Genomic DNA, 49360 nt, shown 5'->3' with positions numbered 1-49360 from the left:
CCCCGGTGGGGTGGGCGCGGCGATCACCACATGTAGGGCATGAGGCGGTACCGCGCCTTCTGCGCGTATTCGCGGTATCCGTCCAGTTGCTCGACCAGCAGCTTCTCTTCATCGCGGATACGGATGACGAGCATCATGAGTCCGGGGACGACGGGCAGGAGCCCCCAGTAGGACCCGAGCGCGAGCGGGAAGCCGACGATGGTCAGCACGTTGCCGGTGTACATGGGGTGGCGTACGAGCCCGTACAGGCCGGTGGAGACGAGCTGCTGGCCTGTCTCCACCTGAACGGTGGAGGCCGCGAAGCTGTTCTGGATGACCACCAGGCTCGTGACGCCCAGTCCGACGGCCACCAGAACGTCGCCGAGGACGCAGATGGCCGCGGGCACCGAGGACCAACTGAAGCGATGGTCGAGCGCGCTGACCACCACCATGGCTGCCAACGAGGCGTACCACCCGGCGATGAGGACCTTTTGCAGCGTGCGGCTTTCGGCGGCAGGCCCGGCGCGTTTGCGGCGTTGATGCGCGGCGGGGTCCGCGCGTTGCAGGAAGATGCTCGGGATCCACGTCGAGAGGGCGAACACCACCAGAAAAGCCCAGGCTTGCCAGTAGTCGAAAGTCCCCGCGAGCAAGAACAGCACCAGGCCGAACACGGTGAGCTCAACAAGCCCGAATCCGACTACTCTCGCAACGGCTTTCACGATCCTCCTGTCGTCCGCCGCGGCATCGACCGCCGGCGGGCGCAACGCAGCGCACGGCTCAACCTACCGTCGGGCACCCACCAGGCGGGTGCGTTTGGTCCCAAGCTATGACCCAGCGGTGCAACCGCTTTCCGCAGGCCTCGTGCCGTAGCGTCCGTGCCTGTGGTGGAACTTCCCGACAGCAGGCAGAAGATTTCCACGATGGTCGCCATGGCCGCGTCTGTGATCCTGCTGGCTTCCTTCGCGGTGATCTACGTCGTGTTGAGCAGCGATGCCCTGACGTCGAACCTGATGGACGGCCGCTACCCGTCGACCGCGGAGGCGATGCGGGCACGAGGGGGAGCGGTGCTCAGTGGGGTGCTGGCGGTACTCGGCTACGGCGGGTTGATCTGGGCCGCAGTGATCAGAAAGACCAGGTTGGTGAAAGTCCTGAGCACTCTGTTCGGCGCTGCGCTGGTCGGATATGTCCCCGCCGCGCTCTTCGCCTGCTTCGCTGCCCTCCAGTGACTCACTTGGTGCCCTCGGTGAGATTCGAACTCACACTGTACGGGTTTTGAATCCGTTTCCTCTGCCAGTTGGGATACGAGGGCGTCCCGATCGGTACTGCGGCTTTACACCATAGAGGATGGCCCCGCGCTCGCCGAACGGCGGCCTCCACGACACAATGTTCTCCATGACCGGGTCACCGAAAGACGCTGACAGCCCCCGCCGTGTGCTCATCGCCGAGGACGAGGCGCTCATCCGCCTCGATCTCGCCGAGATGCTCCGTGAAGAGGGCTACGAGGTCGTCGGTGAGGCCGGCGACGGCCAGGAGGCCGTCGAGCTCGCCGAGGCCCTGCACCCGGACCTGGTGATCATGGACGTCAAGATGCCCAGGCGCGACGGGATCGACGCGGCCTCGGAGATCGCCAGCAAGCGCATCGCCCCGATCGTCATCCTGACCGCGTTCAGCCAGCGTGAACTGGTCGAACGTGCCCGCGACGCCGGGGCCATGGCGTATCTGGTCAAGCCGTTCAGCATCACCGACCTGGTCCCTGCCATCGAGGTGGCGGTCAGCCGGTTCAGCGAGATCGCCGCGCTGGAGAACGAGGTTGCGACGTTGGGCGACCGGCTGGAGACCCGCAAGCTGGTCGAGCGGGCAAAGGGTTTGCTGCAGAGCAAACACCAGATGACCGAGCCCGAGGCCTTCAAGTGGATTCAGCGGGCCGCGATGGACCGCCGTACCACTATGCGGCGGGTGGCCGAGGTGGTGCTGGAAACGTTGGAAGAATCCGAGGAAGCGCCGGCTCCGGAGAACTGACCGACCGGCCCGGTTGTTAATTGTGGGTTTCTGCCGGGCCGAAATTCCGCGTTCAGGCAGCACACGCGCAAGAAGCCTCACTCAACATCCCGCGCTCGGGCCGGTGGTTGGCTATGTTCTACCCGAAGCTCCGGCGCCCCGGCCTGGCAAGGTCAGGGCGTCGGTACCGCTGACAACTCTGACCCGGAGGTGAAGCGTGCGCGGTCGCGTGGCACGGAAAGCATTTGCTCTCGGAAGTGCGGGTGTGGTTGCCCTGGCGATTGCCGGCTGTAACCAGTCCGCACCGGAAGGCGGGGCATCGCAGACCAATCTGAAGATCGTCGAGAAGGTCCAGATCGACGAAAACGGTGCCGAGGTCAAGGCCGCCCAGGACGTCGCGCCCGCCGAGCCCGCCGGTGACGGCAAGGCCGTCTGCCCGCCCGTGATGCTCGGCATGATGGGCGCGCTCAACGGTCCGGACGCCGCGCTGGGTATCAACATCAAGAACGGCGTGCAGCTGGCTGTCGACAAGCACAACGCCGCGAACGCCGGCTGCCAGGTGCAGCTCAAGAGCTTTGACACTGAAGGTGATCCGCAGAAGGCGACCGGCGTGGCGCCGCAGATCGTCGACGACGCGATGATCATCGGCTTGGTAGGGCCGGCGTTCTCCGGGGAGACCAAGGCCACCGGCGATGTGTTCAACCAGGCCGGCCTGGTGGCCGCCACCGCTTCGGCGACCAACGTCACGTTGAGCGAGAACGGGTGGCGGACATTCTTCCGAGGCCTGGCCAATGACGGGGTGCAGGGTCCCTCGGTGGCCAACTATCTCAAGAACACGCTGGGCCACAAGAAAGTGTGCGTGGTCGACGACAGCACCGATTACGGGCTGGGGTTGGCCGAGGCCGTGCGTGAAACCCTTGGCCCGGTTGCTGATTCGTCGTGCAACATCTCGGTGAAGAAGGGGGACAAGGAGTTCTCGGCCGCGGTCACCCAGATCAAGAGCGCGGCCCCGGATTCGGTCTTCTACAGTGGCTACTACTCCGAGGCCGCACCGTTCGTGCAGCAGCTCAAGGACGGCGGGGTGACGGCGACGTTCGTCAGCGCCGACGGCACCAAGGATCAGCAGTTCGTCAACCAGGCGGGCGAAGCGTCGAAGGGCGCGTTGCTGTCCTGCCCGTGTGGCCCGGCGACCGGGGCGTTCGCCGACGAGTACACCAAGAAGTTCGGCCAGGCGCCCGGCACCTACAGCACCGAGGGCTATGACCTGGGCACCATCCTGCTCAAGGGCATCGACTCGGGTGCCATCACGCGGCCGGCGATGCTGGATTACGTCCGCAAGTACGAGGGCCAAGGTGTGGCGCGCAAGTACCAGTGGACCGACAAGGGCGAGCTGACCACGAACTTGATCTGGATGTACGAAGTCAAGTAGCCCTTTGAGCGAAACGCGTCCGAGACCGTCCCCAGGACTCGGACGCGTTTCGCTTCACACCCCTTGAGTCAGGAGCCGCCGCCGGATGATCCACCAGTGCGTCGAGCAGTCCGCCTGTCTGGCAGCCAACATCAGTTTCAACCTGGACGGATTGCAGGACCGATTTCTCCAACTGACGGTCGACGGGCTGTCGTGGGGTGCGATCTACGCTCTGGTGGCAGTCGGTTACACGCTGGTCTTCGGCGTCCTGCGGCTGATCAACTTTGCCCACTCCGAGATCTTCATGCTGGGCATGTTCGGGACGTACTTCTGCCTCGACGTCATCTTGGGGTTCACTCCCGGCACGCCGTACGACAAGGGCGTGATGCTGACGGTGTTCTACCTCGGTGTTGCCATGGTCTTCGCGATGCTGGTGTCCGGAACGGCGGCCGCGGGTCTCGAATTCATCGCCTACCGGCCGCTGCGAAAACGCAACGCCCGCGCATTGACGTTTCTCATCACCGCGATCGGAATGTCGTTCGTTCTGCAGGAATTCGTGCATTTCGTGTTGCCGAAAATCTTGAAAGGCTACGGCGGCAGCAACGCGCAGCAGCCCATCAAGCTGGTCCGGCCGACGATTCAGTTCACGTTGTTCGAAGGCACGAAGTTCGAGGCCGTGATCACCAACGTCACGCTGGTCATCATCGGTGCCGCCCTGGTCGTCGCGCTCCTGACCGACATCGCCATCAACCGCACCAAATTCGGACGCGGAATCCGTGCGGTCGCACAGGATCCGACCACAGCGACGCTGATGGGGGTTTCCCGGGAACGGATCATCATGTCCACGTTCCTGCTCGGTGGTCTGCTGGCCGGGGTCGCCGCGCTGCTGTTCACACTGAAGGTGCCGCAGGGCATCATCTACTCGGGCGGATTCCTGCTCGGCATCAAGGCGTTCTCAGCGGCGGTGCTGGGCGGCATCGGGAATCTCCGCGGCGCACTGCTGGGCGGTCTGCTGTTGGGCATCATGGAGAACTACGGGCAGGTGGTGTTCGGAACGCAGTGGCGTGACGTCGTGGCGTTCGTGCTGCTGGTGCTGGTGCTGTTGTTCCGGCCGACCGGGATACTCGGTGAGAGCCTCGGGAAGGCACGGGTATGAGCGAGCCTCACGGTTCAGAATCGGCCGGTTCGGTGACCAGGACGCTACTGGCCCCCGGCGACGCCATCCGCGAATACTGGTCCACCGTTCCGCGGATGGCCAAATGGGTTGTCGGCGTCGTGGGTTTCGGGCTATTGGCGCTGCTGCCGTTGTTCACCCCGAGTTTCCTCAATACCCCTGGCATCAGTTTCGGCGGCACCATGGCGCAGTTCGCGATGATCGCCGTCATCGCGATCGGCCTCAATGTCGTCGTCGGTCAGGCCGGCCTCCTCGATCTGGGTTATGTGGGCTTCTATGCCGTCGGCGCGTACACCGTCGCCTTGTTGACCAGCCCCGACAGCCCCTGGAACAAGGTGGGCCCCGACGGCTTCTTCAGCAAGGACTGGGCGTGGCTGTCCTGTGTGCCGTTGGCCATGGCCGTCACCGCGCTGGCCGGGTTGATCCTGGGAACGCCGACACTTCGGTTGCGCGGCGACTACCTGGCCATCGTCACCCTCGGCTTCGGTGAGATCATCCGGCTGCTCGCCGACAACCTGTCCGACATCACCAACGGTTCACGTGGGCTCAATCAGGTCGCCTACCCGCGGGTGGGGGAGAGCGAGAAGCTGCCCAACGGTGTGTTCTCCAGCGGCAATTCGGTCGGTGAGGCCAACTACGGCACGTGGTGGTTCTGGCTGGGCCTGATCCTGATGATCGGGATCCTGCTGTTGGTCGGCAACCTGGAACGCAGCCGGGTCGGGCGCGCCTGGGTGGCCATCCGTGAGGACGAGGACGCCGCAGAAGTGATGGGCGTCAACACCTTCCGGTTCAAGCTGTGGGCCTTCGTGATCGGCGCCGCGATCGGTGGGCTCGCAGGTGCGCTCTACGCCGGGCAGGTCCAGTACGTGGCACCGCCGACGTTCAACATCATCAACTCGATGTTGTTCCTGTGCGCGGTCGTGCTCGGCGGGCAGGGTAACAAGCTCGGCGTGATCTTCGGCGCCTTCATCGTGGTGTATCTGCCGAACCGCCTCCTTGGGGTCGAGTTCCTCGGGATCAACCTCGGTGATCTCAAGTACCTGTTCTTCGGTTTGGCGCTGGTGGTGCTGATGATCTTCCGGCCGCAGGGTCTGTTCCCGGTGCGCCAGCAGCTGTTGACCTATGGCAGATCGGCGCGACGGTTGTTGCGCGGTGCCGCAGACAAGGAGCCGGTGGGATGAGCGAGCCCATGCCCGGTGTGACCGAGAGTGTCGAGGAGCTGGCCGGGGTTCACCGTGACATCCAGGCCGCCGAAGGTGAGATCCTGCTCGAGACCCGGGAGCTCACCGTGAAGTTCGGTGGCCTGGTGGCCCTGGACTCGGTCAGTTTCAACATCCGCCGCGGCGAGATCCTCGGTCTGATCGGACCCAACGGTGCGGGCAAGACCACGTGCTTCAACGCGATCACCGGTGTGTACCGGCCCAGCTCGGGTTCGGTCGTGTTCGACGGCGCCCCGTTGGGCCGCATCAAACGGCACCAGATCACCCGCCGGGGTATCGCCCGCACCTTCCAGAACATCCGCCTCTTCGGCGAGATGACCGCACTGGAGAACGTGATGGTGGGAACCGACGCGCGGCACAAGACCTCGGTGCCGGGTGCCTTGGTGCGGTCCCCGCGGCACGGTCGCGAGGAGCGCTCGGCGATCGAACGTGCCGTGGCGTTGCTGCACTTTGTCGGGATCGCGCATCGTGGCGAGGAGAAGGCAAAGAACCTCCCCTACGGGGATCAGCGGCGCCTCGAGATCGCCCGCGCGCTGGCCACCGAGCCCAAGCTGCTGTGCCTGGACGAACCGGCTGCCGGGTTCAACCCGGCCGAGAAGGCCTCGCTGATCGAGTTGATCCGCAAGATCCGCGACGACGGCTACACGGTGCTGCTGATCGAGCACGACATGCGACTGGTGATGGGCGTGACCGACCGCATCGTGGTGCTGGAGTTCGGCCGCAAGATCGCCGACGGCCTACCGTCGGAGATCCGTGAAGATCCGCGAGTGATCGCCGCCTATCTGGGGGTACCCGATGACGACATCTCCTGAATTGTCACCGACGGAGACCAGCCGCTCGGTACTGCTCGAGGTGCGCGACGCGGTGGTGCACTACGGCCGCATCAAGGCATTGCACGGGGTTTCACTGGTGGTGCACGAGGGAGAGCTGGTCACGCTGCTGGGCTCCAACGGGGCCGGCAAGACCACCATGATGCGCGCGATCTCGGGCCTGCGGTCGCTGACCTCGGGCTCGGTGTGGTTCGAGGGCCGCGACATCTCGCGCGTGAAAGCCCACCAGCGCGTCATCGACGGGCTGATCCAGGCCCCGGAGGGACGCGGGGTCTTTCCCGGTATGACCGTGGTGGAAAACCTGGAGATGGGTTGCTATGGGCGCAAATTCGCGTCCCGCGGCGAGCACGACGAGCGTTTGGACTGGGTGTTCACGACGTTCCCGAGGCTGGCCGAGCGGCGTTCCCAGGTGGGCGGCACCCTCTCGGGCGGGGAGCAGCAGATGTTGGCCATCGGCCGCGCGTTGATGGCCCGGCCCAGGGTGCTGCTGCTCGACGAACCGTCGATGGGACTGGCACCGATGGTGATCTCACAGATCTTCAAGATCATCTCCGAGATCAACACCCAGGGCACCACGGTGCTGCTGGTGGAGCAGAACGCCCAACAGGCCCTGAGCCGCTCGGACCGGGCCTACATCCTCGAGACCGGCAGTGTCACCCGCACCGGTGCTGCGCGGGAATTGTTGGCGGACGACAGTATTCGCGCCGCCTATCTCGGCGTGGCCTGAACCCCCAGGCGTCGCGAGCGTGCGGGCCTGCCGGCGACACGCCGCGCAGGATTCGGCATTTGTGCACCTTCACGGCACGCTGAGGTGGTGATGGTAGGCAAATCGATCGCGCTGTTCGTGCTGGCCGCGGTGTTGGAGATCGGCGGGGCCTGGTTGGTGTGGCAGGGCATACGGGAGCACCGCGGTTGGATGTGGATGGGGGCCGGGGTGATCGCGCTCGGCGCCTACGGTTTCGTCGCAGCGTTCCAGCCCGACGCCCACTTCGGTCGGGTGCTGGCCGCCTACGGCGGGGTGTTCATCGCCGGATCGTTGTTGTGGGGCATGGCCGCCGACGGCTTCCGGCCCGACCGCTGGGATGTCACCGGCGCACTTGTGGCGCTCGTCGGGGTCGGCCTGATCATGTACGCCCCGCGTTGAGGCTGTCAGCCCAGATGGGCGCTGTCGTCGTCGAGATCGTCGCGGCGCAGGCCCATGGGCGTGGCGGCCGGCACGTCACCGGCGGCCACCACCTGGCGGGTGATCGGTGTCAGCGTCGCGAACAGGGTGGTGATCTCGTCGTCGGTCAACGCGTCCAGCGCCGCCACCGACAACTCGTCGGTACGGTCCTCGACCGCCTGCTTTACGGCGCGCCCGGCGTCGGTCAGGTCGCCCCGGCTGTCCAGCCAGCCCCGGGAGCGCAGCCGCTCGACGTAATGCTCCCACTGCTCGTCGTCGTAGTCGCGGCTGCGCATGATCATCTCGCGCGGCACCCGGCCGGCCGCGGCATGCAGTACATTGCTTTCCCGGCCGCTGATCCCCTCGGCGACCAGCACGGCGATGTGGGAGTCGCCGCGTTGCTCGCGCAGCAGGGTGACCGCGTGCCAGAGCTTCGCGATCGGTTCCTCGGGCCACGGCAAGGCCCGATTGGCGGCGTAGAGCGGCCGCCCCTCCAGCGGTGCGGTGCGAGCTGCCTTCGCGGTCAGCTCGGCGGCCAGGCGAGTGGATTCGGAGTCGGCCACCCCGGAGCGACGCAGCGCCGCGACCGCCGTGTCCGATCGCATCTGCAAATGCGTTGCCGGACTTGCTATGTCCCAGACCGCCGGCAGCGCCTTGGCAACCCGCTCGGCGGTGAAGTTGTAGAACGCGGCCGTCACGACTTCCGGCGCCACGATGCCGAGTGGAGCCGAGCGGCTGGCGAAGTACCCCATCCAGAAGCCGCGGTAGCCCGCGGCATCGAAGGCCGCCCGGGGCTCGGGGGCGAAGTAGGTGACTCCGTGTACCGGCTCCAGCCGCTCGAAGAATCGACGTGCCAACGCGGGAGTGCGAGTCATTCCGCTAGTTAAGCATCGGGGCCGACCGGATCGATCACCGCGGTGGCGGCCTCGTCGATGATGGCCCGCATCGCCCGCTCCGCGGCGTCTTCGTCGCGCAGCCGGATGGCCCGGGCGACCTCGTCGTGCAGCTCGATGGCGGCCGGATTGGGGGAGTGCGGCATCAGGCCGTGCTCGGTGCGTCCGGCCAGGACCTCGGCTACGACGTCGTTGAGCGCGCGGAACATCTCGTTGCCGCTGGCCTCGAGCAGGGTTCGATGGAATACCTTGTCCGCCAGTAGGTATGCGTCGAGGTTGCCGGACCGCCCGTGCACCACCATGTCCGACACCGCGGCGGCCAGCACCCGGCATTGGTCCGGATTCGCCCGTCGGGCGGCGAGTGCCGCGGCAGCGGGTTCGAAACCGCGCCGCAGCTCCGACAGTGATGCCAGCAGCGCTGCCCGGTCGCCGGCCTGTAGGCGCCACCGAATCAGCCTGGGGTCGAACACGTTCCACTTGCGCGCCGGCTGGACGGTGATCCCGACCCGGCGTCGAGATTCGACCATGCCCATCGACTCGAGCACCCGGATCACCTCGCGCGCGACGCTGCGGGACACCTCATGCTCGGCGCTGAGCCGGTCCAGGGTCAGCACCTGCTCGGCCGCCAGCTCGCCGGAGACGATTCCGGTGCCGAGCGAGGTCAGCAGGCTGGCATGCAGCGCGCCGACGTTTGAGGGCGAGGACACGGTTACATCCTGTCATATTGCGCGTTGAGCAGTAAAAAACAGATGTAATCGTGACCTTGTTGCAAACGTATGCTTTTTGCGTCATGCTGTGTGACGGCAGACACACATTGTGAGGGATGTATGGGTTCACCAGTCGTGGTCATGGGCGTATCGGGGTCAGGGAAATCGACAGTAGGCGCCGCGCTGGCACAGCGAATGCGCGTTCCGTTCGCCGACGGCGATGACTTTCACCCCGCCGCCAACATCGCCAAGATGTCGGCGGGCCACGCTCTCGACGACGCCGATCGCTATCCCTGGCTGGAGGCGATCGGCGACTGGCTCGCCGAGCACCACGAAGGTGGTGTGATGAGTTGCTCGGCACTCAAACACAAATACCGCGACCAATTGCGGCGGCACTGTCCCGGCGTCGTGTTTCTGTACCTGAGCGGCACACGCGAAGTGATCCGCCGACGTCAGGCCAGTCGGCCGGGACATTTCATGCCGGCCACGCTGCTGGACTCCCAATTCGCGACGCTGGAGCCGCTCGGACCGGATGAGGCCGGTGTGGCCATCGACGTAGATCAGAGCATCGATGCCATCGTCGACGAATATGTGGCCCAATGCGACGCTGCGACAACCGAACAGGAGAACCGATGACCTCGACGCTCACTCATCTCGCGGCCGGGACGGAGCTGGTTGAGCCGGTGGCGGGTGGCGCGCAGTTGGTCCTGGCCGCACTGGCCGGCATCGCGCTGATCGTCGTGCTGATCACGATCGTCAAGCTGCATCCGTTCCTGGCCCTGATCTTCGGCGCGCTGACCGTGGGCATGGCTGCGGGCGAGAACATCAGCGACGTGCTCGCCTCGTTCTCCAGCGGATTCGGGTCCACCGCCGCCAGCGTCGGGATCTTGATCGCTCTCGGCGCGATGTTCGCCAAGCTGTTGGCCGATTCCGGGGGAGCGGACGAGATCGTCGACACCATCGTCGGACACGCGTCACCGCGGATGCTGCCGTGGGCAATGGCGTTGGTGGGCGCGATCATCGGCCTGCCGATGTTCTTCGAGATCGGCCTGGTGCTGCTGATGCCGGTGATCTACCTGGTGGCCCGCCGTTCGCAACTTTCCCTGATCACGGTCGGCATTCCTGCGCTGGCGGGCCTGTCGGCCATGCACGGATTTGTTCCACCGCATCCGGGACCGGTCGCCGCGATCTCCTTGCTCAACGCCGACCTCGGGGTCACGCTGGCGCTGGGTGTGCTGGTGGCAATCCCGACGATCGTTGTGGCAGGCCCGTTGTTCGGCAAGTTGGCCGGACACTGGGTCGTTCTCGAGGTCCCGGACCGGTTCGACGCCGCGGACCCTACGGAAGGGCAATCGAACGGCGATGGCACCGCCGGCGCGGCGGGAACGGTGACCGCGACGAAGACGCGGCCGACCTTCGGCCTCACCATGTTCAGCGTGCTGTTGCCCGTCGCGCTGATGATGGGCAAGGCGCTCGTCGACATCCTGGTCGACGACAAGTCGCATCTGCTGCGTCAGACGTTCGACATCCTCGGCCAGCCCTTGATGGCGTTGCTCATCGCGGTGGTCGTCGGCATGTTCACTCTCGGTGGCGGAGCCAAGATGAGCCGAGACGAGATCGTGAAGATCATCGAGTCATCTCTGCCGCCGGTGGCAGGCATCATCCTGATCGTGGCGGCCGGCGGCGGATTCAAACAGGTTCTGGTCGACACGGGAATCGGCACCCTGCTCGCCGAATGGGCCAAGGGCGCCAATCTGTCCGTGGTGCTGCTGGCGTGGGTGCTGGCCGTACTGATCCGGTTGGCGACCGGGTCGGCCACCGTGGCCACCATCACCGCGTCGTCGCTCATGCTCGGCCTGGTAGATGGGATGAGCACCGGCCAGGTATCCCTGGTGGTGCTCGCGGTGGGTGCCGGATCGTTGTTCTTCTCGCACGTCAACGACGCCGGATTCTGGCTCGTGAAGGAATATTTCGGGATGTCCGTGGGCCAGACCATCAAGTCCTGGTCGCTGATGGAAACCGTGCTGTCGGTATCCGGTCTGGTTTTCGTCCTCTTGCTGGGGCTGGTCGTCTGAGACGGTAAGCCGAACCCCGAAACGTGAGGTGCCCGGTGAACGGGCACCTCACGCAAGGGTTCTCAGCCCCGGACCACCTGTGTTCCGCCGGCGAGTTCGTCGTGCTTGCCCTGTTTGGTGGGGCTGCCGCTGATGGTCACTGCGATGACGATCATCGCGACGACTGCCAGAAGGCCGCCCACCCACGGGATGATCGTCAGCAGGGTGAAGGCATTGCGAATCGCCGACTGCGCGGCCGTCGGCTTCGGTGTGCCGCCGGGTCCGTGTACTGCGAGCCCCAGTACCTTCTTGCCCGGTGTCGACCCCATCCCCACTTCGAACGCCACGTAATAGATGAACATGAGGAGTCCGGTGAACAGACCGGTCACCCAGTAGCTCGACAGTGAGTCGGTGACGAACGACAGGAAGAACGCGCCGATCATGACGACGATCCCGTCGATCACGCGCGCCAGCCAGCGCCGGCCCAAGCCGCCTGGGGTCTGGGTGCCATAGGGCGGGGGATACCCACCCGGTACTTGCCCGCCATAGGGCGGTGGGTAGCCGCCCGGTTGTCCGTACTGACCGAATTCCGGTGGAGAGTCGCCCGTACTCATGCCGTCAACGCTACCGACTCCGTCGCTGCTCGAGTTGGGCTCGCGCGACATCGGCCAGCGCAGCGGAGCGTTCACGCGCGGCTTCGGCGAGTTCGGGTGCCCGCTCACGGGCGATGTGGGCGAACTCGGTGGCGCGTTCGCGGGCCGCGTCGGCCACCTCGGGACCGTGTTCCCGCGCGAGTTGCGCCAATTCGGTCGCCCATTCAGTCGTCCGTTCCACTGCCGCATCGGCGAGTTCGCGGCCGCGTTCGGCACCGACGGCCAGGCCCTGACCGACCTTCTCGGCGAACGCACTGTCGGTGAGGGCGTCACTGCTTGCGGATACACCGGGAACGACGGCGGCGACGCTGGCCGAGACGTTCCGTGCCGCACGGCGTCCGCGCCAGGCCAACGACGGCTTGCCGGCCGTGTCGGCTGCGGCGATGATCAGCCCGCCCAACAGACTCACGTCGGTGAGAAACTCACGACGCTGAGCCGCGGCGTGTTGCGGGTCGGTGTCTTTCAGGAATGCCTGTGAACCAATGCTTCTCGGAATCATCGTGATGGCCAGCGCCGCTGCGGTGAGGCGAGGGGCCCGGCCGAGCGCCAGGAGTAGCCCACCGCCCACCTGAACCGCCGCGTTGACCCGTGCGACCGTGTCGGCGTTGTTCGGAACCCCGGCACCCACGGGGCCGGGCAGTGCACTCAGCGCACCCAGGGTTCTGCGTGTCGCTTCGGTGGAGGTGCTCGGGTCGCGCAGGGTCTCGACGCCTCGGGCGATGAAGGTCGCAGACAGCATGGGGCGGGCGATTCGTCTGATCAACATGAGCTAGGAGTTCCCAGAGCCCGCCAGGGCAAACCTGTCCGGTCAGGTCAGCGTCGCCCGGCCAGCAATACCTCGCTGAGATGGGTGGTGGTCTGGACGCCGTCGTCGTAGCCGCCCTGGTCGCCGAGCGCGTTCATGATCGCCAGCGTGTAGCGCTGCTGTGGTCCGGCGAAGCCGACGCTGTTGACCACCCAGCCGCCTTGTTCGAGTGACCAGCCGTCCTTGTTACCGGGATTCATCGCCGGTCCGGCACCCCACACGCCCCACTGTTGATTCGCGTCCACGTGCTGCAGCGCATCCACGATGCCGGCTGTCTCGGCCGGGGTCAGGCTGGTCAGCGTGTAGGTCATCAACCGATCCAGATCCTCGGGTGTGGCCTTCTGGAAGCCCCAGTACGGGAACGTCCTGCTGAACCCGCGCTGCGGTTGCAGCCCGGTCAGCCCGTACGCGGGGAAGTCGGCGTTGAACGCCTGGTGATCGGCGCCGCTGTACCGCGACCACAGGGTGTCGGCTGCATCGTCGTCAGAGGAGTGCAGCATGGCCGCCATCAGGGCCCGGTCCCAATCGGTCAGCGTGACGGTGCCGGCCCGTTGCCTGGTCAGCAGGTCGACCACCATGGCCAGCTTGATCGTGGACGCCGTCCACACCTGTTCGCCGGCGTGTGCATTTCGGTAGACCGCGCCGGTGGTGCGGTCACGCAGGACGTACCCGACCGTGCCCGGGCGGGTCGCCAAGTAGGCGTCGGCAGCGGCCAGGCGCTCCGAAAAGTCGCAGTCCGATCCGGTCGGACAGGCGGCACTCGCCGACGGGACAGTGGTGCCGGCGCCCAACGCGGCCAATACGCAGGCAAAGGACAGGAGGCGGCGCATAGGAGTAGCTTCGCAGGGTGGATCCGCTGGCCGGCACGGGGCTGTGAACTACGAGTGGGAACAGTTGGGGGCGGGTGTGTGGCGCACGCGCCTGCCCTTCCTGGACGTGACCGTCGGTCTGGTCAGTGGCAGCACCGATGCTTTGTTGGTCGATGCCGGTACGACTTTGGCCGAGGCACGCGGCATCGAGGCCGATGTCGCGGTGCTCACAGGTCATCGGGTCGGGCATATCGTCCTGACGCACAACCATTTTGACCACGTCCTCGGTTGCTCCTGGTTCAAGGATGCCGAAATCTGTGGTGCACCAGAAGTTGCCGCTGCCATGACAAGCGGCCGGCCGCTTTTGCGCGAGGACGCGGTCCGCTACGGCGCCGACCCCGACGACGTCGACCGGGCCATCGCGGCAATGCCGGAGTCCGTGCATGAGGTGTCCGGTGGAGAGATCGATCTCGGTGGCCGGACCGTGAGCATCTGCCGCCCCGGCGCCGGCCACACCAACCACGATCTGATCGTCACGGTGCCGGACAGGCATACGGTCGTGTTCTGTGGTGACCTCGTCGAGCAGTCCGGCGACCCGGTCATCGACGCCGACTCCGACCTCGAATCCTGGCCGGTCACCCTGGAGGCGGTGCTGGCCGCGGGCGGGGAGGACGGGATTTACGTTCCCGGCCACGGCGCCGTCGTCGACGCGCATTTCATCCGGCTTCAGCAGCGTTGGCTGGGTGCCCGGCGGCCTTCGTGATCCCCGCCGTCCAAATTAGTTAGCCCATATGCGACGATTCGCCGATGACCGAGGTTGACGCCCATTTCGTGCAGTCCGAGCAGGACCGGTTCCAGCCGACCCGCTTTGCCCAGAGCCACTGGGGTCAGGATCATCTCAATGGCCCAGCGCTCGTCGGCCTGGCCGCCCGGGCATTGGAGTCAGCCTTCGGCCTGCCCGAATTTCTGCCGGCTCGGTTGACGGTCGACCTGTTCAAGGCCGCCCGTGGGCTGCCGACGACGACGAAGGTGGCGCTGATCCGCGACGGCAGGCGTGTCCGCAACTCCGAGTGCGAACTGGTCCAGGACGGCGTCACCGTCGCGCGGGCGACGTTGGTTCAATACCGGTTGAGTGAACCGCCGCGTGGTGAGGAATGGATCTCGACGGCCGGCTTCGAACCGCCCGCCGTGCTCGACGGAGATCGGACGACATACATGGGCAGCGATGCCGGCGGTTGGAGTCGCGCCATCGCCGATCATCAGAACGCGTCGCGTAAGCGATTCATGAACCGCACCATCACCGTGGTGCAGGGCCACCCGAATTCGCCCTTTGTGCGGGCGGCGATGGCGGCCGAGGGCACCAGCCTGGTCACCAACCTGGGAACCGCCGGCGTCGGCTACATCAACGGTGACCTCACGGTCGCGCTGTCGCGGCTCCCGCGAGACGAGTGGATCGGCGTGGAGGCGGACTCGCATCGGGCCGCCGACGGCATCGCGGTCGGCGCCTCGACGTTGTACGACAGTGCCGGGTCGTTCGGCACCGGCCTCGTCACCGCGATCAGCAACCCGGCGGCTCAGATCGATTTCAACAACGACCCGTTCCCGGATCGCACCGCACCGAGGTGACCGCCTGACCGGCACTGAGGTTTCCAGCCCGGCCGCAGCGGCAATAGAGCAGACATGGCCGGGCTGGATGACGGGTTCGAACGTGCGCTGTTGCAGGAGCTCTTGCTGGCCTATGGCCCGTGCGGTCAGGAGGACCAGGTGCGCGAGGTCTGCCGCCGGGAGCTGGAACACCTCGTCGACGAACTTTCGACCGATGCCGCAGGCAACCTCGTCGCCTTGATCAAGGGGGCGAAGCCGGGCGCCGCAACCACCCGGATACTGGCCCATCTCGATGAACTGTCCATGCTCGTCAAGCGGATCGAGCCGGACGGCACACTGCGGCTGACCCCGCTGGGCACGATGTACCCGGCCAATTTCGGTCTGGGCCCCGTCGCGATTCTGGGCGACGACGAAACCCTGTGCGGGGTCCTCGCATTGGGCTCGGAGCACACGACACAGGAAACCCAGCACGTCTGGCAGACCAAGCCCGACCAGGGCGACAAGGCACTGGATTGGCCGGATGTCTACGTATTCACCGGCATGGAGTCCGACCAGCTGGCCAAGACGGGTATCGGACCGGGCACCCGGGTGTGTATCGACCGCAGCAAGCGTGAGCTCATCGAGGTGGGTGACTACTTCGGCTGCTATTTCATGGACGACCGTGCCGCGGTACTCGCCCTGATCCTGCTGGCCCGACGGCTGAGTGACACCGGTCGGCGTCCGGCCGGCGACCTGTACCTGGTGTTCACGACGAACGAAGAGGTCGGCGGGGTAGGTGCCGCGCACGCCTGCCGGACCGTGCCCGGGGATCTCACGCTTGCGGTGGAAGTCGGCCCGACCGAAGCGGAGTACGGCACCACGGTCACCGGCGGGCCGATCGTGGCGTACAGCGACGCGCAGTGCGTATACGACAAGGGTGTCGCCGATCGCCTGTGTGCGATCGCACGGGATCTCGGATATTCGCCGCAGGCGGCGGTGCTCGGCGCCTTCGAGTCCGATGCGTCACACACAAAAGCCTCAGGGCTGTCGCCCCAGGCGGGACTGCTGTGTCTGCCGACCTTGAGTACGCATGGCTACGAGGTGATTTCCCGTACCGCCATCACGGCGGTGACAGATGTATTGGTCGAGGTCGTCGTCGATGGGTGAACTCACCGAAACACCACCCATCGCATGGCGGTGTACATGAACACCGCCTCACATCCTCCGGCGACGACCCGGGCCAGGTGGTACTCGACCCCCACGGCTGCCAGCCCGCTGGAGACGCCCAGGATGAATGCCAGGTAGTTGACCACGACTACGACCACGTACACCGACAGCTGGGGACCGACCGCCGCGTGCGAGCGGAAGTTCAGAGTCCGGTTCAGGTAGTAGGCCAGGCCGAAAGCAGCGGCGTATCCGACCGTCACCGCGACCGGGAGCGGCGCCCGGAACCCACCGTGCAGGAGTGTCAGGATCATCAGGTCGACCCCGAAGGTGAAGGTGTTGATCAACGCGAAACCGAGGAATGTCGGAGCCACAAGAGAATTCAGTGGTGCGGGCAGGGCCCGCACCACCGCGACGCACATCTGGTGGAATCGCTCGGCCGGCGTAACCCGGCGCGGTTCGCTCCGCACATGGACACGGTGACATCGGAAGGTGTCAGGACCGTGAGCAACGGGCGAACTTCACCGTCACTCCGAGATCGCCACGCCCTCATAGCTGGTCAGCATCTCGGTATTCGGCAACGCCATCTGCAGGTAAAGGTCGATGTGGCGGATCTTGTCGTCGGCGGTGAACTCGTACACCGAGATCGAGTTGACCACTGACTCGAAGTCGCCCATCTTGGTGCGTTCCTCGAGTTCGAGGAACACGACGCCGTCGACTTCGCTGACGCGCTTGAACAAGCCGTCCCACTCCGAAGCGGCGGCCCAGTTCGTCATGAAGTCGATGTACTGCTCCCAGTTCATGACCTCCTTGAAATTGCCGACGCGTTCAAACTCGTCGACGGCGACCAAGTCGGCCAGCGGGGCCCACCCTTCGGTCCCGAAGCCGGGTTGTTTGGCGGCGCCCACCAGTTGCTTGGTGGTGACCGCATACTGCACCACGGTGCGGCATCGACCGGTGTAGTCGTCGACAACTTCGCTGACATCTTTCAACGGTGGAATTCCTGTTCTGTGGTCGGATGGGCGATGGGACGCGTCAGGAGCCGGCTGCTGCCAGATATTTGTCGACGACCGAATGGAAGTGGGCGATGACGACTTCTTCCTTGACCAACGCCATGTGCTGCAGGGCGGTGTTGCGCAACCCGATCTGCTGACGTGGCATCTGCTCGTAATCCTGTTGCAGCGCTTCGAAATACTTGTAGCTGCCCGCCTCGTCGACGACGATCGGTTCCGCGGTGAAGGCGGCTTTCATCTCGTCCGGCAGCCACATATAGCTGGCCACATGCCAGATGCAGCGGTTGGGATCACCGTCCGGGTGCGGCAGCGACATGATGATCGTGGCTTCGCCGGCCCGGATGGTCATGAAGAAATTGGGGAACCACACCCAGCCGTGGTTGTCGCTCATCTGGGCGTCGGTCAGCTCGCTGACGTCAAGTCCCATGCCGGTCAGGGTGTCTCGCGTTGCCCGCTGCAGCAGCAGGCGGGCGGTGATGCCGTCGGGGAAGTTCAACGAGCCATCGTCGGCGCGGTACTCGGCGACAAGTTCCTGGAACCGGGGGAGCACCGCCACCGTCGACGGGAAGGTCTCGGGCAGATCCATGATGCCGTCGACCTGCTGCTCCGGGGTGGCTCCGACGACATCGAACGGTGCCATCGACACGCTGTGCTGCTCGAAGAACCGGTACCGGCTCGTGGCGGGGTCGATGTTGATCACCCGCAGCAACTGCGGGTGGATGCCGTCGATGTGGTAGCCCTCCTGGAAGGCATCGAGGACGACTTTCCAGTTGCAGTCGATGGCCTCGGTCACGTCCATCACCGTCACCATCTCGTCGAGGTGATACGGCGCCAGCATCGTCGCGACCTCCTCGCCGATGAAGTCCGCCAGAGGTCCGGCATTCGGATCAGGGTTGAGGAAGATGAACCCGGCGAAGGTTCCCACCGAGACCTCGATGAGGCCGTGGGTTTCTTTGTCGATCGGCCCGGCCAGCGCCTCCCGCAGCATGCCCTTGAGTCGGCCGTCGAGGTCGTAGGACCACAGGTGGTACTGGCAGAGAAAGCCACGTTTGGCGTTCCCGCGGGCCTCGCGACACAGCACGTTGCCGCGGTGTCGGCAGGCATTGACAAATGCGCGAAGCCTCTCGTCCTTACCCCGCACCACGAGGTAGGACTGATCAAAGATCTGGTACTGCTTCCAATCGCCGGCCTTGGTCAACTCGTCGACCCGGCCGACCACCTGCCACACCTTCTTCCAGATCGAATCACGCTCCTGGGCAACGAATTCCGGCGCGACATAGCGACTGGTGGGAATCTGCATCCGATAGGCATCGGGCGCGATGTCGTCCAGCTTGGTGGCGGTGTCGACCCAATTGCCGGGGCGTGCTGTCTGCACGGGCTGACCTCCTCATTCGATATCGGGGTTGCGAGGCGTGGTTGGAGAACAGAACGTCCTCACCTGTGACTGTGATCACTACTATACATTGACGTATCTGCAATACAAGTATGAATATCTATGGGACAAGCCGCAGCGATCGTGGAGGTGTTCTGGTGCGGGCTCAGTTGGACGTTCTGGCCAAAAGCGCAGAGCAAGCGGTGATCTGGGCCGGCGGACTCATCTGCGACCGAGCACTCGGGGGTTGGGCGGTCGTCGTCTGGCTACCGGAAACGGTCGGGACGCCGGCATTGAAGATTCTCGGCGCCGAGACCCGTATCGGGGTCCTGGACGCCGAGTTCGCCGACACCGGGACAACGCTGGTCCGGGTCGGCCATTCTCTGAGCTCGGCGGCGGAGCGCCCACGGCACCAGACCTATCGCTGTGTTCCGCCCGTTTCCCACAGCTCGCCGCACGACGGCTCCGGCCGGCAGGTCAGCAGCGACGATGCGCTTCAGCATCGCCTCAGCATGGCCGCCCGTGCCTTCAAAGAGCAGGCACTGAGAGCCTGCGGAAGTCTGGCCTCGGCCGGATTCACCGAGCACTTCCGGCCGGCCGAGCAGCGGTGGTCGCCGCGGCAGGCAGACACCGCCACACCCGCTGGCTAACGTTTGACAGGATGGGGTCATGGCCGAACGCTGGACGAAGCAACGCCGCTTGGAACACACGCGCAACGTCCTGCTGGATGCTGCCGAAGAGGTATTCGCGCGCAAAGGGTTTGACGGCGCCGCACTCGAAGACATCGCCGAAGTCGGGGGATACACCCGGGGTGCCATCTACTCCCACTTCGGCAGCAAGGCCGAACTGTTCCTCGCGGTGATCGAACGGCAGCGCCAACAATTCCTCGACGGATTCGCCGACGTCATCGAAACGTTCCACGCGCTCGAGGATCTCGACGCCGACGAACTCGGCGACCGCTGGCGAGATCTGGTGGCCGCCGAGGGGTCTGACCGTGCCGTCCTCGGATCCGAGTACACGCTGTTCCTGCTGCGTAACCCCGAGGCGCGCGAGCGCGTGGCTGCGCAGCGTGAGGAGACGGTCCGCGCGCTGGCCGACTACATCTCCAAGGGTGCCGCCCGCCTGGGCGGCCATCTGAGCATCCCGGCGCTGGACCTGGCCCGGGTCATTCTGGCCGCCAACGACGGCGTCACGCTCAACAGCCTTGTCGACGACCAAGCGGTCTACCGCCCGTTCCTTCGCATGGTTCTGGCCAATATTGTTGTCCCCAAGGGGAACGACTTGTGAGCAAGACCGGACATCCTGCGCGCACCGGCGCGCTGATGGCCATGGCCTCCATGCTCTGCGTACAGATCGGGCTGGCGGTTGCCGTCGGCCTGATCGATGACATCGGCGCCGAGGGTGCCGCATGGCTGCGCTTGGCGTGGGCGGGCGTCCTGATGCTCGTCATCGTGCGACCACGCCCCTCGGCGTTCACGAGATCGGCATTCTGGACCTGCGTCGCACTCGGCGTGGTCACCGCCGGGGTGACGATGCTCTTCATGGCGGCCCTGTCCCGGATCCCGCTCGGCACGGCAAGCGCGCTGGAATTCCTCGGGCCGCTCGGGGTGGCCGTCGCGCACGGGAAAGGCCGCAATCGGATTCTGTGGCCCGGGCTGGCGGCCGCCGGGGTGGTCCTGCTCACCGAGCCGTGGACGGGCGACGTCGACCTCATCGGTGTGCTCTACGCACTGAGCGCGGCACTGTGCTGGGCGTGCTACATCCTGCTGACGCAGCGGGTCGGCGATGAGGTGGCCGGTATCAAGGGACTGGGGGTGTCGATGCCGGTGGCCGGTCTGGTCGGCAGCGCGGTGGTGGGGCCGTCGGTATTTCCCCAGCTGACCCCGCAGCTACTGCTGATCGGTGTGGGGCTGGCGATCCTGCTGCCGGTGGTTCCTTTCGCCCTCGAGATGTCCGCGTTGCGGTATCTGAGCACGGCGGCGTTCGGGACGCTGATGGCGTTGGAGCCCGCCTTCGCGATGCTGGTCGGTTTCGTTCTGCTCCATCAGGCTCCGGCCGCGGCGGCGGTGATCGGTATCTGCCTGGTGGTGGCGGCGGGAATCGGGGCAGCTCGCACGGGTGCGCGCGCCACACCGGTCCCTGCCGAGATCGGTTGATCCGGCTACGCTGGCGCCAATGGCACGCGGTGGAGTCTTCAATTCCCCGGTCTCGCGGTGGTTCAATGCGGCAGCGGTGGGCCTGACCCGGGTACCGGTGTTCGGCCGATGGATCGGTCACGGTGTGGTGGTGATCGGTTACACCGGGCGGCGGTCGGGTCAGTGGTTCGAAACCCCGGTTTCGGTAAAGCGGGACGGCGATCAGGTGACCATCCACGTGATGGCGCCGGACAGCAAGAACTGGTGGCGCAACTTCCTCGGCGAGGGGGGACCGCTCACCTTGCGGAACCTGGACGGCACGGATCGCACGGGGCACGCGGTCGCCCACCGTGACGGCCGGGGCAAGGTGGCCGTCACGGTGCAGCTCGACGCCTCCTGATCAGGAGACGTCGATCCGCTTGCGCCGGTACAGCGTTCCGGCCACGAGCAGCAGCAAGCTGATCACCAGGATGGCTGTGGCCAGCACGTTGATCTGCGGCGGCACCGCAGCCTTGACCGCCGCATTGACGTACAGCGGATACGTGACGGTGGAGCCGCTGACGAAGTAGGTGATGATGAAGTCGTCGAGCGAGAGTGCGAACGACAGCATGGCCGCGGCGACGATGCCCGGAACTATCAGCGGCAGAGTCACTCTGAAGAACGTTCTGGTCGGGCTGGCACCGAGGTCCATTGACGCGTCCTCAAGTGTCCAGTCGAATCCGCGGACTCTGGCCCGCACCGTCATGGCGATGAAGCTGACCTCGAATGCGACGTGGGCGACGAGGATCGTGGTGTAGCCCGCAGCCCAGCCGAGGTCGAGGAACAGGGTCAGCAGGGAGGCGCCCATCACGACCTCGGGCGCGGTCAGCGGGAGCACCAGGAACGTATCGACCGCTTTGTGGCCGCGGAAGCGTTGGCGCACAAGGGCGATGGCGACCAGGGTGCCGAGCACCAGTGCGATGGCGGTGGATACCGCTGCGACGTTCAAGCTCAGCTTGAGGGCGTCGGTCAGCGCCGGGTACTTGAACGGGTGCGCCCAGTTGTCGAGCGTGAACCCCTGCCAGGTGTAGTTGAACTTGCCTGCCGGCCTGTTGAACGAGAACATCACGATCACGAAGATCGGCAGGAACAGGTACAGCAACACCAGGCCGGCGACAATCCGCAGTGCCCAGTCACCCCATCGTGGTGAGCCTTTGACTACTTTCGGTTCAGCCGGACTGGTGGCGTCGGCCATCGCGGTCAACGTCATACGAGATCCTCCGTACCGAGCGCCCGCGTGTACAGCAGTACGCCGACCAGGATGATCGCCATGAGCACCATGCTGAGTGCGGCTGCCGCGGGATAGTCCTTGACCACCAGGAACTGCTTCTGGATCACGTTGCCGATCATGGTGGTTTGCGTGCTGCCGAGGTAGTCCGCATTGATGAAATCGCCCGCAGCGGGGATGAACACCAGCATGCTTCCGGCAAGTACCCCTGGCATCGACAGCGGCAGAATCACTTTCGTGAAGCTGCGGGCGTTCGAGGAGTACAGGTCCTTGGAGGCCTCGATCAGGCGCGGATCGATCTTCTCCAGGCTCACGTACAGCGGCAGGATCATGAAGATGATCCAGTTGTAGGTCAGGCCGCCGACAACGGCCCAACTCGTAGACAACAGCCGTCCCTCGCTGGGCAGCAGTCCGATGGACCCGAGCGCGCTCACCACCACACCGTCGTCGGCGAGAATCGTCTTCCAGGCGATCGTGCGGATCAGGAAGGTGACGAAGAACGGCAGAATCACCAGGCCGAGGATCAGGTTCTTGTATCGGCCGGCCTTGAAGGCGATGACGTAGGCCAGTGGAAAGGCCAGCAGCGCACACAGCAGAGTCGCCACCAAGGCATAGCCGAACGTCCGAAGAATCTGGTCCTGATACTCGCTGAACGCATGTGCGTAATTGCCGAAGTTCCAGTCGAATTCCAGTGTCGGAAGGTACACCGAACCGCCGGATGTCGACAACGAGGTGCGTGCCAGCGAGATGAACGGCACCACGAAGAAGATTCCGAGGTACACCAACGCCGGCAGGATCATCAGATACGGGGCGATCTTGCTCCGCTGCCGGCTACTGGTGGCCACGCCTGCCATCGGCGTCAGCCTCCGGTCACTGCGGCGTACAGACTGTTGAACTCCTGAGTCTGTTCGTCGGTGAGCGCCGGCCAGGACTTGAGCTTGGCCTGGACGTCGGCGGGCGGGTTGATCAGCGGGTTGCTCGCCAGCTTGGGGTCGATCTTGGCGAGCTCGTCGGTCATGTCGGACAGCACCGGCACGAACTGGGTGAACGCAATGAGTTTGGCGTAGTTCGCCCGGTCGTAGACGTAGTCGATCCAGGCCTCGGCCGCCTTCTCGTTCTGCGAGGTGTAGGGAATCACCATGGTGTCGATGAACCAGTCGCCGCCAGACTCCGGCACGATGAACTGCAGGTCCGGGTTGTCGGCCTGCAACTGCACGACGTCACCCGAATATGCCTGGGCTACAGCGATATTTCCGGCTGCCAGATCGTCGGCGTAGTCGTTGCCGGTGAACCGCCGGATCTGCCCCTTGTCCTTCTGCTCGCGGATGAAATCGACCGCCTTGGTGATGGATTCGGTGGTCGGATCCTCGACGGAGTTGCCTTGCCACTGCATGATCATGCCGAGCCCATCTTGGGTGTCGGACAACAAACTGACCCGGCCCTTGAAGGCCGGATCCCACAGGTCGTCGATCTTGGTGATGTCGCGTCCGGTAGCGGCCTTGTTGTAGGCCAGGCCCACCATGCCGGTCATGTACGGTGCGGTGTACTTGCGGCCCGGATCGGCCTTCGAGTTGAGCAGGTCTTCGCGGAGATTCTTCTTGTTGGGGACGCGGGAGTCCCGAATCTCGTTGAGCCACTTGAGTCCTGCCAGCCGGACTGCCATGAACTCGGTGGGCACCACGAGGTCGGCCCCGATGTCCTGCTTGCGGGACAACGGTTCCTTGACCTTGGCGAACCACTGCTCGTTGTCGTTGAAATCCTCTTTGTAATCCACGGTCAGGCCGGTCTTGGTCTGGAACGCTGCGACGAATCCGTCGGCCATGTACAGCGGCCAGTTCGAGATGCGCACGTTGCCGGTGGCCGGCGATCCATCGTCGGGGGCGGCCGACGATGTCCCGGCGGAGCCACCCTCACCACCTGTCCCGCATGCGGCCAGCACGGCGGGGCCCAGCGCGAATGCGGCGGCGGCCGCAGCGCCACCACCGAGGAAGCGACGCCGCGAGGTGCGGTTCGCGGTCAGTCGGGCGAGCAGGCGGGGGTCGATATTTTCAGGCATGGGCGGCCTTTCGGTGAATTCGGACGCTTTTGGTCACGGGCAGGGGCGGCGGGTGGAGAGTGCCTACGTATCGTCGAGCATCTCTTCGAGATCTTCGGTGGTCGGGATGTCCGCGGCCGGAAGCACCCGCGACGCGTCAGGCGACCAACCCACGTGGACCTGATCGCCGGGACGCAGCAGGGGCAGTTCCTGCTCGGGGCCGACGTGGGCGATGATCGTCGAATCATCAGGCGCTGCAAGGGAGAGCCTGAGCACCGGACCCTGGAAGGTCAGGTCTTTGACGGTGGCGGGAACGGTGGCCACCTCCCCGGTGGGCACTTCCATCGAGACGCGGACCCGCTCCGGGCGGATCATCAGGGTTGCCTGCCCACCGGGCTCGATGGTGGTATCGCCGGGCTTGGCCTTGAGCGTGGTACCGAGTACCTCCACCTCGACGAAGTCGCGGTTGGAGCGTCCGGTCTGCCGGCCCGCCCACAGGTTGGCCTGTCCGATGAAGCTGGCGACGAAAACGGTTGCCGGGCGGTCATATATCTCGGTGGGGCTGCCGATCTGCTCCACGTTTCCGTTGTTCATCACCGCGATCCGGTCGCTCATCGTGAGCGCCTCTTCCTGATCGTGGGTGACGTAGATGAACGTGATGCCGACCTCGCGCTGGATCCGCTTGAGTTCGAACTGCATTGCGTGGCGCAGTTTGAGATCAAGGGCGCCGAGCGGCTCATCGAGCAGGAGCGCGCTCGGGTAGTTGACCAGGGCGCGGGCCAGGGCCACGCGCTGTTGCTGACCGCCTGAGAGCTGGCCGGGCTTGCGCTTGGCGAAGTCGGTGAGCCGAACGATTTCCAGCAGCTCGTCGACGCTGCGTTTGATCTCGGTCTTGTCCTTCTTCATGCTGCGCGGCCCGTAGGCGACGTTGTCCCACACTGTCATGTGTGGAAACAGCGCATAGTGCTGGAAGACCGTGTTGACGTTGCGCTTGTGCGGTGGCACGCGGGAGACGTCGACGCCCTCCAGCCGGATTGCGCCCTCGGTCGGGCTTTCGAATCCGGCGATCATGCGCAGCGTGGTGGTCTTCCCGCAGCCCGAGGGGCCGAGCATCGAGAAGAACTCACCCGAGGCGATCGAGAAGTCAGCCTCGGCTACGGCTACGTAGTCGCCGAACCGTTTCGTGACGTGGTCGATCTCTATGACTGGCGCGCCGGTGCGTGGCGAGCCGTCGTGTCCCGTCGACTTGTCGACGGCGGTGATTTCTGGGCCGGTCAGCGGAATCCTCCTCCAGTGCAGCCGCGGAAGCTGTCGGTAAACAATCGCGGATTGTTCCGACCTTCGCAACCGTTTCCGCAATGAATTAACAATTTTTCAATGGAATCCTTCGTCCGAAGCGCCCTGACAGCGTGATTCCATGGCGTGGCGGCTCAACGGCCGCGGCGGATGTGGGCTGCCGAAGATCCGGAGCGGCAGCGACTGGCCGGCCTCAAGTTTCGCAGCTCAGTGGTTTGTCGCGACGCGAAAACCGGCGACTGAGACGGATCAGCCCCACTCGTGGTTCATCGCGCGGGACTCGGAAAGGGTGTGCACGGAGTCGCCGTGGCGGTCCGGTGCCCGGGACACCGCGATGAGGGCCATCGCCAACGCCGCGGTGACCGCACCGGCGACGAAGATCGTCACGAAACTGCCTTCCGAGGGCACCGCCCGGTGCCCGAGCAGCACGGCCACGACCGCCGCCGCCACGGAGCTACCGATGGTTCGTGCAATCGCATTCATGCTCGTGGCGATGCCGGTCTCGCTGTTGTCCACCTCGCTGACCACCAGTGCCGGCAACGCGCCGTATCCGAGGCTGATGTAAGCGTTGGCCAGCACACCGGCCAGGACGACCTGCCAGGCCCGGTCATGTGCGACGGCGAGCATGACGAATCCGGCGATACCCGCGACAGCGGCCACCACCAGCACCCGGCGCGCTCCGTACCGGTCGATGTACCGGCCACTGACCAGTGCCACGAGGAAACCGGTGAGCGCGCCGGGGAGAAGGAAGTAGACGCTCGCCTGCAGCACGCCGGCCCCGAACCCGTAGCCTGCGGCCTCGCGTGACATCTGCACGAACTGGGTGAGGCCGAGGAACGCGAAGTACAGACCCATGCCGACCAGGATCGTGGCCAGGTTGGTGAGCAGGATGGGTCGGCGGGCCAGCATCGTGGTCGAGACCAGCGGATCGGCGGCGCGCCGTTCCCACCACCACCAGCCGGCCAGCACGCCGGCGCCGCCGAGGAGAAAACCGATCGTGCCCGGATGACTCCATCCCCACGCATTGCCCTGGGTGATCGCCAAGAGCACCGACGACAGCCCGATCGCCAGACCAGCGGCACCCAGCCAGTCGATCGCGCCCCCGGCTTCGGGCCGGCGGTTGGGCACGACCGCGACCGCCACGACGATGACCACGGCGGTGAACGCGGTGGTGAGCCAGAAGACGCGGTGATATCCGGCGTCACCGGACATCAGGAGTCCGGTGACGACGAGGCCGACGCCGCCGCCGAAGCCGAGCGTTCCGGACAGCACCGACATCGCGCCGACCAGTCGATCCTCGGCGAGTTCTTCCCGCAGGATCGCGATGCTGATCGGGTAGAGCGCATAGGAGGCGCCCTGCAAGATGCGAGCCACGACCAGCAGCGGCACCGACGCGGTGACCGCAGCCAGCACCGACCCCATCAGCACGACCATCAGTACACCCAGCAGGACACGCTTCTTGCTGTAGAGGTCGGCGAGCCGCCCAATCAGCGGAGTCGAGGCCGCCGCCGCCAGCAGGTTGGCGGTGACGGCCCAGCTGACCGCAACCGAGGAGGTGTTCAGCTGATGGGCGATGATGCCCAGGATCGGGACCACCGCGGTCTGCAGGACGGCGACGGTGAGGGCGACCAGACTGAGGCCGGCAATCAGGACACCGGGGCGGCGCGACATTGCGATCGTCGCGGGAGAGCCGGACCGGTCAGCTTCGGTCCTCGCCACTTCCGCTCCGATCCATAGTTAATCTTTGTGTTTCCCGATTATGGCCATGGTGCGGCACGCGCCCGCACACCGGGTACGTGGTCGAATAGACAAATGGCTTTCGGGGTCAGCGCACTCAACGCGTCAACGTTCAGCGGGCGTCGCCCTACCGGTGCGGGCGATCTGACGATCGAGACCCATGGGATCGCGCCGCTCACCGCCGACCAGCGCTACGGACATCCGGCCCGGCTGTTCACGGTCTGGTTCGCACCGCAGGTGAACATGACCGGAGTATTCACCGGGACATTGGCGATCACCCTCGGGTTGGGCTTCTGGCTGGGCCTGCTGGCCATGGTGATCGGCACGGTCCTGGGCTCGGCTGTGGTGGCCTACCTGTCGACGTGGGGCCCCCGAACCGGGGCAGGGCAACTTCCCAACGCACGCATGGCCTTCGGCGGCCTGGTGGTGGTGCCGGGCATCCTGCAGTGGGGGTCGTCGATAGCGTGGGACGCGCTCGTCGGCCTGTTCGGTGGCGAGGCGCTCGCGACGCTGCTGGGCATCCCGTTCTGGAGTGCGGTACTGATCGTGCTGGCCGTCCAGGGCGTCGTCGGCTTCTTCGGCTACGAGCTGATCCACCGACTGCAGGCGGTGCTGACCGTCATCCTGTTTCTCACGTTCGCCGTGTTCACCGTCAAACTGGTCAGCGGACATGACATCGTGGTGGCGCCGTCGGTGGGTGGTGCGGACCTGGCCGGAGCCTTCGTCTTCGAGGTCACGATCGCTCTGAGTCTGGCCATCTCGTGGGCCAGTTATGCTGCCGATTTCAGCCGGTATCTTCCGACGGATTCGTCCCGGTGGCAGGTGTTCGGCTATTCGTTCGCCGGGATCGTGTTGGCCTACGTCTTCGTTCAGGGCATCGGCATCGCGGCCGCATCGGTCATCGGAGAGCACACGGCCGATGGTGTCCACGCGGTCATGGGCGGCGGTCTGCTCGGCGCCGTGGCTTTGTTGGTGATCGCGCTCGCGGCGATCGGGTCGGGGGTGATGAACGACTACAGCGGTTCCTTGGCCCTGCAGACCATCGGCGTGCGGGTGCGCAGACCGGTCTCGGCGATCATCGTGACGGCACTGGCGTTCGGCCTGATCCTGTGGCTGCACGCCGCCGACACCGCGACCAGGTTCACCGATGTCCTGCTCTTGGTCAGCTACTGGATTCCGGCGTTCGTCGCGGTGATCGTGGTGGATTGGATGCTCCGCACCAGGGGACGCACCAGCATCGACCCGAGTGCCGAACCCACGGTTCGCCGCGACGCGGTGGCCGCTCTGTTCGCGTTCCTGCTTGCCTACGTGGTGGCCATGCCGTTCATGAACACCACCCTGATCCAGGGCGCGGTGGCGACCGCTTGGCATGGCGCCGACATTGCCTACTTCGTCAATTTCCTTGCAGCGCTGTTTATTTACGGTGGCTATCGACTTGTGACGCACCGCTCCTAGCAGTCACTGCAGTGCGGCGAGTACGTGCTCGGTGAAGGACGAGGTCGACGCGCTGCCACCGATGTCGGGCGTTCCGACACCGGCGTCGAGGACGCGACGGATGGCCTGCTCGATCCGGTCGGCAGCGCCGCCGAGTGCCGGTGTGCCGCCGTCGCGGCCGGCCAGCCAGCGCAGCAACATCGCGGTGGACAGGATCATCGCCACGGGGTTGGCGATGTCGCGTCCGGCAATGTCGGGCGCCGATCCGTGTGCGGCCTGCGCCATCGCGTGCGTGTGCGACGCGTTGATGGAGGGCCCCATCCCCAGTGAGCCGCTCAATTGGCCGGCCAGGTCGGAGAGGATGTCACCGAACATGTTCTCCGCGACGATCACGTCGAAATCGCGCGGATGGCTCACCAATCGAGCCGCCAGCGCGTCGATGTGCTCGCCACGCACTTCCACATCGGGGTAGCTCTCGGCGACGGTCAGACACACATCGCGGAACAACCCGGTGGTCTTGGCCAGGACATTCGTCTTGTGGGCGATGGTGACTGACTTGCGCCGGGCGACGGCCAGTTGGAACGCCTGATGGGCGATCCGCTCACACGCGGTCCGGGTGAAGACGGCGACGGCCAGCGCGACATCAGGCGTTGGCATGAATTCGCCTGCACCGTCGTACATGTTGCGGTCGGCGTAGAACCCTTCGGTGTTCTCCCTGACGATGACGACGTCGAGATCGGGGCATACCGCATGGACGGCGGTGCTCAAGGTTCGCGCGGGCCGGATGTTGGCGAACAGGTTGTAGCGCTTGCGGATTGCCCCGCCGGGCGACAAGGTGCCGCGGAACTGGTCGGGGTATCCGGCGTTGTCGTGCGGTCCGAGGATCCATCCGGGCAGCCCGTCGAGTTCGGCCAGTGTCGGTTCTGGCAGCGGAGTTCCGAACTCGCCGATCGCCTCGATGCCGAAGGCTAGTTCGCGCCAGTGCACGTCGACCGACGCTGTGGCCAGCGCCTGTTCGGCAACCCTGGTTGCCGCATCCACGATCTCCGGTCCGATACCGTCGCCCAGAAGCACTCCCAAGGTCAGCACTCTGTCACCTTCCGCTCACACGGGATGGGTTGCGAACCACTGCAACAACATATCCGCGATCTCCGCCGGCTTTTCCTCCGGCAGCCAGTGTGACGCGCCGCGGAGCGTCTCGAAACGGTAGGGACCGCTCACGTAATTCGCGGTGTCGCGCGCCGGCTTGGCGGTGATCGCGATGTCGCGGTCACTCCAGACATACAGCGTCGGCACCGTGATCTTGTCCGTTGCGGCCCGCCCGAGCCGGCTCAGCGGCATGGCGCGATACCAGTTCAGCGCCGCGGTCAGGGCCCCGGGCTCCGCCATGGCCCGAGCGTCACGGTCGGCGGCCTGGGGTGCCAGCCCGCTGCGGATCAAGGATTTGGCAATGGCCTTACCACGGCCGTCGCGCCCGAGCATCAATCGTTCGGACACCCAGGGCAGTTGATTGACGTACATGTACCAGGACGCCAGACCCTGCCGGCTGGTCAGCATGGACCGCACGAACGCCATCGGGTGGGGTACCGACAGCGCGGACAACGAGGCCAACCTCTCGGGTGCGCTGGCGGCCACGCCCCATGCGACCGCGGCGCCCCAATCGTGGCCGACGAGATGCACTCGGTCGGCACCGCTGGCGTCGATCAGCGCCAGGGTGTCCTCGACCAATTCCGCCGAACGGTAGTCGCGGCGGCGGGTCGGCCGGGCACCCGGCGAGTACCCGCGCTGGTTGGGCGCCAGGCACCTGAAGCCCTTGGCGGTGAGCAGCGGGGCGATCTGCGCCCAGCTGGTGTTCTGCTGCGGGAAGCCGTGCAGCAGCACGACCACCGGGCCGTCGGCAGGTCCGCTCTCGGTGACGTCGAATACGAATTCCCCGCGGCGGTATTGATCCATGAGCAGCATCATGCCAAGTAGACGAGTCGGTCAGGCATTGTCCTTCGACGAGATGTTGTTGAGCAGGCTCTGGGCCTGGCGGTCCACCATTCCGGTGATGCCCTGTTGTGACGCTCCGAACAGTAACGAGTAGCCGACTACGTGGGCGCTGGTGGTGACGCTGACCCCGTCTCCGGCGATGCCCGCCTTGACCATCAGCAATCCGGCGACGGCGGTCAGTGCGCCGGTGGGAAGTTTGAGCAGCAACGAGGCCATCGGCACCGCATAGGCCGTCGATGTTCCTTTCATCCGGCGGATTGCCACCGCACCGACCAGGCTGGCGCTCACCAGGCCCAGGAGTTCGGCTATCGCGACGTCGGCACGGGGTGTCGACGTGCCGGTTGTGACGAGACCGAACGTGTCAGGCCGAAAGGCGCCGACAACCCCGAAGCAGATGGCCAACAGCCCCAGCACCGCCGTCGCACCCAGCAGGATGTTGCGGAAACTGCGTAGTCGCATGCTCTCGCTATCGGAGGCGGCATGTACCGCCCTGGCACTGTGCGCCAAGACTTCCCGATCGTGTTCGGTCCACTTCGAGTGCCCCAGAATCTCCCGGATCGCTACGACCGACTGATCATTGTCGCCGATCAATTCCTTTCCGGTAGAGACGATTTCGGGCAGCCTGGCCCGGACGACTCCGGGTGTCGCCAGGCGGATGACCGCGATGTCCACGGCGTGAATCCGGAGCCAGGTGGCTTCCACGGCGGCCCCGTTGAGCAGGCCTCGCACAGTCCGTGGCGCGTTGACGATCTGGATGGCCTCCACGAGTCGCCGCCGGGCGTCGAGGTAACGCGGGTCGTCGCCATGCTCAGCAGCCAGCTCGTCGAGGTCAACTTCGAGGTCGGCGAGCCGGCCCCGGGCGACCTCACGCCACACCGACAACGGCCGGTGGCCCACCGTGCGCCGCAGTGTGGAACCGGATGGTTGGTTGTCGGCTGTCGCCGACGCGGCAGCGGCGAGTGTGAGCGTCGGGCGGTCGCCCATGGCGGAGTGCTGTGTGGTCAACGCGGTCATGTCCACGTCTCATTCGTCATCGTCATCACCGTCCGGCAACTGAACTGACAGGTCGAGCATTCACAGCATGGCCGGATCCGGCGGGTGTGGGCACGCGTAGCGCACTACCTCAAGTCCGATTCGGCGACTTGAGGTAGCCGGCTACGCGCGACCGCCACCGTCCTTGGCTCCGACACTGAGCCGATCGACGCCTCAAACAACCAGAAAGGCACGGACAGATGAAGAACTACACCGTGACACTCGGGGACACCCTGTTCGGGATCGCCGAGCGCGAATATGGCGATGGCGGTCTCTATCCCGTGATCGCCGAACAGAATCACCTCAGCAATCCGGCCCTGATCGACATCGGGCAGGAGCTGCTGATCCCGTACGTCACCTATCGGTACCTGTTCTCCGCCGATGACGGCACTGCTGTCCGGCAACAGCTCACGCAGTCCTTCTATGGCACACAGAGCGCTGCCATCCAGTTCATCTGGGAAGTGGTCAACGGAGTGGCGCAGCGGGAGATCCATCGCGGCACGTGGTTGCTGTTGCCCGATCTGACCAACGTCGGACACCACACGGTCGCCGCAGCGGAGACCTTCGCCGGATTGGCCGGCCGCTGGTATGGCGATGATCACCTCGCGGCCGTCGTCGCCAACGCCAACGGTCTCGATGCGTCCATCGATCCGACACCGGGCCAAGTCCTGATCGTTCCGGGGCTGAACCGTCGTCGCCACCTCGCCGGGGACACCCTCCAATCAATGTGCGTCGAGGAGTACGGGGACCACGATGTGAAGACTCGGGCAGCAGTTGCTGCCGCGGCCAACTACATCACCCGTCCGGACACCTTGTTCTCGAGCCAGGTGGTGCACTTCCCGTCGTGAACACCGCACGCTGACTGAGAGTGGTTGTTTGCCAGGCGATCCCGTTTCGGCCAGGTTGGGTGGGGTCGTGATCTTTCGGTGGCCAACTTGTGACAGCAACGTGGTGACTTAGGAGCGCTTTCCGGTTGCCGCGCGTGCACAGGATCCGGTACCAATCTTCAGGTGTGGGTGGGAAGGGCGAAACGATGACCGGGTTTGGAACAGAAGATGTTCCGGGGCACTGGCTGACCGCGGCAGAAATCGCCCGGGCGTCACAGCTGCGTGAAGACCTGGTCGAGCGGTTCCTCCCGGCGGGGCAACCGCAAACGAATCTCTACGGACGCGATCTCGTGACGGTCGCGCGGTTCGTCAAGGCACTCACGGATCTGGGAACGCCGACCGCAGCTGTCGAAGTGGCTGTCAGCGAGCTACGGGCACGGCCGGACGCAGCCTTCAACGTGGCGCTCGGCGCCGGCGGGGGTTCCGGCCGCCGGCAGCTGAGCGCCAGGATGCCCGGTGCACGGATGTGGAAAGCGATCGGTGCGACCACCGCCGCCGCATTGCTCGTCGGTGGCGTCGTGGCGGTCACCGTCTCCGGTGACGATGAGCGGCAGACCGCGGGACCGCCCCCGCCCACTGCGAAACCTGTTCCCGCTGAAGTGGTTGCGTCGACCGTGACCGATGGCCCCGGCAGCAAGCCTGCGCAGGCGTTTGCCACGGCCAAGCCGGATCCGGTCTGTGCGCAGTGGCAGCGAGCCAGCGCCGGGTACGACGGCAAGCAGCAGGCCTGGGTCAAGACCGATCATCGGATTCCGGCCTCGCGCTGGTCGCGCAAGCAACGGTCGGTGACGATGTCGGTCATCCCGGTTCTGAATCAGGAAGCCGCGGAATTACGCCGCTTGGCCGACAAGGCCTCGGATCCGCTGTTGGCCGGTCTGTTGCGGGCGCAGTCGCGGTACACGGACACCTACGCCGCGAAGCTGCCGAAGTTCGAGCCGCCAGACCAAGCGGACTGGACCGCGGCCACCGCGATGGACGGCGCAGTGAAGGCAGTCTGCTCCACGCCACGTTGAGCGTTCTGATTCTGAGATTCTGGTGGGGCACTAGGGGATGAGTGCCCCACCAGAATCGGTTGCCTACATCGGAACCCAACGATCGAGGAACCAGAAGCCCCAGCCGCGGCCGTCACCGGAGGGCATCGGGGTCACTCGCTGGCCGTTCCATTCGAAGGGTTGGTGATCGCGACGGCCCTCGTCGATGCCGCGACCGTGCCAGTCATCGGGCCTGGCGCGGCGGTCGTCGTGCCGGTGACACTGCGGCGCGCCCGGACGGCCGCAACCAGGCCCTGGGTCGGCACCGGCGGTACCGATGCCGAGGCCCAGTAGCCCAGCCATGCCGATTCCTGCCGCCATCGCCGATATGCCCACGGATCTCTTGAAACCCATTGCTCTACTCCGTTTCTGACCAGTGCGACGACGGTGCCGCACGGAGAGCAAAGCTATTTCGGAGGGTTGTGTTTGCCCTGTGCTGACGATTGGTAGGCGCTGTGCGGTCGGTAACGGGATGAAAACTGCTTGGAATCAATGCTGTTGAGAGTCGACAGACGACTCTCAGGTTCGGGCCGGCAGCCCAACGTTCACCAGGTCAGGTTGTGCTTCTCGAAATGACGGGCCAGCGCCTCCATGTATTCGTCGCCGTGGAAAGGACCGCGAGCGCCGATCGCCTTCTCCAGGAAGGGGCCGTACTCCTCGTCGTTGACGTAGGTCGACCAGTGGGTGATCTGGCCGTCCTCGTTGGTGTCGATGAAGCTGATCGAGTAGAAGCCCATCGTCTCGCCGTCGGCCGTCGTCCCTTCCCACCGGTAGCGCATGACGAGGCCGTTCTCTGCCGGCCAGAACTTGTGGTCGACGGGTTTCCAGTCCGGGAAGACCACCGAGTAGGCCTTGGCCTCGACGGTGGCTGCGACGTCGAAGGACGTCGCCACATCCTTGAGGACGAGTTCCTGACCGGCGACGAAGTAGGGCGAGGTGTACACGGCGTCGTCGGTGAACTCCCACTCGTCGTAGGACTCGCCTTCCTGGACCTTGCGCAGTACGTATTTGTCCCGGTAGCTCTCGGCCATACGGCGGTGTTTGGCGATTCGATCGACCAGATCCATTGCGGTCCTTTTCCGTTGGAGGAGCGGTGAGGGCAGGCCAGCGGCTCATGTGGCGTGGCGCACACGCTTAATATACAGAGCTGTATCGCAGATTCAATGATGAATTTGCACGCTCGAGGCGGCCCGGCGACAGCCCTAGCTGCGGGTCAGGAAGCCCAACACGGTCTGCTCGAAGGCTTCTTTCGCCTCGATCATTGCCCAGTGCCCACAGTTGGGGAACACGTGCAGTTCGGCGTTCGGGATCGTGCGCATCGGGATCAGGGCCATGTCAAGGGGGCTGACCCGATCATCTCGTCCCCAGGTCAGCAGTGTCGGCGCGGCCACCTTGTGCATCTGCGCCCAGGGCATCGGGGCGTCGGACGACCGCATGGCGGCCATCATTCCCGCGAAGGCCGCCTTCCCGTACATCCGTTTGGCGGCGGCCAGCGTCTTGGGATCGGTCGCCAGCTCCCAGCGCTGTTCGATCAACTCGTCAGTCACCAGCGCCGGGTTGTAGACCATTGAGTTCAGCCAGTCGATCAGGCGTTGGCGGCTCGGGTCTTCGGTGAATTCCTGAAGCAACCGGATGCCCTCGCTGGGTCCTGGGCTGAACACGTTCGTTCCGATACCGCCGATCGTGACGAGCTTGCCGATGCGGTCGGGTTGGCGGATGGCGAAGTTGATCCCGACGCCGCCGCCCATGGAGTTGCCGACGATGTGGACGCGGCCGAGCCCGAGGGCATCCACGAACGGCCCCACCACCCCCTGGGCGGTGACCATGGGATGGCCGCCGATGTCGTCGGTGACTCCGAATCCTGGGAATTCCAGTATGAGACACCGAAATTGCTGCGAGAAGGTGGGCAGAATTCCCTGAAAGTTGCGCCAGCCGGTGACCCCTGGGCCCGAGCCATGCAGGAACAGCAACGTCGGTCCGTCGCCCGTGTCGTAATACCGCAGGACTCCGGCGGGTGTGTCGATCTGCTTCAGTTCCAGCTCCGTCATGCCGACCAACCTACGGGTTTCTGAGCACGGCGCCGTTGGCGATCCCGCTTCTCGGAACACGATCTGAATACGACTCCGTCACCGCCGGAAACCCCGCGGTGACGGAGGACGTGTTCCGGTCAGAACGTCGGTACGAACACTCCGTTCATCCAGACGCCCCAGTGTTGCCAGCCGTCATCCCACACCTGAGGATTTCCGGCACCCCACATCGGCGGAGCCGGTGCCGGCGGTGCCGATGCAGGCGGCGGACCGGGGTTAGGTCCCCCGGGAATGGTCATTGCGACCATCGGCTGGTTGGGCGCAGGTGCTGGTGAGGGGGCAGCGCTCGCGGTAACCGCACTCAGTCCGGCGGCTCCAGCCGCCATCCCACCTGCAACGGCTGCACTGGCAATTATCCTGGTGATCTTCATGGCCGTAGACCTCCAATCCGTATGCGGATGAATCTCACGGACACGTTGGCTATCCCGTAGGGGTAAGCCGTAAACCTAACGAGGACAATAAAAATCCCTGGCTCCGGGCCCTAAGCTGAATCGCAACGAAGGAGGGGCCATTGACCACCGGGATCATCGATCTCACGGGTCCGCCGGGTTCGGGAAAATCCACGATCGCGGGCCACGTCGCCCGCACGTACCGACGGGGGGTTCACCTGCACACCGACGACTTCTGGCACGCGATCGTGGCCGGTGCCATACCGCCCCACCGGCCCGAGGCCGATGATCAGAACCACACCGTCCTGGACGTCATCGCGGAAGCTGCTTTCACGTATGCGACCGGAGGATTCACCACAGTTGTGGACGGAATCGTCGGTCCGTGGATGCTGCATCACTTCCAGGCGCGCATGGATCTCCAACCGCGAATCCCCGTGCACTACATCGTGTTGTTCCCCAACCGTGAGGCCACCCTGTCGCGCGCAACGAGCCGCAAAGGCCCGAACGCCCTCACCGACCGGCAACCGATCCTCGACCTCTGGGATCAATTCGCCGATCTTGGTCAACTCAACTCCCATGCCTTCGACACCTCCGACGAAACCGCCGCGGAGACGGCCCGCCGCGTTCTTGTTGCAGTAGAAACCGAGATCTGCTTGCTTCCTGCGACGTAGCGGAGCGGCGGTACCTGGTTATCCGGTTTCGTTGCAAGGTGCTTCGCAACGGAACAACATGGCGCTGATTGCGCCGCCGCAAAGCGCAACCGCGCCCGATGCGAAAACGGCCGTCACCACCGCGCCGGTTGCCGGCCCGCCGCCGGTGTCTGCTGCCCGGCTGATGGTGCCGCACAAGGCGATACCGATGGTCAGACCGAGCTGGCGAGCAGCATTGGCCGCCGCGGCGGCCACTCCCGCCCGTTCCGGCGGGACCGATGTCGCCGCAACTGCAGGAAGCACGGGGGATACGATCGCCGCCCCGATGCCGGTGACGATCAGCATCGCGATCAGGGAGGTCCAATCCGGGCGGAGCAGAAGTGCAGCACCGGACAGACAGGCCAGGCCGGTGAGTGCGGTCCCGCCACCGAGCACCCAGCTGCGCGGCGCTTCGTGCAATCGCGCGCTGAATATGAGCGAAACGAGAACGAACGCAGCAAGTTGCACGGTCAGCACCAGGGCAGCCTGCAGGGGCGCCATGCCGGCGCTGGACTGCAACCACCGGGACAGGACCGGCAGAACGGCGAAAGCGGCAAAGTAGTAAGCGAATCCGGCGACGACGACGGCGAGGAAACCGCGGGTGGCGAAAAGGTCCGGAGGCAGCAACGGGATCGTGGCTCGGCGTTGGACCTGGACGAAACTCCAGATCGCGGCGACAGTGATCGCAGCGGCACCGATGGTTCCGGGTGAAGCCCAGCCGGACTCGCCTGCATTGATCACGGCGTAGGTGGCCCCCGTCATCATCGTGGTGATGAGTGCAACTCCAGGGACATCGAGTCGTACCGTCGCGTGACGGTCACGTGACAGCGACCGCATGCCGGTGATCACGGCGACCACGCATATGGGCAGCGCCGCGAGAAACAACCAACGCCACGAGATGAATTCGGCTGCCGCTCCGCCGGCAATCGTCCCCACAGTGCTGCCGATCCCGGCCACTGCGCCCCACACGGCGAATGCAGTCCCACGCGCCCGGGCGTGGTAGTGCCAGGTCAACAGCGGGACGGCGGTACCGAAGATCGCGGCACCGCCGACGCCCTGGACGGCACGCGCCGCTACCAGAAGGCCGCCGCTGGTCGCCGCCGCGCAACCCGCCGATGCAACCCCGAAGGTGATCAGACCGAGCAGGAACAAGCGCCGATGTCCCAGCCGGTCGCCGAGCGTACCCATCGCCACCACCAGCGCCGCCAACGCGAGGGTGTAGACGTCGATGATCCATTGGGCTACTGCGAATCCCGCGCCGAGCCGGTCTGCGATGGGCTCGGCGCTGACGGTCACGACGGTGGTGAACGCCAGCAGTAGGAAAGTCGCGAGACAGCAAGTCACCAAAGGGCGCCAATCGGTGTCTCGATCGCCTGCGGCAGCGTGGACGGAATTGGAGTTGAGGGAGCTCGACGGCATGGCCTGACCCTGCTGTAATGGTCTTGTGCATGTAAACCATTACGTCGAGCCGTTGCTCCGGAATGCGCTCGATCTGGTCAACCACCCGGCGACGACGCCCGGCGATCTGGAACAGCGCTGGACGGGTCTGGGCATGCCGATCCACTGTCGCGTCACGCGCAGAGACCTCCGACAGGTGGGTGAATTTCTCGAGCGTTGGACGGACGTCGTCGATGCCGGCAGCGAGGAGAACCGGGTGTTCATCCTCAACGAGTTGCTGGCTCGGTTCGCCACCAGTCCGTCGATCACCAACCACGACGGCAGTGGTTGGCATCTGCACTACCGCGATGACGACGCGAGCTTCGCCGGCACCCTCGCCGGCGCCACAAGTGCTGCGGCAGCGCACTTTCTCACCGAACGCGGGATGCAACGTATCCGCCGGTGCGCACTGAAAGACTGCGCCACGGCGTTCGTCGACTTCACCCGTCCCGGCACACAGAAGTACTGCAGCCACGGCTGCGCCAACCGTGACGCCGTCAGGCGGCACCGAGCCAGGTCCAACCGCCCTTCGGAGCGTCGCTGAAACCTGCTCTTGCGCAACAGCTCCCGCCGCTCCGCGCGATCGGCGTCCGATCGGTCCTTTTCTGGCGGCGCGATTCAGTCCCGGTTCGTATATTGGTTGGTGAGGGGTTGACCCATACCTCGGGCAGCACGGGGAGATCGTAGATGTGACTTCGCCACCGGCACCGGCCTCACGCCCACCTACCGGCGTGACAACGGACGCCGTCGGCGTCGGTTTCGGTGCCCACCTCAGGCTACGGCTGCGTCTCCTGCTGGCCGTGGTCGTACTGACCCTCGCGGGCAGTACGGCGGCACTGCTGGTGGATCACGACACGGGGCGCATCGGTCACGAGTCGGCGCTGATGAGTCTGGTCGCGGTGTCGTTGGCCGCGACGATTCTGCTGCACGGTCTACTCCTCGGACGCCCGATGACCGTGGCCCATGGCGCCACCGCGGCAGCCGCCGTGACGCTCGGGGCGTTTGCGGTGCTGATCGGGCACCCTGCGGACGGGTGGATCTGCCTGGTGCTCGCAGCGGCGATGTTGGTCAGGCCGAGGGCGTCGAAAGCACAGCCAGGCGCACTGCCCGCGGTGTCAACGCTGGTCAACCGGACCACCCGCGATCCACTGGCGCCGTTTGCGATGTGTTCGGACAAGAGCTACGTGTTCTCTGCGGACGGCACAGCCGCCCTGGCCTACCGCGCACTGGCGGGGATGGCGGTGGTGAGTGGGGATCCGATCGGAAACCGGGCCCGCTATGGCGAAGTGGTAGCGACGTTTGCGGCCCTGTGCCGGGCGCGGGGCTGGCGAATGGTGGTGTTGGGAGCCTCGGAACGTCGGTTGACGTTGTGGCGTGACCGAGCCGTGACGGGCAGCAGATTGCGGGCCATTCCGATCGGGCGTGACGTCGTGGTGGACGTCAACGATTTCGACCTCGTCGGCCGGCGCCGCCGCAATCTGAGGCAGGCGGTCCAGCGGACCCACAACGCCGGGGTCAGCACCGAGGTGGTCGCCGAATCCGACATCGACGGTGTGGTGCGGGCAGAACTTCTCGACGTGATGCAGCAGTCGGGAAAGGCCGTCACGGCCGAGCGTGGGTTCTCCATGATGCTTGGCGGCACCTTGTCCGGCCGATACCCCGGCGTGTTGCTGATCTACGGGCGCGATCGTGCCGGACGGATTCAGGCATTTCAGCGGTATGCCAGTGCTGGTGGTGGCAGCGAGCTGAGCCTTGACCTGCCGTGGCGGCGATCAGGCGCGCCAAATGGGATCGACGAACGGCTGACCGTGGACATGATCACGTGGGCCCGGTCGCACAAGGGCGAACGCGTCTCGCTGGCCTTCGCGCCGTTCCCCGAGCTGTTCAGCGATGACCGCAGCGGTGAGGTCATCGTGCGCGCGCTACGGACCTTTGCGCACGTCGGCGACCGGCTGATCAAGCTGGAGTCTCTGTATCGGTACGTCCGCAAATTCGACGCCATGGCGGAGCGGCGGTACGTGTTGTTGCCACTGATCGATGTCATTCCGGCGGCGGCCGCATTGCTGACCTTGGAACTCACCCCACACCGTTCGACCCATCTGACCAGCGCATTTCGGTAGCTTCGCGCCGGTATGCTGTATCGAGATGTTGTCGCGCTTGTTCTCCAGTCTGCTCCGGGTCCGGGTGACCCTCAGTTACTCGACGGCACTTTTCGTGATCGCGTCTCTGCTGCTGATCCTGGGGCCCCAGGTGCAGGACCGGGTGGTCAGCCATCTGAGCACCAACCTGGAGAATCTCGGGCGGGGTCATCTGGGAACACTGCTCGGCAGCGCCTTCGTCACCGCTGAGGGATACACGTTTCTGCTGTTGCCCGGCTTGGCGTGCCTGCTCGCGCTGGCGGAGCTGCTCTGGCGCAGCAGGCGGTTGATCCAGGCGTTCGCCCTCGGCCATCTTGGTGCCACCCTGATCGTGGCCGCAGGACTGGCGGCCGCGATCAAACTCGGGTGGCTGCCCATTTCGGTCGCACACGCCAACGATGTCGGGTTGAGCTACGGCGCTCTCGCAGTCCTCGGCACCTTGACCGCGGCGATCCCCATGAGGTGGCGTCCGGCATGGGTCGGCGGGTGGGTGACCACCGCGCTGGTGGTCGCGGTCGCGGGGTCGGACTTCACCGCCATCGGCCATGCTGTCGCGTTGACACTCGGAATTCTGTTGTCGATGCGGTTCCGGTCTGATTCGCATTGGACGCCGCACCGGCTGTCGTTGCTGGCAATCGGCATCGGCTTCGGGCTCCTGATGCTCGTCGGTGTCTCGCCGCACGTGGCGCCGATCGCGCTGCCTGCGGGTATTGCCGCCGCACTGCTTGCCACATGGGCCCGGCGGCATTGGGTTGCCAGGTCGCAGAGCAGCAGGGCAAGCCTGGCTACAGTGTCCGCATGACGCTGCACGCCGACGCCGCCCATCCCGATCTGGTCACGGTCGAGGTGCCGACGCACTGGTACAACCTGCCGGCCGAGCTCGATCAACCGATCCCGCCGCACCTTCATCCCGCCACCAAGGAACCGATCACCCCGGACGACCTTGCAGCCCTGTTCCCGAGCGGGCTGATCGCGCAGGAAGTGTCCACCGAGCCGTACATCCCGATCCCGGATGCCGTGCGTGAGATCTACTCGATGTGGCGTCCGTCCCCGTTGATCCGGGCTCGGCGATTCGAGCAGGCACTCAATACGGGTGCCCACATCTACGTCAAGTACGAAGGCGTCAGTCCGGTCGGTAGCCACAAGACCAATTCTGCTGTGGCACAAGCCTATTACAACAGCATCGACGGGGTCCGGAAGCTGACCACCGAGACCGGCGCCGGGCAGTGGGGTAGCGCGCTGGCGTTCGCCGGGGCCCAGTTCGGTCTGGAGATCGAGGTTTGGCAGGTCCGGGCGTCCTACGAGTCGAAGCCGTACCGCGGTCACCTGATCCGCACCTACGGCGGCACCGTGCACTCCAGCCCCTCGAATCTCACCGCGTCCGGGCGCGCAATCCTGGCAGCGACCCCCGACACCACCGGCAGCCTGGGAATGGCGGTCAGCGAGGCGGTCGAGGTTGCGGCCGGCGATCCGGACACGCGCTACGCGCTGGGCAGCGTGCTGAATCACGTGGTGCTGCATCAGAGTGTGATCGGTCAGGAGGCCGTGGCGCAGCTTGCCGCCGTCGAGCCGAACGGCGCCGACGTGGTCTTCGGCTGCGCCGGTGGCGGTTCCAACCTTGCCGGGCTGGCATTCCCGTTCCTGGGCGAAAAGATCCATGGACGGTCGAACCCGAAGGTCGTGGCCGCCGAGCCGGCTGCGTGCCCGTCGATCACACAGGGGGAGTACCGCTACGACCACGGTGATGTGGCGGGCCTGACCCCGCTGCTGAAGATGCACACGCTCGGAATGGATTTCGTGCCCGACCCCATCCATGCCGGTGGTCTGCGTTACCACGGGATGGCGCCGGCACTCAGCCACACCGTCGAACTGGGACTGGTCGAGGGCGTCGCCGTCGGCCAGCACGACGCGTTCTCGGCGGGGGTGTTGTTCGCGCGGACCCAGGGCATCGTCCCGGCACCGGAAGCCACCCACGCGATCGCCGCCGCTGCCCGGCACGTCGCCGGTGATCCGGCCGAGCAGGTGGTGGTCATCGGACTGTCGGGTCACGGCCAACTCGACCTGCCGGCGTACGCAGAGTTCCTGGACGGGAAGTTCTGACGGGCTCGGCCCTCATATCTGAATTCGACCTGAATTGGTCATGAAACTCGTATGCGGCTAATTATGCGTCGCATATGAGTTTCGCCCTGGATTCGTATTCGCAACTAGGCTCGATGTCAGACGCCTCAGGAATACGAGGTTGGCTTATCGACTGGCCGGAAAGGGAATTGGATGACGAAGAATCTGCTCGTGAAGACCGTCGCCGTTGCCTCGGTTGCGACTGGACTCGGGTACGCCGCATCTGCGCCGGCACATGCGGCACCCAGTGGTCAGACGTCCGCTCATGCGACCATCAGCGACCTCGAAGCACAGGGTTTTCGCGTGATCCTCAACAAGGTGGGCAATGCGCCCATCGATCAATGCACCGTCACTGCAGTGCGGCAGGGCACGGACGTCAAACACTCATGGGTGCAGCGGGGGCCCACGGGCAATGTGAACAATCTCGTGCGTTATACGACTGCATACGTCGACCTCATGTGTAATCGCTGAATTTCATTCCAAGGTCGACAATCAATTTCCTGCCATTAATTCAGCCCAATTCGCGAGCCCATTTCGGCCGCACCGGAAGCGCCGAGCCCGCCACAGATCAAGGCGGCGGACTCGGCACCCCGCGGTGATCAGATCTGCCAGTCCTGGGCGCCGTCCGGCTGGTTGTAGAGGCCGACGGAGTTCTTGACGACGACAGGGTCGCCGCTGCCGAAGTGGTCGAAGAACCACTGTGCGTTGGCAGGGCTGAGATTGGGGCAGCCGTGGCTGACATTGCGTTTGCCTTGATCGGCGACCGACCAGGGTGCGCTGTGCGCGAAGATCCCGGTGTTGCTGAGACGGACGGCATTTTGGACCTTGAGCTTGTAGCCCTCGGCCGAGTTCACCGGGACCCCGTACGTTGACGAGTCCATGATGATGTCGGAGAACTTCTCCAGCACGTAGTAGGTGCCGTTGGGGGTTTCGTAGCCGGGCTTGCCCAGGGACACCGGAAAGGTCTTCTCCAGCTCGCCGTTACGGTGGATCTGCATCTGATGGGTGTTGTCGTCGATGGTGGCCACCAGTGAATCGCCCACGCGGAAATTGGACTTCGCACCGGCGGCATCGATGTTGACCACCGTCCCGGCCGGCCAGAAATCGATTGGACGCCAACGCACCTGCGTGTTGCTCATCCAGTAGAACTTGCCGGGCACCGGAGGGTTGGACGAGATGTGGATGGCGTCCTCGGCCATCTGGCGGTCTGCGATCGGCCGCTGGAACGTGATGTAGATCGGCTTGGCGACACCGACTGTGGCACCGTTGGCCGGATTGAATGCGGGTGGCAAGAACGGCGGTTCGCCAGTGAACGGCAACGGGTTCTGTCCTGCCGGGGTACCGACAGTAGCGGCCTCGCCGAAGGGGGAGGGCCACGGCATCTGGGGCGCGAGGTGGGGTGCCGGTTCGACGGGTGGTGGGGGTCCCGCCGGCTCCGCCAGTGCGGAAGTGCCGGTCACGCTCGATGCGGTGACCATGACGGTCGCCGCCATCGCGGTGATCCACAGGTAGCTGGTGCGGTGCTGCACGAGGCCTCCATCGACGAGGTGTCCTTGATGACCACGCCCGCTCGGGCGGATTCATGGTTGCGCGACCAGTCTACTAGCTACGTACGGGGATAGTAGATCGTGACGGTGAGCGAACGGCCGATCGCCAGTGGACCTACTCGTCGAAAGTGGTTATTTACCATTGCTTTTGTGAAGGTTCTGTAAAGCCACCGCGCGCCCGAGCGCTGCGTTGACCTGCGTGATCATCCCGTACATAGGTACCACATACGGGATTAATAAGTAGAAATAGGCGTAGCGCTTTGTGTTCGACATGAGTTTCGGTTCCTACGACGGTGTGCCACCGCTGAGGCGCAGTTCTTCAACAAACCTTCATTCAACCCATACCAATTCACTGTCCTCCGGTGGTCAGGTGGAGGCCAAGCACACATGCACCCATCACGTCAGACCACCGGAGCCCCGACCATGCCCGACACCACCAGCCTGCCGCGTCTCAGCCGCCGGGGATTCCTCATGGCCACGGCCGCCTTGAGCACAACGGCCATCGCGGCGTGTCAGCGTGGCGCCGACGCCACCTCGACCGCCGCGACTTCTCGGGACGCCATCACCGCGGCCGAGGCTCGCCGCCCGCACAGTGGCCGCACCGTGTCGACCACTTTGACCGCGCAGCGCACGCGAGTCGATCTCGGCGGTCGGATCGCCGAGACCATCGCCTACAACGACGTGGTGCCCGGGCCGCTGTTACGGGCGTCGGTCGGCGATGAACTGGAGGTCACGGTGCGCAACAGACTCGGCCGAGCCACCTCGGCGCATTGGCACGGCCTGGCGCTCCGCAACGACATGGACGGGGCTGCACCGGCCACTCCGGACATCCCCGACGGAGGTGATTTCACCTACCGGTTCTCGGCGCCTCATCCCGGAACCTACTGGGCACACCCGCATACCGGACTCGACGCCGACACCGGCCTGTACTTCCCGGTGATCATCGATGACCCCGATGAGCCGGGCCGATATGACGCCGAATGGGTGGTGATGCTCGACGATTGGACCGATGGCGTTGGCGAAAGCCCCGCCCAGATATACGACCGCTTGCGCATGCCGTCGGGCGAGAGACACGACATGCCGGGCATGGGTGGCATGCCGGGCATGAGCGGCCACGACGCGATGAGGCCCGCCGTTGGTCGCGGAAGTTCGCCCCTCGGAGGCGACGCCGGCGACGTCGACTACCCGATGTACGTCGCGAACGGTCGAAACGCCCAGAACCCCACCAGCTTCCGGGCGCGAGTCGGACAACGGGTGCGGATCCGGTTGATCAACGCCGGTTCCGATACGGCATTCCGCGTGGCATTGGCCGGGCACCCCATGACCGTCACCCACACCGACGGTTTTCCCGTGGTCCCCACCGAGGTGGATGCAGTACTGCTCGGGATGGGGGAGCGCTATGACGTGGTCGTCACCGCACGGGACGGGGTGTTTCCGCTCGTCGCGACCGCCGAGGGGAAGAATGCGTCCACGAGGGCCTTGCTGATCACCGCCGATGGCTCGACCCCGCCGCCCGACTACGCGCCGCCGGAACTGCGGGGACGGCTTGGCACGGTCAGGTTGTTCACTGCAACTCCGGAGGCCACATTGGAATCCATGCCCGTAGATGCCGAACTGCCCGTCGAACTGGGCGGCTCGATGGCGACCTACGAGTGGACGATCAATGGCCGCACCTTCGCCGAAGCGCAGCCGCTGACCGTGCGCGAAGGGCAGCGCGTGGCAATGACATTCCGGAACTCGTCGATGATGTGGCATCCGATGCATCTGCACGGCCACACCTTTCAGGTGGTGGGTGACGACGGCCGGCCCGGCGCCCGTAAGGACACGCTGATCGTGTTGCCGATGCAGCGGGTACGCGTGGTATTCGCCGCTGACAATCCTGGCGCATGGATGCTCCACTGCCACAACACATACCATCAGGATGCGGGGATGATGACCCGTGTCGACTACGCCGGGTGAACATAGGCCAGTACTACGTACTAGCCTATGTAGTAGATACGGCCACCGCGTCGAGACCGCTGCGGCACCCCGGCGCGAGGTACGCTCACCTCACCGATCTTGGAGGGATGCTGTGCGCGTACGAGGATTCGGCGAACTCGAGGCCGACATCATGGACCGAATCTGGAATCGCGGTCCCGCGGCGGTCACGGTGCGCGAGGTGTTCGATGAGCTCGTCGAAGAGCGTCGGATCGCGTACACCACCGTGATGTCGACGATGGACAATCTGCACACGAAGGGCTGGCTGGAACGCGACCGCGACGGCCGGGCCTACCGGTACTGGCCGCGGTTGAACCGCGAGCAGCACACCGCTCAGTTGATGCGTGAGGCGCTCGACGGTGGCGGCCGTTCCGATCTGGTGCTCAGCTACTTCATCGAGCAGATCGACCCGCAGGATTCCGATCGACTGCGCGCCGCGCTACGCACGCTGGCAAGACGATCGACGAGGGCGAAAAAGCGGTGAACGTCGCCGCGGGTCTGCTGATCTACAGCGTGGCAATGATGGTGTTGGCGCCGACGCTGCTCAGCGCTCTCACCCGCGGCGGATCCGCCCCCAGATTCGGTGTGGCGGCATGGTTGACGGCCGTCGTCAGCGTCCTGGCCACCTGGATCGTCATTCCGGTGCTGGTCATCCTCGACGTGGTCTTCCACGGCGGCCGGCGCACATCATTCCTGGCGTCGTGTGTGGAGTTCCTCTGCGACATCGCGGCCGGGCGTGCAGGCATCGTGGCGCAAGCATCGGTGATGGTCGGGGCAGTCGCGCTGTTCGTGGCGCTGGTCCGTGTCGGGATCAAAGCCCAGCGCACCATTCGGCGGCTGCGCGCCCATGCCGACGGTCACGCCCAGGCGGTGCGTCTGGTGGGACGTCCGACCGATCAGCGCGACGTCTTCATCGTCGACACCGGTGAGCGCACTGCCTACTGCGTGGCGGGAAAGCCGCCGGCGATCGTGGTCACCACTGGGGCGATTGCCGCACTGGGCAGCGATGAGCTGCAGGCTGTACTGGCCCATGAGCGGGCGCATCTCGACGGACGCCATCCGAAGATCGTGACCGCGTTGCGCGGATTGGCGATGGTTTTTCCACGGGTGCGGCTGATGACCCGGGGCGCCGCGGATGTCGGTCGGCTGCTGGAAATGTGCGCCGACGATGTCGCGGTGCGCCGCCATGGACAGCACACGCTTCTGTCCGGGCTGATGGCACTCGCCGGAGCGACGCCGGCACAGGCCCTCGGCGCCGCCGACGTGGCCTTGCTGAACCGTGCTGAGCGCCTTGCTCTTCCTCCCGCGCCGTGGATCCGGGTCGGGGCCGGGGCAGGTCTCTTCGGGGCGATGGCAGTGATCGCCCTGGTTCCGGTCGCGACGGTCGTGTTGGGTGCATCGGGCCTGCTCTGTCGCTGAGGTCAGTACTCGATGATGCGAGTGACATACGGCGTCATCCCGGAGGTACGTACCGGAGAGATCTTGATCGGGACACCGGTCTGCTGCGCCTCGAGCATCTGGCCACCGCCGAGGTAGAGCGCTTCGTGCTGTCCGCCACCGGGGCCCCAGAACAGCAGATCTCCTCGCTTGGCCTGCGACGGCGGCAGGTGGCGTCCCGCCGTGTACTGATCGCCCGAATAGCGGGGGAGCAGGACTCCGACGCCGGCGAACGCATAGCGGGTGAGCCCGGAGCAGTCGAAGCCGACGGTGCGGGCGCCGGAATCCACTCCGCGACTGGGCCCGGTCAGGCTGCCGCCACCCCACGAATACGGCACCCCGAGTTGGGTGCCGGCCCGCCGGATCACGTACTCGACTGCCTGCCTGCCATAGACGCGGTTGCCGCGCAGGACGGGGGCCGCACCGGTGTCCGCGGGCCCGAGACCCAGGCTGCCGAGAAACTTCCGGCCCATGTCGAACGTCGTCTGCGCGGCAAAAGCGCTCGCCTGCAACGACGCATTGGCAATGGCGACCGGATCACCCGGCGCTCCCGCACTGAGAATGTTGGGCAGAGTGGGGTCCCACTGGCCGGCGTTGGGTTCCGCGTGGGCAAGGGGAGTGCCCATGGCTGCCAACGCTGCCGCGGCGAGAATCCCTGTGCGCATGAGTGTTCGGCGATCCCAGCAGAGGGAACGCCTGTGGGCCATGGAAGGCATGGTCACGCATCCCCCTCCGCCTTGCGATAGCCGTGGCGGAGACAAAGCCTCCACATCCACGGGAACTATGTAGTAACTACGTACGTACGTACTCTAGACCACAATAGTCACGTCCGCCCCATCCATTATCAAATTCCACAGTGGTAATTCATTGCGTAGGTTGCGTTTTGGTATCGGACGCAACGCTCGAACGCCGCCCGGCGGTGCGTCAGAACGGGTAGCGCAGTACTCATGGCACCTGCGCGCGAAGACCTTGCGCGTCATGTAACAGTTGGCCGACGCGCAGCAGCGTCAGGGTTGGTACCCGTCGAGGAATCCGGTGAGCCCCGACGGTGCGTGTGGCCCGATCGCGATCTGCTCGACGACACCGATCCCGGTGCGCTCACCCATGGTGGCCTTGACGACGTTCTGCAAGTGAATCGAGGCGAAGTCGGTCGGGTCGAAGGCGTCGAGATCGATGGACTCCCTGCCGATCTCGAATTGTCCGTGACGGGAGCCGTGTCCCCAATGCGGATGCCAGTAGCCGATCCCGCGCATCCGGAAGGTGAAGAGCTTTTCCACTTCGATGTGGGTCGCACCGTCGACGGGATCGGTGAACCACAGGTGAGCCCGTCGGATCTCTCGCCGTCCCGGCTCCCACTCGAGTTCGTAGCCGATGTCGTAACACTCGCGCACACCCACCCGGCTGCACGGTGAGGCGCCCGCCGGAATCGGATCCAGAATCTGCGCCGTCTCCAACCAGCGGCGCCCGTCCTCGTGTTCGTGGAAGGCGTAGTGCGTGAATCGATCGCCGAAATGCAAAGGCGCCCAGAGCCAGAACACCTGAAAGGGCATCGGCTGCCGGAGCACGGGTACCTGCTCGCCGATGGGCCGAACTCCCCAGGACCGGTCGCGGGTTCCGGGCACGGCGCCGGCCTCGACCGTCAGATCCTCGCCGTCGACGCAGATCGTTCCTTCCCATGATCCCCACTGGGTGAGCCGGGTGTGGTCGGTCAGCACGATGCCTTCGGCGGTACGCCGCTGTTGGCGCGGTTCCTCGATGGCGACGGTGGTGGCGCGGAAGGTCAGATCGCAGGAGATGGCGTGTTCGTTGGAGTCGACGAGGTAGCGGATGGTGCGCAGCGGTTCGACGACCTCGATACGGAACGGGCCGA

Annotated in this window: 53 protein-coding genes and 1 tRNA gene (1 of these 54 only partly in view); 29 read left to right on the top strand and 25 right to left on the bottom strand. The window is 65.3% G+C overall.

What is annotated here, in order from left to right:
- Window positions 1–23: 23 nt before the first annotated feature.
- On the bottom strand, window positions 24–698 hold the full coding sequence (locus tag A5779_RS10550) for a methyltransferase family protein (protein ID WP_064881529.1): 675 nt from the start codon (window positions 696–698) through the stop codon (window positions 24–26).
- Between the two features lie 210 nt (window positions 699–908).
- Between A5779_RS10550 and A5779_RS10545 the strand changes: the two genes are divergently transcribed.
- Window positions 909–1205 carry a hypothetical protein gene (locus tag A5779_RS10545; RefSeq protein WP_131811629.1) on the top strand — a complete coding sequence of 99 codons (297 nt, stop codon included), beginning with the start codon at window positions 909–911 and terminating at the stop codon, window positions 1203–1205.
- Between the two features lie 6 nt (window positions 1206–1211).
- On the opposite strand, the gene A5779_RS10540 is transcribed toward A5779_RS10545, so the two are convergent.
- A tRNA-Leu gene (locus A5779_RS10540) sits at window positions 1212–1288 on the bottom strand.
- Window positions 1289–1371: 83 nt separating this feature from the next.
- Here A5779_RS10540 and A5779_RS10535 point away from each other — a divergent pair.
- The 7 genes from A5779_RS10535 to A5779_RS10505 all read left to right on the top strand — a co-directional run bounded on the left by A5779_RS10535 (window position 1372) and on the right by A5779_RS10505 (window position 7753).
- Window positions 1372–1998 (top strand): two-component system response regulator PdtaR, encoded by a 627-nt coding sequence (locus tag A5779_RS10535; RefSeq protein WP_064881559.1) that lies wholly within the window; start codon window positions 1372–1374, stop codon window positions 1996–1998.
- Window positions 1999–2194: 196 nt separating this feature from the next.
- Window positions 2195–3406 carry a branched-chain amino acid ABC transporter substrate-binding protein gene (locus tag A5779_RS10530; protein ID WP_064881524.1) on the top strand — a complete coding sequence of 404 codons (1212 nt, stop codon included), beginning with the start codon at window positions 2195–2197 and terminating at the stop codon, window positions 3404–3406.
- A gap of 85 nt (window positions 3407–3491) precedes the next feature.
- The gene (locus A5779_RS10525) at window positions 3492–4541 is read left to right on the top strand and encodes a branched-chain amino acid ABC transporter permease (RefSeq protein ID WP_064881522.1); all 1050 of its coding nucleotides are present in this window, start codon (window positions 3492–3494) and stop codon (window positions 4539–4541) included.
- A complete protein-coding gene (locus tag A5779_RS10520) occupies window positions 4538–5740 on the top strand; it encodes a branched-chain amino acid ABC transporter permease (protein ID WP_064881520.1) in 1203 nt (400 codons plus the stop codon). Before A5779_RS10525 ends, A5779_RS10520 begins: the two co-directional genes overlap by 4 nt.
- The gene (locus A5779_RS10515) at window positions 5737–6591 is read left to right on the top strand and encodes an ABC transporter ATP-binding protein (protein WP_064881518.1); all 855 of its coding nucleotides are present in this window, start codon (window positions 5737–5739) and stop codon (window positions 6589–6591) included. Before A5779_RS10520 ends, A5779_RS10515 begins: the two co-directional genes overlap by 4 nt.
- Window positions 6575–7336 (top strand): ABC transporter ATP-binding protein, encoded by a 762-nt coding sequence (locus tag A5779_RS10510; protein WP_064881516.1) that lies wholly within the window; start codon window positions 6575–6577, stop codon window positions 7334–7336. Before A5779_RS10515 ends, A5779_RS10510 begins: the two co-directional genes overlap by 17 nt.
- 90 nt (window positions 7337–7426) lie before the next feature.
- On the top strand, window positions 7427–7753 hold the full coding sequence (locus A5779_RS10505) for a YnfA family protein (RefSeq protein ID WP_064881557.1): 327 nt from the start codon (window positions 7427–7429) through the stop codon (window positions 7751–7753).
- Window positions 7754–7758: 5 nt separating this feature from the next.
- Here the strand turns inward: A5779_RS10505 and A5779_RS10500 are convergent, their stop codons facing one another.
- Together A5779_RS10500 and A5779_RS10495 are read right to left on the bottom strand one after the other, a co-directional pair.
- Window positions 7759–8646 (bottom strand): SCO6745 family protein, encoded by an 888-nt coding sequence (locus A5779_RS10500; protein WP_064881514.1) that lies wholly within the window; start codon window positions 8644–8646, stop codon window positions 7759–7761.
- Between the two features lie 8 nt (window positions 8647–8654).
- Window positions 8655–9371 (bottom strand): FadR/GntR family transcriptional regulator, encoded by a 717-nt coding sequence (locus A5779_RS10495; RefSeq protein WP_064881512.1) that lies wholly within the window; start codon window positions 9369–9371, stop codon window positions 8655–8657.
- A gap of 120 nt (window positions 9372–9491) precedes the next feature.
- On the opposite strand from A5779_RS10495, the gene A5779_RS10490 reads away from it, so the two are divergent.
- Window positions 9492–10007, top strand: a complete 516-nt coding sequence (locus A5779_RS10490; RefSeq protein WP_064881510.1) for a gluconokinase — start codon at window positions 9492–9494, stop codon at window positions 10005–10007.
- Entirely contained in the window at window positions 10004–11446 is a 1443-nt protein-coding gene (locus A5779_RS10485; protein ID WP_064881508.1) for a GntP family permease, read from the top strand. Before A5779_RS10490 ends, A5779_RS10485 begins: the two co-directional genes overlap by 4 nt.
- A 62-nt stretch (window positions 11447–11508) precedes the next feature.
- Here the strand turns inward: A5779_RS10485 and A5779_RS10480 are convergent, their stop codons facing one another.
- From A5779_RS10480 to A5779_RS10470, 3 genes are read right to left on the bottom strand one after another with little or no spacing between them, the layout of a single operon-like run.
- Window positions 11509–12039, bottom strand: a complete 531-nt coding sequence (locus A5779_RS10480) for an RDD family protein (protein ID WP_055114004.1) — start codon at window positions 12037–12039, stop codon at window positions 11509–11511.
- Between the two features lie 10 nt (window positions 12040–12049).
- Window positions 12050–12844, bottom strand: a complete 795-nt coding sequence (locus A5779_RS10475; RefSeq protein WP_064881506.1) for a DoxX family membrane protein — start codon at window positions 12842–12844, stop codon at window positions 12050–12052.
- A gap of 47 nt (window positions 12845–12891) precedes the next feature.
- Window positions 12892–13713, bottom strand: a complete 822-nt coding sequence (locus A5779_RS10470) for a serine hydrolase family protein (protein WP_207549062.1) — start codon at window positions 13711–13713, stop codon at window positions 12892–12894.
- A gap of 43 nt (window positions 13714–13756) precedes the next feature.
- Here A5779_RS10470 and A5779_RS10465 point away from each other — a divergent pair, with 43 nt between their 5' ends.
- The 3 genes from A5779_RS10465 to A5779_RS10455 are packed head-to-tail and all read left to right on the top strand — an operon-like array spanning window position 13757 to window position 16443.
- A complete protein-coding gene (locus A5779_RS10465; RefSeq protein WP_064881504.1) occupies window positions 13757–14455 on the top strand; it encodes an MBL fold metallo-hydrolase in 699 nt (232 codons plus the stop codon).
- Between the two features lie 44 nt (window positions 14456–14499).
- Window positions 14500–15318, top strand: coding sequence for an acyl-CoA thioesterase domain-containing protein (locus A5779_RS10460; protein WP_064881502.1), 819 nt, complete (start codon window positions 14500–14502; stop codon window positions 15316–15318).
- Window positions 15319–15372: 54 nt separating this feature from the next.
- Complete coding sequence (locus A5779_RS10455) at window positions 15373–16443, top strand: M20/M25/M40 family metallo-hydrolase (RefSeq protein ID WP_064881500.1); 1071 nt, start codon at window positions 15373–15375, stop codon at window positions 16441–16443.
- Window positions 16444–16445: 2 nt separating this feature from the next.
- Here A5779_RS10455 and A5779_RS10450 read toward each other — a convergent pair whose 3' ends face one another.
- From A5779_RS10450 to A5779_RS10440, 3 genes are all read right to left on the bottom strand, one after another.
- The gene (locus A5779_RS10450; RefSeq protein ID WP_064881553.1) at window positions 16446–16862 is read right to left on the bottom strand and encodes a GtrA family protein; all 417 of its coding nucleotides are present in this window, start codon (window positions 16860–16862) and stop codon (window positions 16446–16448) included.
- Window positions 16863–16967: 105 nt separating this feature from the next.
- Complete coding sequence (locus A5779_RS10445; protein ID WP_110777094.1) at window positions 16968–17441, bottom strand: hypothetical protein; 474 nt, start codon at window positions 17439–17441, stop codon at window positions 16968–16970.
- 34 nt (window positions 17442–17475) lie between these two features.
- Window positions 17476–18828: an aromatic ring-hydroxylating oxygenase subunit alpha gene (locus A5779_RS10440; protein WP_064881496.1), complete on the bottom strand. Its 1353-nt coding sequence runs from the start codon at window positions 18826–18828 to the stop codon at window positions 17476–17478.
- Window positions 18829–18983: 155 nt separating this feature from the next.
- Between A5779_RS10440 and A5779_RS10435 the strand changes: the two genes are divergently transcribed.
- From A5779_RS10435 to A5779_RS10420, 4 genes are read left to right on the top strand one after another with little or no spacing between them, the layout of a single operon-like run.
- Window positions 18984–19475 (top strand): hypothetical protein, encoded by a 492-nt coding sequence (locus A5779_RS10435; protein WP_064958685.1) that lies wholly within the window; start codon window positions 18984–18986, stop codon window positions 19473–19475.
- A gap of 19 nt (window positions 19476–19494) precedes the next feature.
- Window positions 19495–20112, top strand: coding sequence for a TetR/AcrR family transcriptional regulator (locus tag A5779_RS10430; protein ID WP_064881493.1), 618 nt, complete (start codon window positions 19495–19497; stop codon window positions 20110–20112).
- A 35-nt stretch (window positions 20113–20147) separates the two neighbouring features.
- Window positions 20148–20981 (top strand): EamA family transporter, encoded by an 834-nt coding sequence (locus A5779_RS10425; protein WP_064881551.1) that lies wholly within the window; start codon window positions 20148–20150, stop codon window positions 20979–20981.
- A gap of 19 nt (window positions 20982–21000) precedes the next feature.
- Window positions 21001–21360 carry a PNPOx family protein gene (locus A5779_RS10420; RefSeq protein ID WP_110777092.1) on the top strand — a complete coding sequence of 120 codons (360 nt, stop codon included), beginning with the start codon at window positions 21001–21003 and terminating at the stop codon, window positions 21358–21360.
- Here the strand turns inward: A5779_RS10420 and A5779_RS10415 are convergent, their stop codons facing one another.
- The 5 genes from A5779_RS10415 to A5779_RS10395 form a co-directional block, all read right to left on the bottom strand.
- Window positions 21361–22209, bottom strand: coding sequence for an ABC transporter permease (locus A5779_RS10415; RefSeq protein WP_064881491.1), 849 nt, complete (start codon window positions 22207–22209; stop codon window positions 21361–21363).
- Window positions 22206–23081 carry an ABC transporter permease gene (locus A5779_RS10410; RefSeq protein WP_064881489.1) on the bottom strand — a complete coding sequence of 292 codons (876 nt, stop codon included), beginning with the start codon at window positions 23079–23081 and terminating at the stop codon, window positions 22206–22208. The genes A5779_RS10415 and A5779_RS10410 overlap by 4 nt, the downstream gene beginning before the upstream one ends.
- 5 nt (window positions 23082–23086) lie before the next feature.
- On the bottom strand, window positions 23087–24283 hold the full coding sequence (locus tag A5779_RS10405) for a polyamine ABC transporter substrate-binding protein (protein WP_064881487.1): 1197 nt from the start codon (window positions 24281–24283) through the stop codon (window positions 23087–23089).
- 63 nt (window positions 24284–24346) lie between these two features.
- A complete protein-coding gene (locus A5779_RS10400; RefSeq protein WP_330220065.1) occupies window positions 24347–25525 on the bottom strand; it encodes an ABC transporter ATP-binding protein in 1179 nt (392 codons plus the stop codon).
- 282 nt (window positions 25526–25807) lie between these two features.
- Window positions 25808–27229, bottom strand: a complete 1422-nt coding sequence (locus A5779_RS10395) for an MFS transporter (RefSeq protein WP_064881485.1) — start codon at window positions 27227–27229, stop codon at window positions 25808–25810.
- A gap of 141 nt (window positions 27230–27370) precedes the next feature.
- Here A5779_RS10395 and A5779_RS10390 point away from each other — a divergent pair, with 141 nt between their 5' ends.
- Window positions 27371–28750, top strand: a complete 1380-nt coding sequence (locus tag A5779_RS10390) for a purine-cytosine permease family protein (protein WP_064881483.1) — start codon at window positions 27371–27373, stop codon at window positions 28748–28750.
- Between the two features lie 3 nt (window positions 28751–28753).
- On the opposite strand, the gene A5779_RS10385 is transcribed toward A5779_RS10390, so the two are convergent.
- Genes A5779_RS10385 through A5779_RS10375 form a run of 3 tightly spaced genes read right to left on the bottom strand, consistent with a single transcriptional unit; the run spans window position 28754 to window position 31735 of the window.
- A complete protein-coding gene (locus A5779_RS10385) occupies window positions 28754–29818 on the bottom strand; it encodes an isocitrate/isopropylmalate dehydrogenase family protein (protein ID WP_064881481.1) in 1065 nt (354 codons plus the stop codon).
- A 15-nt stretch (window positions 29819–29833) separates the two neighbouring features.
- The gene (locus A5779_RS10380) at window positions 29834–30682 is read right to left on the bottom strand and encodes an alpha/beta fold hydrolase (RefSeq protein ID WP_064881545.1); all 849 of its coding nucleotides are present in this window, start codon (window positions 30680–30682) and stop codon (window positions 29834–29836) included.
- A gap of 30 nt (window positions 30683–30712) precedes the next feature.
- Window positions 30713–31735, bottom strand: a complete 1023-nt coding sequence (locus A5779_RS10375) for a hypothetical protein (RefSeq protein ID WP_131811628.1) — start codon at window positions 31733–31735, stop codon at window positions 30713–30715.
- 218 nt (window positions 31736–31953) lie between these two features.
- Here A5779_RS10375 and A5779_RS10370 point away from each other — a divergent pair, with 218 nt between their 5' ends.
- Together A5779_RS10370 and A5779_RS10365 are read left to right on the top strand one after the other, a co-directional pair.
- Window positions 31954–32601 carry a LysM peptidoglycan-binding domain-containing protein gene (locus A5779_RS10370; RefSeq protein WP_064881477.1) on the top strand — a complete coding sequence of 216 codons (648 nt, stop codon included), beginning with the start codon at window positions 31954–31956 and terminating at the stop codon, window positions 32599–32601.
- A 185-nt stretch (window positions 32602–32786) separates the two neighbouring features.
- Complete coding sequence (locus A5779_RS10365; protein ID WP_131811627.1) at window positions 32787–33653, top strand: ESX-1 system-associated protein; 867 nt, start codon at window positions 32787–32789, stop codon at window positions 33651–33653.
- 63 nt (window positions 33654–33716) lie between these two features.
- On the opposite strand, the gene A5779_RS32930 is transcribed toward A5779_RS10365, so the two are convergent.
- The 3 genes from A5779_RS32930 to A5779_RS10355 form a co-directional block, all read right to left on the bottom strand.
- The gene (locus tag A5779_RS32930; protein WP_082941628.1) at window positions 33717–34025 is read right to left on the bottom strand and encodes a hypothetical protein; all 309 of its coding nucleotides are present in this window, start codon (window positions 34023–34025) and stop codon (window positions 33717–33719) included.
- Window positions 34026–34216: 191 nt separating this feature from the next.
- Window positions 34217–34738, bottom strand: a complete 522-nt coding sequence (locus A5779_RS10360) for a nuclear transport factor 2-like protein (RefSeq protein WP_064881473.1) — start codon at window positions 34736–34738, stop codon at window positions 34217–34219.
- Window positions 34739–34873: 135 nt separating this feature from the next.
- Window positions 34874–35719, bottom strand: a complete 846-nt coding sequence (locus tag A5779_RS10355) for an alpha/beta fold hydrolase (RefSeq protein WP_064881471.1) — start codon at window positions 35717–35719, stop codon at window positions 34874–34876.
- Between the two features lie 550 nt (window positions 35720–36269).
- Between A5779_RS10355 and A5779_RS10350 the strand changes: the two genes are divergently transcribed.
- Complete coding sequence (locus A5779_RS10350) at window positions 36270–36818, top strand: ATP-binding protein (protein WP_064881469.1); 549 nt, start codon at window positions 36270–36272, stop codon at window positions 36816–36818.
- Window positions 36819–36836: 18 nt separating this feature from the next.
- On the opposite strand, the gene A5779_RS10345 is transcribed toward A5779_RS10350, so the two are convergent.
- Window positions 36837–38180 (bottom strand): MFS transporter, encoded by a 1344-nt coding sequence (locus tag A5779_RS10345; protein WP_165609771.1) that lies wholly within the window; start codon window positions 38178–38180, stop codon window positions 36837–36839.
- Window positions 38181–38280: 100 nt separating this feature from the next.
- On the opposite strand from A5779_RS10345, the gene A5779_RS10340 reads away from it, so the two are divergent.
- The 5 genes from A5779_RS10340 to A5779_RS10320 all read left to right on the top strand — a co-directional run bounded on the left by A5779_RS10340 (window position 38281) and on the right by A5779_RS10320 (window position 43000).
- Window positions 38281–38817 (top strand): CGNR zinc finger domain-containing protein, encoded by a 537-nt coding sequence (locus tag A5779_RS10340; protein ID WP_064881465.1) that lies wholly within the window; start codon window positions 38281–38283, stop codon window positions 38815–38817.
- A gap of 187 nt (window positions 38818–39004) precedes the next feature.
- Window positions 39005–40393: an MprF family protein gene (locus tag A5779_RS10335; protein WP_236734722.1), complete on the top strand. Its 1389-nt coding sequence runs from the start codon at window positions 39005–39007 to the stop codon at window positions 40391–40393.
- Between the two features lie 25 nt (window positions 40394–40418).
- Complete coding sequence (locus A5779_RS10330) at window positions 40419–41213, top strand: rhomboid-like protein (protein WP_064881463.1); 795 nt, start codon at window positions 40419–40421, stop codon at window positions 41211–41213.
- The gene (locus tag A5779_RS10325; RefSeq protein ID WP_064881461.1) at window positions 41210–42511 is read left to right on the top strand and encodes a TrpB-like pyridoxal phosphate-dependent enzyme; all 1302 of its coding nucleotides are present in this window, start codon (window positions 41210–41212) and stop codon (window positions 42509–42511) included. Before A5779_RS10330 ends, A5779_RS10325 begins: the two co-directional genes overlap by 4 nt.
- A gap of 189 nt (window positions 42512–42700) precedes the next feature.
- Window positions 42701–43000, top strand: a complete 300-nt coding sequence (locus A5779_RS10320; protein WP_236734721.1) for a hypothetical protein — start codon at window positions 42701–42703, stop codon at window positions 42998–43000.
- A 128-nt stretch (window positions 43001–43128) separates the two neighbouring features.
- Here A5779_RS10320 and A5779_RS10315 read toward each other — a convergent pair whose 3' ends face one another.
- The gene (locus A5779_RS10315) at window positions 43129–44022 is read right to left on the bottom strand and encodes a L,D-transpeptidase (protein WP_064881540.1); all 894 of its coding nucleotides are present in this window, start codon (window positions 44020–44022) and stop codon (window positions 43129–43131) included.
- 477 nt (window positions 44023–44499) lie between these two features.
- Between A5779_RS10315 and A5779_RS10310 the strand changes: the two genes are divergently transcribed.
- The 3 genes from A5779_RS10310 to A5779_RS10300 all read left to right on the top strand — a co-directional run bounded on the left by A5779_RS10310 (window position 44500) and on the right by A5779_RS10300 (window position 47472).
- Window positions 44500–46035: a multicopper oxidase family protein gene (locus A5779_RS10310; RefSeq protein WP_082941630.1), complete on the top strand. Its 1536-nt coding sequence runs from the start codon at window positions 44500–44502 to the stop codon at window positions 46033–46035.
- A gap of 112 nt (window positions 46036–46147) precedes the next feature.
- Entirely contained in the window at window positions 46148–46537 is a 390-nt protein-coding gene (locus A5779_RS10305; RefSeq protein ID WP_064881457.1) for a BlaI/MecI/CopY family transcriptional regulator, read from the top strand.
- A complete protein-coding gene (locus tag A5779_RS10300) occupies window positions 46534–47472 on the top strand; it encodes a M56 family metallopeptidase (protein ID WP_064881455.1) in 939 nt (312 codons plus the stop codon). The genes A5779_RS10305 and A5779_RS10300 overlap by 4 nt, the downstream gene beginning before the upstream one ends.
- A 2-nt stretch (window positions 47473–47474) precedes the next feature.
- Here the strand turns inward: A5779_RS10300 and ripB are convergent, their stop codons facing one another.
- Both ripB and A5779_RS10290 read right to left on the bottom strand, forming a co-directional pair.
- Complete coding sequence (gene ripB, locus A5779_RS10295) at window positions 47475–48155, bottom strand: NlpC/P60 family peptidoglycan endopeptidase RipB (protein WP_236734720.1); 681 nt, start codon at window positions 48153–48155, stop codon at window positions 47475–47477.
- A gap of 342 nt (window positions 48156–48497) precedes the next feature.
- Window positions 48498–49360, bottom strand: the 3' portion of a protein-coding gene (locus tag A5779_RS10290) for an Rv3169 family protein (protein WP_064881451.1). The gene runs 256 nt beyond the window's last position; 863 of the gene's 1119 nt are visible here — the last part of the coding sequence; the start codon falls outside the window, past its right edge; the stop codon is at window positions 48498–48500.

Origin of the sequence: Mycolicibacterium peregrinum (genome assembly GCF_001665625.1) — a bacterium.
Taxonomy (GTDB): Bacteria; Actinomycetota; Actinomycetes; order Mycobacteriales; family Mycobacteriaceae; genus Mycobacterium; species Mycobacterium peregrinum_B.
Note: the sequence above shows the minus strand (reverse complement) of the source record. Positions and strands in the feature narration are given on the sequence as shown.

Coding starts and splice junctions, on each gene's coding strand:
- A5779_RS10545 (WP_131811629.1), top strand. CDS start 909: ATGGCCGCGTCTGTGATCCTGCTGGCTTCCTTCGCGGTGATCTACGTC.
- A5779_RS10535 (WP_064881559.1), top strand. CDS start 1,372: ATGACCGGGTCACCGAAAGACGCTGACAGCCCCCGCCGTGTGCTCATC.
- A5779_RS10525 (WP_064881522.1), top strand. CDS start 3,492: ATGATCCACCAGTGCGTCGAGCAGTCCGCCTGTCTGGCAGCCAACATC.
- A5779_RS10520 (WP_064881520.1), top strand. CDS start 4,538: ATGAGCGAGCCTCACGGTTCAGAATCGGCCGGTTCGGTGACCAGGACG.
- A5779_RS10515 (WP_064881518.1), top strand. CDS start 5,737: ATGAGCGAGCCCATGCCCGGTGTGACCGAGAGTGTCGAGGAGCTGGCC.
- A5779_RS10510 (WP_064881516.1), top strand. CDS start 6,575: ATGACGACATCTCCTGAATTGTCACCGACGGAGACCAGCCGCTCGGTA.
- A5779_RS10505 (WP_064881557.1), top strand. CDS start 7,427: ATGGTAGGCAAATCGATCGCGCTGTTCGTGCTGGCCGCGGTGTTGGAG.
- A5779_RS10500 (WP_064881514.1), bottom strand. CDS start 8,646: ATGACTCGCACTCCCGCGTTGGCACGTCGATTCTTCGAGCGGCTGGAG.
- A5779_RS10490 (WP_064881510.1), top strand. CDS start 9,492: ATGGGTTCACCAGTCGTGGTCATGGGCGTATCGGGGTCAGGGAAATCG.
- A5779_RS10485 (WP_064881508.1), top strand. CDS start 10,004: ATGACCTCGACGCTCACTCATCTCGCGGCCGGGACGGAGCTGGTTGAG.
- A5779_RS10480 (WP_055114004.1), bottom strand. CDS start 12,039: ATGAGTACGGGCGACTCTCCACCGGAATTCGGTCAGTACGGACAACCG.
- A5779_RS10475 (WP_064881506.1), bottom strand. CDS start 12,844: ATGTTGATCAGACGAATCGCCCGCCCCATGCTGTCTGCGACCTTCATC.
- A5779_RS10470 (WP_207549062.1), bottom strand. CDS start 13,713: ATGCGCCGCCTCCTGTCCTTTGCCTGCGTATTGGCCGCGTTGGGCGCC.
- A5779_RS10460 (WP_064881502.1), top strand. CDS start 14,500: ATGACCGAGGTTGACGCCCATTTCGTGCAGTCCGAGCAGGACCGGTTC.
- A5779_RS10455 (WP_064881500.1), top strand. CDS start 15,373: ATGGCCGGGCTGGATGACGGGTTCGAACGTGCGCTGTTGCAGGAGCTC.
- A5779_RS10450 (WP_064881553.1), bottom strand. CDS start 16,862: ATGTGCGTCGCGGTGGTGCGGGCCCTGCCCGCACCACTGAATTCTCTT.
- A5779_RS10430 (WP_064881493.1), top strand. CDS start 19,495: ATGGCCGAACGCTGGACGAAGCAACGCCGCTTGGAACACACGCGCAAC.
- A5779_RS10425 (WP_064881551.1), top strand. CDS start 20,148: ATGGCCATGGCCTCCATGCTCTGCGTACAGATCGGGCTGGCGGTTGCC.
- A5779_RS10420 (WP_110777092.1), top strand. CDS start 21,001: ATGGCACGCGGTGGAGTCTTCAATTCCCCGGTCTCGCGGTGGTTCAAT.
- A5779_RS10415 (WP_064881491.1), bottom strand. CDS start 22,209: ATGACGTTGACCGCGATGGCCGACGCCACCAGTCCGGCTGAACCGAAA.
- A5779_RS10410 (WP_064881489.1), bottom strand. CDS start 23,081: ATGGCAGGCGTGGCCACCAGTAGCCGGCAGCGGAGCAAGATCGCCCCG.
- A5779_RS10405 (WP_064881487.1), bottom strand. CDS start 24,283: ATGCCTGAAAATATCGACCCCCGCCTGCTCGCCCGACTGACCGCGAAC.
- A5779_RS10395 (WP_064881485.1), bottom strand. CDS start 27,229: ATGTCGCGCCGCCCCGGTGTCCTGATTGCCGGCCTCAGTCTGGTCGCC.
- A5779_RS10390 (WP_064881483.1), top strand. CDS start 27,371: ATGGCTTTCGGGGTCAGCGCACTCAACGCGTCAACGTTCAGCGGGCGT.
- A5779_RS10380 (WP_064881545.1), bottom strand. CDS start 30,682: ATGGATCAATACCGCCGCGGGGAATTCGTATTCGACGTCACCGAGAGC.
- A5779_RS10375 (WP_131811628.1), bottom strand. CDS start 31,735: ATGACCGCGTTGACCACACAGCACTCCGCCATGGGCGACCGCCCGACG.
- A5779_RS10370 (WP_064881477.1), top strand. CDS start 31,954: ATGAAGAACTACACCGTGACACTCGGGGACACCCTGTTCGGGATCGCC.
- A5779_RS10365 (WP_131811627.1), top strand. CDS start 32,787: ATGACCGGGTTTGGAACAGAAGATGTTCCGGGGCACTGGCTGACCGCG.
- A5779_RS32930 (WP_082941628.1), bottom strand. CDS start 34,025: ATGGGTTTCAAGAGATCCGTGGGCATATCGGCGATGGCGGCAGGAATC.
- A5779_RS10360 (WP_064881473.1), bottom strand. CDS start 34,738: ATGGATCTGGTCGATCGAATCGCCAAACACCGCCGTATGGCCGAGAGC.
- A5779_RS10355 (WP_064881471.1), bottom strand. CDS start 35,719: ATGACGGAGCTGGAACTGAAGCAGATCGACACACCCGCCGGAGTCCTG.
- A5779_RS10330 (WP_064881463.1), top strand. CDS start 40,419: ATGTTGTCGCGCTTGTTCTCCAGTCTGCTCCGGGTCCGGGTGACCCTC.
- A5779_RS10325 (WP_064881461.1), top strand. CDS start 41,210: ATGACGCTGCACGCCGACGCCGCCCATCCCGATCTGGTCACGGTCGAG.
- A5779_RS10315 (WP_064881540.1), bottom strand. CDS start 44,022: ATGGCGGCGACCGTCATGGTCACCGCATCGAGCGTGACCGGCACTTCC.
- A5779_RS10310 (WP_082941630.1), top strand. CDS start 44,500: ATGCCCGACACCACCAGCCTGCCGCGTCTCAGCCGCCGGGGATTCCTC.
- ripB (WP_236734720.1), bottom strand. CDS start 48,155: ATGCGCACAGGGATTCTCGCCGCGGCAGCGTTGGCAGCCATGGGCACT.